Source organism: Streptococcus oralis, assembly GCF_026782375.1.
In the GTDB taxonomy this organism is placed as follows: Bacteria; Bacillota; Bacilli; order Lactobacillales; family Streptococcaceae; genus Streptococcus; species Streptococcus oralis_CL.
On record NZ_JAKUWJ010000001.1, the window covers coordinates 403701 to 459118 of the forward strand.

A 55418-nucleotide genomic window follows, 5' to 3' on the forward strand; every position below is an offset into this window, starting at 1 on the left:
GTTAATCTAGAGAAGTTAATTGCCGCATCAAAAGGAATGGAAATTGTCTTCCACATGGCCTTTGATGAATTGAGCGAAGAAGACCAGTTGGAAGCTATTGACTGGCTCAGCCAAGCTGGTGTCACTCGTATCTTGACTCGTGCTGGCGTATCTGGTGACTCGTTAGAAAAACGTTTTGCCCACTATCACAGAATTTTGGAACATGCAAAAGGTAAAATTGAAATCTTACCAGGCGGAGGGATTGACTTGGACAACCGTCAATCCTTTATCGACCAACTGGGCGTGACTCAATTGCACGGTACTAAGGTTGTCTTTTAAAAAATAGAAAGGAACTGCTAGCTTTGGGTAGCAGTTTTCACTTATGTTTGAAATTTTTAAATCCTATCAGTTGAATCAAGAAAAAGCCAGTGCTTACGGTTTTATAGAAAATGAGGGAGTCTGGGCCTACAGTTTCCAGATCTTGGATGGCGACTTTGTCATGACTGTGTCCATCACAACGGATAATGTGAGCTTTCAAGTTTTTGATCAGGAGACTGGTGACCTTTATCCTCAAGTCCATATGGAAAGCATGAGAGGGTCTTTTGTTGGAAGTGTTCGTGAGGCTTGTTTGGAGATTCTCTATCAGATTCGGAAGGCTTGTTTTGACGTGCAGAATTTTATCTGCCCTCAGACTAAGCGCATTATGGAACAAGTTCAAGAAAAATATGGCAATCAGTTGGAATATCTGTGGGAGAAATCTCCTGATACAGCGGTATTACGTCGTGAAGATAGTCAAAAGTGGTATGCTGTTTTAATGAGAATTCCTTGGGATAGGCTAGATAAGGGGAGAGAAGGGCAAGTGGAAGCCGTCAACCTCAAACATGACTGCGTTACTGACTTACTCTCACAAAAGGGTATTTACCCTGCCTTTCATATGAACAAACGCTACTGGATTAGTCTTGCTCTTGATGATAGTTTATCGGATAACGAAGTTCTAGATTTGCTAGAAATCAGTTGGAATTTGACATTGAAAAAGTAAGGAAATTCCCTTGTGTTTTCAAATACTTTCAATTAGCAAAATATTCTTTACTGAAGAAATTTTCAGAAAATATTGGATTTTTTCTTGACAAGAGATTTTTCCTATGCTAAAATACTTAACAAGACATCAAACGAAGGAGAAAGTCAAACATGAAAACAGCTAAGTTTAATCAATTTGCTTTGTTGTTGAGGTACTCGGGCTAGTGCAGAAGCATTAGTCCTGTTTGGCTTACCAAGCGGGAGTAAATCAACATCTCGCTTGGGTTTCCGAGCGAGATGTTTTTTCTATACTGAAATTTTGAAGGGGGAATTCTCATGCGTAGAGTTGAGTTTCTAGATACCAGTCTCCGTGATGGTGAGCAGACACCAGGCGTTAACTTTTCAATCAAGGAAAAGGTCGCCATTGCAAGACAGCTGGAGAAATGGGGGATTTCGGCTATCGAAGCTGGTTTTCCAGCGGCGAGTCCAGATTCATTTACAGCAGTTCAGGAGATTGCCAAGGTCTTGAAGAAAACAGCGGTGACAGGTTTGGCACGTTCGGTCAAGTCTGATATAGATGCTTGTTACGAGGCGCTCAAGGATGCCAAGTATCCTCAGGTTCACGTCTTTATCGCGACTAGTCCGATTCACCGTAAGTATAAGCTCAATAAGAGCAAGGAAGAGATTTTGGAAGCAATCAGTGAACATGTTTCTTATGCTCGTTCTAAGTTTGAAATTGTCGAATTTTCTCCAGAGGATGCGACCAGAACAGAGTTGGATTTCCTCTTGCAAGTTGTGCAGACAGCTGTGGATGCAGGTGCGACCTACATCAATATCCCTGACACGGTTGGATTTACTACGCCAGAGGAATATGGTGCCATCTTCAAATGCTTAATTGAGAATGTCAAGACCGATCGTCAGATCATCTATTCGCCTCACTGTCACGATGACCTCGGAATGGCAGTAGCTAATAGCCTTGCTGCTGTTAAGAATGGAGCAGGACGAGTCGAAGGAACCATCAATGGTATCGGGGAGAGAGCTGGCAATGCTGCTTTGGAAGAAATTGCAGTGGCGCTTAATATTCGCCAAGATTACTACCAAGCTGAGACAAGCATTATCCTAAACGAAACCATCAATATGTCAGAAATGGTTTCTCGCTTCTCAGGTATTCCAGTTCCTAAAAACAAGGCGGTTGTTGGAGGAAATGCCTTCTCTCATGAATCGGGTATTCACCAAGATGGGGTTCTTAAAAATCCTCTTACCTATGAAATCATTACACCTGAATTGGTTGGTGTCAAGAGTAACAGTCTTCCGCTTGGAAAATTGTCCGGTCGCCACGCTTTTGTAGAAAAACTAAGGGAATTGGCCCTAGACTTTACTGAAGAAGACATCAAACCACTCTTTGCTAAGTTCAAGGCACTAGCGGACAAAAAGCAAGAAATCACAGATGCAGATATTCGTGCTCTGGTAGCTGGAATCATGGTTGAAAACCCAGAAGGATTCCACTTTGATGATTTACAACTTCAAACCCATGCGGATAAAGACATTGAAGCAATTGTCAGCCTTGCTAATATGGATGGTGAGAAGGTTGAGTTTAATGCGACAGGACAAGGTTCTGTTGAGGCTATCTTCAACGCTATCGATAAGTTCTTCAATCAATCCGTTCGCTTGGTGTCTTACACAATTGATGCGGTGACAGATGGGATCGATGCTCAGGCTCGGGTATTGGTCACTGTTGAAAATAGAGATACAGAGACCATCTTTAACGCAGCAGGGCTTGATTTCGATGTACTGAAGGCTTCGGCTATTGCCTACATCAATGCCAATACCTTTGTTCAAAAGGAGAATGCTGGTGAGATGGGGCGTAGTGTTTCCTACCGCGATATGCCTAGTGTGTAAAGGAGAAGGCTATGACAAAAAAAATAGTAGCTCTAGCAGGGGATGGAATTGGTCCAGAAATCATTGAAGCTGGTTTAGCAGTTCTGGAAGCTCTAGCTTCAAAAACAGGTTTTGACTATGAAATAGATAGACGCACCTTTGGAGGTGCAGGTATTGATGCTACGGGGCATCCCTTACCTGATGAAACCCTCAAGGCAAGTAGAGAAGCAGATGCTATTCTCCTTGCGGCTATCGGTAGTCCCCAGTATGATGGGGCAACGATTCGCCCTGAACAAGGCTTGCTGGCTCTTCGTAAGGAACTCAATCTCTATGCCAATATTAGGCCTGTTAAGATTTTTGACAGTCTCAAGCATTTGTCACCTCTCAAATCGGAACGAATTGCTGGTGTAGACTTTGTCGTGGTGCGTGAGTTGACAGGTGGGATCTACTTTGGAGATCATATCCTAGAAGAGCGCAAAGCGCGTGATATCAACGACTACAGCTATGAGGAAGTGGAGCGGATTCTTCGAGAAGCCTTTGAAATCGCAAGAAATCGGAGAAAAATCCTTACCAGCATCGACAAGCAAAATGTTCTAGCGACTTCAAAACTCTGGCGGAGAGTAGCTGAGGAAGTCGCTCAGGATTTCCCAGATGTGACCTTGGAACACCAGTTGGTGGACTCAGCTGCCATGCTTATGATTACCAATCCTGCCAAGTTTGATGTCATCGTGACGGAAAATCTTTTCGGAGATATCTTATCTGATGAATCAAGCGTTTTATCAGGCACACTTGGCGTCATGCCATCAGCCAGTCATTCTGAAAAAGGCCCAAGTCTTTATGAACCTATTCACGGTTCGGCACCTGATATTGCAGGTCAAGGAATTGCCAATCCTATCTCTATGATTTTGTCAGTTGCCATGATGCTGAGAGACAGCTTTGGACGTTATGAGGATGCAGAGCGTATCGAGCATGCTGTAGAAGCCAGTTTGGCAGCAGGAATTTTAACGAGAGATATAGGAGGAAAGGCTTCTACCAAGGAAATGACGGAAGCCATCATTGAAAGACTATGAAGATAAATGAAGGAATCACGCTTACCCTCTTGATTTGGAATGTCATAATTTTCATCATTTATGGAATCGACAAATCCAAGGCAAGGAGAGGTGCTTGGCGGATCCCAGAGAAGATTCTCTTGACGATAGCACTTTTCTGTGGTGGTTTTGGTGCATGGCTAGCAGGAATGACCTTTCATCACAAGACTCGAAAATGGTATTTTAAAACGGTTTGGTTCCTTGGCATGGTAACCACACTAGTAGCCCTATATTTCATTTGGAGGTAATGGATGGCAGGAAAATCGATTTTTGATAAACTATGGGACCGCCATGTCATCATAGGAGAAGAGGGGCAGCCCCAACTCATGTATGTGGACCAGCACTATATTCATGAAGTGACCAGTCCCCAAGCTTTTCAAGGATTACGAGATGCAGGTCGCAGATTGAGACGACCAGACTTGACATTTGGGACCTTTGACCACAATGTACCAACTGTCAATATCTACGATATTCGAGATGTGATTTCTAAGGCTCAAATTGATAAGCTTGCTGAAAATGTTGAGGAGTTTGGGATTGAACATGCTGCCCATGGTTCTGAAAAGCAGGGAATCGTTCACATGGTAGGTCCAGAAACAGGACGGACGCAACCAGGAAAATTCATCGTCTGTGGAGACAGCCATACGGCTACTCACGGAGCTTTCGGAGCTATCGCCTTTGGGATTGGGACCAGTGAGGTCGAGCATGTCTTTGCTACCCAGACCCTCTGGCAGGTCAAACCCAAGAAAATGCTGGTAGAATTCACTGGTGTTCCTCAAAAAGGAGTTTATTCTAAGGATTACATTTTAGCCTTAATTGCCAAGTACGGCGTTGCTTGTGGTGTAGGCTATGTGGTGGAATATCGTGGACAAGCGATTGATGCTTTGACCATGGAAGAGCGCATGACCATCTGCAATATGTCCATCGAGTTTGGCTCTAAAATGGGCATTATGAATCCAGATCAGTCCACCTTTGACTATCTCAAGGGACGAGAATGTGTTCCAGAAGATTTCGAAGAGGCGGTTGCTGACTGGAAGACGCTTGTCAGCGATGAGGATGCTGTTTATGATAAGCTTATCCGGATGGATGTCTCAGACTTGGCTCCTATGGTGACCTGGGGAACCAATCCTGCTATGGGGGTTGACTTTGACAGTAGCTTCCCAGAAATTAAGGATATGAATGATGAACGAGCTTATCATTACATGGACTTGGAGCCTGGTCAGAAGCCAGCAGATATTGAACTAGGCTATATCTTTATCGGGTCTTGTACCAATGCTCGTCTCAGCGATTTACAACTGGCCGCGCGATTTGTCAAAGGAAAGAAAATAGCTCCCAATCTAACAGCAATTGTAGTTCCAGGCTCTCGTCCTGTGAAACGAGCGGCTGAGAAGTTGGGCTTGGACAAGGTCTTTCTGGATGCTGGCTTTGAGTGGAGAGACCCAGGTTGCTCCATGTGTCTAGGAATGAATCCCGACAAGGTCCCTGATGGTGTCCACTGTGCTTCAACCAGTAACCGTAACTTTGAAGATAGACAGGGATTTGGCGCTAAGACCCATCTTTGCAGTCCAGCCATGGCAGCTGCGGCAGCTATCGCAGGGCGCTTTGTAGATGTTCGGCAAATGCCAGAGGCCCAGTAAGGAGAGGATATGGAGAAATTTACAGTTTATACGGGAACGACCGTTCCTCTTATGAATGATAACATTGATACTGACCAAATCCTTCCCAAGCAGTTTCTCAAGTTAATTGATAAGAAAGGCTTTGGTAAGTACCTCATGTATGCTTGGCGTTATTTGGACGACAAGTATACTGAGGATCCAGACTTTGTTTTTAACCGACCAGAATACCGAAAAGCCAGTATCCTTATCTCAGGGGATAACTTTGGCGCAGGATCGTCCAGAGAACACGCAGCTTGGGCTCTAGCAGACTACGGTTTTAAGGTCGTGATTGCAGGGTCTTTTGGAGACATTCATTACAATAATGAACTCAATAATGGCATGTTGCCCATTGTCCAGCCCAGAGATGTTCGAGAGAAACTAGCCCAACTACAACCGACTGACCAGGTAACCGTGGACTTAGAACAACAAAAAATCATCTCACCAGTTGGAGAATTCACTTTTGAAATCGATAGTGAATGGAAACACAAGCTCTTAAATGGTTTGGATGATATCGGTATTACCTTGCAGTACGAAGATTTGATTGCTGCTTATGAAAAACAACGCCCAGCCTATTGGCAGGAATAGAATAGAATAGAATAAAAATAGAAAAGGAAATAGAACTATGACAAAACACATTCAATGGAACGGAACACTTTCTCAAGAAGGCTATGACATTTTAAAAGGTGAGGGCGGATGTATCGTTTGCCCTACAAAAGTTGGTTACATTATCATGACTAGCGATAAAGCAGGACTTGAGCGTAAGTTCGCAGCCAAAGAGCGTAACCGTAACAAACCAGGTGTTGTCCTCTGCGGTAGCATGGATGAGCTTCGCGCTTTAGCACAACTCAACCCAGAAATTGAAGCCTTCTACCAAAAACATTGGGACGAAGACATTCTCCTCGGTTGTATCCTTCCATGGAAACTAGAAGCTTTTGAAAAACTTAAAGGATACGGTGATGGCCGTGAAGAGCTCATGACAGACGTTCGTGGTACTAGCTGTTTTGTCATCAAGTTTGGTAAAGCTGGTGAACAATTGGCTGCTAAACTGTGGGAAGAAGGTAAAATGGTCTACGCCTCATCAGCTAACCCATCTGGAAAAGGAAACCGCGGTAAGGTGGAAGGTATCGGAGAACGTATAGAAGGAGCAGTGGACCTTGTCATCGAGGCAGACGACTATGTGGCATCTATCCAACCGGACAAAACAATCGAAACTCGCTACGAGCAAGGTGTTATGGTGTCCATGGTTGATAAAGACGGCAAACTCATCCCAGAACAAGGAGGAGCTCGTTCAATCTCACCAGCTCCAGTTGTGATCCGTAAAGGGCTTGACATTGATAAAATCATGATGCACCTGTCAGATACCTTTAACTCATGGGACTACCGTCAGGGTGAGTATTACTAAGATAAATAAAGAAGTCTAGTGTTGAAAGGGAAGAAAACCTCTACACTAGGCTTTTTCTTTAGAAATTCTTTTCTTTTTATATAGGATATGATATTCTATATATGAAATAAATGAAAGTAGGATTAAGTAATCTTGGATACTAACTTTCCTATATATGAAAATGGAGTAACAAAATGGAAGAGAAAGTAAATTATTGGATGATAGTTGCAGGAGGAGGTGGAAAGGTCTGGTCATTATTTAAGGATGAAAATATTGCTTGTATAGATTTTGATTCTAATTTATCTAATATTTTAGGTTATAATAATCATCAAGAATTAAAGCAAGGAAAACAGAGAGATAAATTTATTTGGAAATTTGCTCATGACATAAAAAAAGATGATTACATAATAGCTACCTCAGGGTTTAAGGAAATTTTAGGAATTGGTCAATGTGTGAAACCTTATTATTTTGACGAATCTAAAAAAACATTTAAACATTGTATTGGTGTTAAATGGTTGAAAGTAGATGGTGGATGGGAATACCAACGTAAAAAAGGTGCAAGACAAACCATCAACTGTGACAGAAATAAGGAACGTATCAATTTATATAAATCTATTTTAAATGGTACATACAGAAGAAATATAGAGGAAGTTGTTATGAATAATAATATTATTGACTATTTAAATAAATTAGAAAAATCCAAAAACCTCATCCTCCGTGGTGCTCCTGGTACAGGAAAAACTTATCTTGCTAAAGAAATAGCGACAGAGCTAACGGGTGGTAATGAAGATCAAATCGGCTTTGTACAATTTCACCCTTCCTATGATTATACGGATTTTGTAGAGGGGTTGAGACCGGTATCAAATGGCGATGGAGCTATTGAGTTTAAGCTAGAGGACGGAATTTTTAAGAAGTTCTGTCAGAAGGCTAAAGAAGCTCAGAAAACTGGAGGACAAGATAATTTTGATGAAGCTTGGGATCTTTATCTTGAGTATGTTAATAGTAGAGATGAAAAAGAATATTTGACAGAATTTTCCTATCTAACAGTAAATAGTCGAAATAATTTTAATATCAATTATGAAACTAAAGCCAAAGGAACTGTCTTAACAAAATCTTATGTTTATGAACTCTATAAAGACGAAAATTATCTGAAACAGCCCTTTTATCGTAACCAAGGAAAAAAAGTCCTTGAAACTTTAAAGAAAAGATTTGGTCTGAAAGATTATGTCTCTCCAACAAAGATCAACACAGACAAGAAATTCGTTTTTATTATCGATGAGATCAATCGTGGGGAGATTTCTAAGATTTTTGGTGAACTCTTTTTCTCTATCGACCCTGGTTATCGTGGTGAAAAGGGAAGTGTTTCTACCCAGTATGCTAATTTACATGAGACGGATGAAAAGTTTTATATCCCCGAAAATGTTTACATCATCGGAACCATGAATGATATTGACCGATCAGTGGATACATTTGATTTTGCTATGCGTCGTCGTTTCCGTTTTGTTGAAGTTACTGCCGAGAGTCAAGTTGGAATGTTGGATAAAGAGCTGAATATCCATGCCGAAGAAGCTAAAATTCGTCTAAGAAACTTGAATGCTGAAATCGAAAAAGTTCAGGAGCTAAATAGTCATTATCATATCGGTCCAAGTTATTTCCTTAAATTGAAGGAAGTGGATTTTGACTATGAATTACTCTGGTCTGATTATCTCAAACCACTTTTGGAAGATTACTTACGGGGTTCTTATAAGGAATCTGAAACTCTGGCAACATTGAAAAAAGCATTTAATCTGACAAATAACGAGCAAACAGAACTCCAAGATACTGGTGATAAAGATGCGGATAACTGATAATCAGCATAAAATTGCTAAAGAAGATTTTGTCGCAGAATATCCCAAACTAAGTCAAGCTCTTCTTGATAGAACACTGGATAACCTTTCTAGAGAGGATAATATCTTTATTTTTCCAAATGATTTGACTCATACTCCAGATTTAGAGAAGGACCAAAAGATTTTTGAAACTGTCAATCAGGAAATTAAGACTGGAAATGTGATTGGTTTTCTGGGGTGTGGTCAGGAAAAATTGACGATTTCCTCTCGTTTTTCTGATGAAAGTAACGACCATTTTTTGCATTATCTTTTACAAAAGGTTCTTCATATCAATCTCACTAGTTTAGATGTAGCTTTGTCGCGTGAAGATAAGCTCTATCAACTTTTGATGTATCTCTTCCCCAAGTATCTACAAGCTGCAATTCGAAAAGGTCTGTATAAGGAATACCAGCGATTTTCTCATAACGACAGTCATGTAAAGGGAGTGATTGATGTAAGAAATCATCTCAAGAAAAACCTTCCTTTTATGGGAAATGTTGCCTACACAACGAGAGAGTTCACCTATGATAATCCACTCATGCAGTTGATTCGACATACGATTGAGTACATAAAGAATCAGAAAAGTTTCGGAGTTCTGCTTGATAGTAATCGTGAAAATATGACAGAAATTACGCGTGTGACTCCAGCTTATAAACTAGCTAATCGTGCCAAGATTATCAGAATGAATAAAACCAAACCTATTCGACATGCCTATTTCAGAGAGTACAGAAAGTTGCAAGAGCTTTGCCTGATGATCCTAAACCAAGAAAAGCACGGTTTAGGATATCAAGAGCAAAAAATCCATGGTATTCTTTTTGATGTTGCCTGGCTTTGGGAAGAGTATGTTTACACCTTGTTGCCAAAAGGTTTTGTACATCCCAGAAATAAGGATAAGACGGACGGAATTTCAGTATTTTCTGTTGGGAAACGAAAGGTATATCCAGATTTTTATGACAGAGAACGAAAGATTGTTCTAGATGCAAAATATAAGAAACTGGAGTTTACTGAAAAAGGAATCAACCGTGAGGACTTATTCCAGCTGATTTCCTATTCTCATATTTTAAAAGCTGAGAAAGCTGGATTGATTTTTCCTAGTATAGAGCAATCAGTAAATAGTGAGATAGGAGAGCTAGCAGGTTATGGAGCTTTGTTGAAGAAATGGTCTATCCAAATCCCTCAAAAAACTTCATCTTATAATGAATTTTGTAAAATGATGGAAAGCTCAGAAGAAAATTTTAAAGCGATTATTGATGAAGAAGTGGGGAGAAAATAGTCTCTTCACTTTTTTGCTATTTATATAAGTAATTTCCGAACAATATAATTTGATTATTGAAATTATTTGACAAAAACTGTACTTTGGTTTATAATGAATCAAGGAAACGTCGGAAAAGACGTAGGGATGCGCAAGCATAGGTAGGTCATTACAAGAGAAGCGAGACATCGATATGTTAAATGAATTTCCAATTTTTGATTACGAAGATATTCAGTTGATCCCTAATAAATGTGTCATTAAAAGCCGTGCAGAAGCAGATACGAGTGTCACACTTGGAAATCACACTTTCAAACTACCTGTTGTACCTGCAAATATGCAGACGATTTTGGATGAGAATGTTGCAGAGCAACTAGCTAAAGGCGGATACTTCTACATTATGCACCGTTTTGATGAAGCGGTGCGCATTCCTTTTATCAAACGCATGCATGATCAAGGGCTCATTGCTTCCATTTCTGTTGGTGTTAAGGATTACGAGTATGATTTTGTTAGCCAACTCAAGGCTGATGCTCCTGAGTATATCACGATTGACATTGCTCATGGTCATGCGGATAGCGTGATTTCTATGATTCAGCACATCAAGAAAGAATTGCCGGATACTTTTGTCATTGCTGGGAATGTGGGAACACCAGAAGCTGTGCGTGAATTGGAAAATGCTGGTGCGGATGCTACCAAGGTTGGAATCGGCCCTGGTAAGGTTTGTATCACCAAGGTCAAGACTGGTTTTGGTACAGGTGGTTGGCAGTTGGCAGCACTTCGCTGGTGTGCTAAGGCAGCTCGCAAACCGATTATTGCTGATGGTGGGATTCGTACTCATGGTGATATTGCTAAGTCTATCCGTTTCGGTGCTAGCATGGTCATGATTGGTTCCCTCTTTGCAGGACATATCGAAAGCCCAGGAAAGACGATTGAAGTCGACGGCGAACAGTTCAAAGAATACTATGGTTCCGCTTCACAATATCAAAAGGGTGCTTATAAAAATGTGGAAGGAAAACGCATCTTACTTCCTGCCAAAGGTCATCTACAAGATACCCTTACTGAGATGGAGCAGGATCTGCAAAGTGCCATTTCCTACGCAGGTGGACGAAAACTTGCCGACCTCAAGCACGTTGATTATGTTATCGTGAAAAACTCTATCTGGAACGGTGATGCATCCCACTAATGGACGCATAGTCCACCCATAAAAAACTTGTTATTAGAGCAAATTTCTGTTATAATAAGACAAGTTTCCACCCTTAGTGTAATGGATATCACGTAAGATTCCGGTTCTTGAGATGGGGGTTCGATTCCCTCAGGGTGGATGTAAACAGCCTAAAAAAGCCTTATTTAAAGGCTTTTTTCTTTATACTGCCCCTAAAATTGAAAATTGCCTTCTAAAAAATGCTCAATTCCTCTCTAGTCCCGTTTTAAAGTGACTCAGGGGGCTTTTTTTGATATAATAAGAAGGACTGATATCAGTTAGAAAGAGGTTGGTATGAAAGAATTACAAATTGTACTGAAAGACCGTTTTGCAATCGAATTTGCAGATAAAAAGCTACTAGAAACTGCCTTTACTCATACGAGTTATGCCAATGAGCACCGCCTCTTAAAAATTTCACACAATGAGCGCTTGGAATTTTTAGGAGACGCTGTTCTGCAATTATTGATTTCAGAATACCTGTATAAAAAATATCCTAAGAAACCAGAGGGCGATTTGTCCAAGCTCCGTGCCATGATTGTCCGTGAGGAGAGTTTGGCTGGTTTTGCGCGTGATTGCCAGTTTGATCAGTTTATCAAACTAGGAAAAGGGGAAGAAAAGTCTGGTGGGCGCAATCGTGACACCATTCTTGGTGATGCCTTTGAAGCCTTTCTGGGTGCTTTGCTTTTAGACAAGGATGTTGCTAGGGTAAAAGAATTTATCTATCAAGTCATGATCCCCAAGGTTGAAGCAGGTGACTTTGAAATGATTAAGGATTACAAGACACACCTGCAAGAGTTGCTCCAGGTCAATGGAGATGTGGATATTCGTTACCAGGTGACCTCTGAAACGGGACCTGCCCATGACAAGGTTTTTGATGTAGAAGTTCTGGTTGAAGGCAAGAGCATCGGAAAAGGTCAAGGTCGTTCTAAAAAATTGGCAGAGCAAGAGGCCGCAAAAAATGCAGTTGAGAAGGGACTGGATTCATGTATTTAAAGGAAATTGAGATTCAGGGATTCAAGTCCTTTGCTGACAAGACCAAGGTAGTCTTTGACCAAGGTGTGACAGCTGTCGTTGGGCCCAATGGATCTGGAAAATCAAATATCACAGAAAGTCTGAGATGGGCCTTGGGAGAGTCCAGTGTCAAGAGCCTTCGTGGTGGCAAGATGCCCGATGTCATTTTTGCTGGGACAGAAAGTCGCAAACCACTCAATTATGCTTCTGTTGTCGTGACCTTGGATAATGAAGATGGCTTCATCAAGGATGCAGGGCAAGTCATTAAGGTAGAACGCCATATCTATCGTAGTGGTGATAGCGAGTATCGAATTGATGGCAAAAAAGTCCGTCTTCGTGATGTACATGACCTTTTCTTGGATACCGGTTTGGGACGGGATTCCTTCTCCATCATTTCCCAAGGGAAGGTTGAGGAAATTTTTAACTCCAAGCCCGAAGAACGCCGAGCTATTTTTGAAGAAGCTGCTGGAGTTCTAAAATACAAGACTCGTCGAAAAGAAACAGAAAGCAAACTGCAACAAACTCAAGACAATCTCGACCGCTTAGAAGACATTATCTACGAGTTGGACAATCAAATCAAGCCCCTTGCAAAACAAGCCGAGAATGCTCGCAAGTTTCTCGACTTGGATAGTCAACGCAAGGCAATTTACTTGGATGTACTGGTTGCCCAAATCAAGGAAAATAAGGCTGAACTAGAGCTAACAGAAGAAGAGCTAACGCAAGTTCAGGAACTCTTGACTAGCTATTACCAAAAGCGTGAAGAGTTAGAAGAGGAAAATCAAAGTCTTAAAAAGAAACGCCAGGATTTCCAAGCTCAAATGACCAAGGATCAAGGAAGCTTGATGGATTTGACCAGTTTGATCAGTGACTTAGAGCGAAAACTAGCCCTATCCAAACTGGAATCCGAGCAAGTTGCCCTTAATCAACAAGAAGCGCAAGCCCGTTTGACTGCTTTGGAAGATAAGAGAAAGGCTCTAAGTAAGGAAAAGGCTGAAAAAGAAGAGAATCTGGAACAGTTAGAGGAAACTCTAGCTGAAAATAACAAGGAACTCAATCGCCTAGAAGCAGAGTTGTTGGCATTTTCTGATGATCCTGACCAGATGATCGAGCTCTTGCGTGAACGTTTTGTGGCTCTTTTACAAGAAGAAGCGGATGTCTCAAACCAGTTGACCCGCATCGAGAATGAACTGGAGAACAGCCGTCAACTATCTCAAAAACAAGCTGATCAACTTGAGAAATTGAAAGAACAACTGGCTACAGCTAAAGAAAAGGCCAGTCAACAGCAGGCTGAGCTTGAAACTGCCAAGGAGCAGGTTCAGAAATTATTGGCTGACTACCAAGCTAGTGCCAAGGAGCAAGAGGAGCAGAAAGTTTCTTTCCAAGCCCAGCAGAGCCAACTCTTTGACCGTCTAGACAGTCTCAAAAACAAGCAGGCTAGAGCCCAGAGTTTGGAAAACATCCTAAGAAATCATAGTAATTTTTATGCGGGTGTTAAGAGTGTTCTTCAAGAAAAAGCCCGTCTTGGTGGGATCATTGGTGCAGTCAGTGAACATTTGACCTTTGATGTGCATTATCAAACTGCCCTGGAGATTGCGCTTGGAGCTAGCAGTCAGCATATCATCGTAGAAGATGAAAACGCGGCAACCAAGGCAATTGATTTCCTAAAACGTAACAGAGCTGGTCGTGCAACCTTTCTTCCATTGACGACTATCAAGGCTCGTACCATTTCTAGTCAGAATCAGGATGCTGTCGCCTCAAGTCCAGGCTTCCTTGGTATGGCTGATGAGTTGGTGTCGTTTGATAAGAGACTAGAAGCCATTTTTAAGAATTTGTTAGCTACGACGGCTATCTTTGACACAGTAGAACACGCGCGTACGGCAGCTCGCCAAGTTCGTTATCAGGTTCGCATGGTGACACTGGATGGGACAGAGTTGCGTACAGGTGGTTCCTACGCGGGGGGTGCCAATCGTCAAAACAATAGTATTTTCATCAAGCCAGAGCTGGAACAATTACAAAAAGAAATTGCTGAAGAAGAAGCTGACTTGCGGTCAGAAGAAGCGACTTTGAAGACCTTGCAAGATGAGATGGCAGTATTAACAGAAAGATTAGAAGCCATCAAATCTCAGGGTGAGCAAGCTCGTATTCAGGAGCAAGGTTTGTACCTTGCTTATCAACAAACCAATCAGCAGGCCGAAGAACTGGAAACGCTTTGGAAACTTCAAGAAGAGGAATTAAATCGCCTATCTGAAGGAGATTGGCAAGCGGATAAGGAAAAATGCCAAGAGCGCCTTGCTACTATTGCCAGTGAAAAGCAAAATCTGGAAGCTGAGATTGAAGAGATCAAGTCTAATAAAAACGCTATTCAAGAACGCTATCAAAACTTGCAGGAACAAGTAGCGCAAGCACGTTTGCTTAAGTCAGAACTGCAAGGACAAAAGCGGTATGAAGTGACTGATATTGAACGCCTAGGTAAGGAATTGGATAACCTCAATCTCGAACAAGAGGAAATCCAGCGTTTCCTCCAAGAAAAGATTGATAATCTTGAGAAGGTTGATACAGATTTGCTAAGTCAGCAGGCGGAAGAGGCCAAAACTCAGAAAACAAACCTCCAACAAGGTTTGATACGCAAGCAGTTTGAGTTGGATGATATCGAAGGCCAACTGGATGATATTGCCAGCCATTTGGATCAAGCTCGTCAGCAAAATGAAGAGTGGATTCGCAAACAAACACGTGCTGAAGCCAAGAAAGAAAAGGTCAGCGAACGCTTGCGCTATCTACAAGCTCAATTAACAGACCAGTACCAGATCAGCTACACTGAGGCTCTAGAAAAAGCGCATGAGTTGGAAGACCTCAATCTGGCAGAACAAGAGGTTAAAGATCTTGAGAAAGCTATTCGCTCACTCGGTCCGGTCAACTTGGACGCAATTGACCAGTACGAAGAAGTTCACAACCGTCTGGATTTCCTCAATAGCCAACGAGATGATATTTTGTCTGCGAAAAACTTACTCCTTGAGACCATCGCAGAGATGAATGATGAGGTTAAGGAGCGCTTCAAATCAACCTTTGAGGCTATTCGTGAGTCCTTTAAAGTAACCTTTAGACAGATGTTTGGCGGTGGTCAGGCAGACTTGATATTGACTGAGGGCGATCTTTTAACAGCTGGTGTGGAGATTTCTGTTCAACCACCAGGTAAGAAAATCCAATCTCTCAACCTCATGAGTGGTGGTGAAAAAGCCCTATCAGCTCTGGCTCTGCTCTTCTCAATCATCCGAGTTAAGACTATTCCTTTCGTCATCTTGGACGAGGTAGAGGCGGCGCTGGACGAAGCCAATGTCAAACGTTTTGGGGATTACCTCAATCGTTTTGACAAGGATAGTCAGTTTATCGTCGTGACCCACCGTAAGGGAACGATGGCGGCAGCGGATTCTATCTATGGAGTTACCATGCAAGAATCAGGTGTTTCCAAGATTGTTTCGGTTAAGTTAAAAGACTTGGAAGAAACAGTAGACTAGTTACCAAACGATAGCATCTCTTAGGAGGTGCTATTTTTTAAAACTCATAGCTTGAATTGTCTATCAAGGTCAGATCAGGCGCAAAAAACGACATTTGGGATTTCCTCTTAGCGAAAAGACTTGCTCTATGATATAATAGTTTCATGATTACAACAGTACCTATTAAGAACGAAAAAGACATTGCAGTACCGGGTAAAACAGTCCTTGTACTTGGTTATTTTGATGGCATCCACAAGGGGCATCAGAAACTCTTTGAAGTAGCCAGCAAGGCTTCAATGAAGGATTATCTGCCAGTTGTCGTGATGACTTTTACAGAGTCACCAAAACTTGCCTTACAACCTTACCAACCTGAGCTCATGCTCCATATCGTCAATCACGAGGAACGGGAGCACAAGATGAAGTGGCACGGAGTAGAGGCTCTTTTCTTACTGGACTTTAGTAGCAAATTTGCTAGTTTAACGGGTCAAGAATTCTTTGATACCTATGTTAGAGCTTTAAAACCAGCCATTATCGTAGCAGGATTTGATTACACCTTTGGTTCAGATAAGAAAACTGCGGATGACCTGAAGGATTATTTTGATGGAGAGATTATCATTGTTCCTCCAGTTGAGGATGAAAAGGGCAAGATTAGTTCTACACGGATTCGTCAGGCAATTCTTGATGGAGATGTAAAGGAAGTCAATCATCTGCTCGGCACTCCGCTCCCATCTCGTGGAATGGTCGTTCACGGAAATGCACGAGGGCGTACTATTGGTTATCCAACAGCCAATCTGGTCCTAAGAGATCGAACCTATATGCCAGCAGACGGTGTTTATGTAGTCGATATCGAAGTGCAACGTCAGAGATATCGTGGAATGGCAAGTGTTGGGAAAAATGTTACTTTTGATGGAGAAGAACCGCGTTTTGAAGTCAATATTTTCGACTTTTCAGACGATATTTACGGTGAGACAGTCATGGTCTATTGGCTAGACCGTGTCCGCGATATGGTTAAATTTGACTCCATCGACGAGCTCGTAGACCAACTCCAGAAAGACGAAGAAATTGCTCGGAACTGGAAGGATGGAGAGTAAGAGTTTGCTATCAATTCGAAAGAGAAGGTAGAATGAAATTCATATAATGGACAAAAAAAGTAGCCTGCAAAGGCTACTCTTTTTAAAACACACGATAGACATAAGGATTTTCTGGTTTGTCTACTTTTGTGAAACTCTCAACTTCCAGTGTTGGGAGTTTTTGTTTGAGTTCTTTATGATAGTGGAGGGTCAGGGTTCCCCTAGCGGTAATCCAGGTATTGTCAGGATACTGGCGTGAGTTTCCCTTGGTCAAGAGTCCGTATACACCAGAGTCTGCGATACAGTGGATGATTCCAAATCGAAAGAGGAACTGCCTATCTGGATGACTAGGATCGTTATAGACAAAGCCTGTAAACTCGATTTGCTTTCCTTCAAACTCTTGTGGATAGTCATAGAGAACTTCCATGACCTCCATATAGTTTTCGTCTGTGACTTGAATGGTTGGCTGGGAGAGGTATTTATCAGCTGTTGTCCTCATTTCCTTTTCATAAGCAGATTTGGAAAAATAGGTACTGGTATCGGGTTTGAGGTATTGACTAGATGTACCCTCGCTTGCCTGAATAGCTGTATCGATTCCCTCAGCGAGTGGGAAATGATAGCCTTTGGCAGATACGGTTCTTGAGTCCAAACTTACTGTCGGAAAGGCAATTCCAATCAAGAGAGGTAGTGACAGTAACAGGATGCTGATTTGTCTAGTTCGACGACTTTCCATATGGCTGTGAGAATTGATTTTCTTAATCCAGATGTAGAATTGGACCAGAGCCAACAGAAGAGAAAGGAGCATGGAGATATAGACTAGATAGGAATAGTGGAGGTTGATGTAGTGGCTGAGTTTGCCAGATAGCTTGAGGTAAAGGGTCAGAGCAAAATAGCCTAGTAGAATGAAAAATCGAATCATAGCATCACCCCTATCATGTAAGAATAGAGCAAGACAAGCAATGTCACGATGCCCATAAATTGCCAGATGAAGTTGATTTTGAGGTAGTGTTTCATCATGAGGAGATTTTTGATATCAAGCATGGGACCAATGACCAGAAAGGCAAGAACAGGAGCAAGACCAAAGCTCGAGAGGAGAGAAGCACCGATAAAGGCATCCGCCTCACTACAGAGGGAAAGGAGAAAGGCAAGAAACATGAGCAAGAGAATCGCAAGGACTGGACTAGCACTGATAGAGGTGAGGATCCGAGTCGGGACATAGACTTGCACGATAGCTGCAAAGAGACAGCCAAAGACCAGGTAACGCCCCATATCGAAAAACTCGTCAATAGCCTGTATAAAGACCTGAAAAACTTTTCTAGCAGGTGTCAGGTGTGAAAAGTCATGTTTATGACAAGCAATAGGATTCTCTTTTTGAATGGGTTCCTTCCAGAAAAATCCTAGAAAAATACCCAATACCAAAGCAACTACAATGGCTCCCAGAGCTCGCAAAAAGGCAAACTTTAATGAATTGCCAAAGGCAGAGTATGTAGCGAAAAGAACGATAGGATTGATGATGGGAGCGGTCACCAGAAAGGGAACTGCTGTATAGCTGGGCACCTTTTTTTCCAAAAAACGATTGATAATCGGAACAATCCCACATTCGCAAGAAGGAAAGAGAAAACCAATGAAGGTACCAAAAAAGATTCTCCCCCAACGATTGCGAGGGAGAAACTCAGTGACTTTATCTGGTGTGATATAGACTTCAATCCAGCCCGAAATGAGACTCCCAATCAAGACAAAAGGAAGGGCTTCAATCATGATAGAGAGAAAAATAGCCCCCGCTTGTAATACACTAGGAGGAAGAGATTGGAAAACAGTCATCTATTTTTTCTTCTCAACTTTTTCTTTTTTGTCTTTGTCATCTGGGAAAGTGACTTGTGTTAAGTCAGGAAGTTTGGCGAATTCTTCAAACATCTTGTCCAAGTCGTCGGTTTTTGTAAATTTAACAGCCATGGGCCTACCTCTTTTCTAAATGTTACCTCTATTATACTATTATTTTGCGGAAAAGGGATTATTTTTATTTTGATAATCAAAGAGGTAAAAACAGGTAAGGTGAAACAAGCTTTGTTCCTTATGGTATAATAGGTTTATGGATAAAAAATATGAAAAAATCTCCCAAGATTTGGGTGTAACCTTAAAGCAGATCGATACCGTTCTAAGCTTGACCACTGAAGGGGCGACGATTCCCTTCATCGCACGTTACCGGAAGGACATGACTGGTAGTCTGGATGAAGTGGCGATTAAGGCCATTATCGACTTGGATAAAAGCCTGACTAATCTCAATGACCGCAAGGAAGCTGTCTTGGCTAAGATTCAAGAACAAGGTAAGCTAACAAAGGAATTGGAAGAAGCTATCTTAGCTGCCGAAAAACTAGCAGATGTAGAAGAACTCTATCTTCCTTATAAGGAAAAGCGTCGGACCAAGGCAACCATTGCCCGTGAAGCTGGACTCTTCCCTCTCGCACGCTTGATTTTGCAGAACGTAGCTGACTTAGAGAAAGAGGCTGAGAAGTTTGTCTGTGAAGGATTTGCGACTGGTCAACAAGCTTTGGCTGGTGCAGTTGATATCTTGGTAGAAGCCCTATCTGAAGATGTCAATCTACGTGCTATGACTTATCAGGAAGTGTTGAGACACTCTAAAATCACTTCGCAAGTCAAGGATGAAAATCTTGATGAAAAACAAGTTTTTCAGATATATTACGATTTCTCGGAGACAGTTGGCAACATACAGGGCTATCGAACCTTAGCCCTCAACCGTGGCGAAAAATTAGGCATCTTAAAAGTTGGCTTTGAACATGCGACGGATCGTATCCTAGCTTTCTTTGCAGCTCGTTTTAAGGTTAAAAATGCCTATATTGATGAAGTGGTTCAACAGTCAGTTAAGAAAAAGGTCTTGCCTGCTATCGAGCGCCGTATTCGGACAGAATTGACTGAGAAAGCAGAAGAAGGGGCTATCCAACTCTTTTCAGACAATCTGCGCAATCTCCTCTTGGTTGCTCCGCTGAAAGGGCGCGTGGTTCTAGGATTCGACCCTGCCTTTCGTACAGGTGCCAAGCTAGCCGTTGTTGATGCGACTGGGAAAATGCTGACGACCCAAGTCATCTATCCCGTTAAACCAGCATCAGCTCGTCAGATTGAAGAAGCCAAGCGAGACTTATCCGACCTGATCGGTCAATACGGTGTGGAAATTATTGCCATTGGAAATGGAACGGCCAGTCGGGAAAGTGAAGCCTTTGTGGCGGAAGTTCTGAAAGATTTTCCAGAAGTCAGCTATGTTATCGTCAATGAAAGTGGAGCTTCTGTCTACTCTGCCAGTGAACTTGCTCGTCAGGAGTTTCCAGAATTAACCGTTGAAAAACGATCTGCTATCTCAATCGCCCGTCGTTTGCAAGATCCCCTTGCTGAATTGGTCAAAATTGATCCTAAGTCAATCGGTGTCGGTCAATACCAACACGATGTCAGTCAGAAGAAACTATCTGAGAGTCTGGACTTTGTCGTTGAAACCGTAGTTAACCAAGTCGGTGTCAATGTCAATACAGCCAGCCCAGCTCTTCTTTCCCACGTAGCTGGACTAAATAAAACCATTTCTGAAAATATTGTCAAATACCGTGAAGAAGAGGGAAAAATCACTTCACGCGCTCAAATCAAGAAGGTTCCTCGTCTCGGTGCCAAAGCCTTTGAGCAGGCTGCTGGTTTCCTCCGTATCCCTGAAAGTAGCAATATCCTCGATAATACTGGTGTTCACCCAGAAAACTATGCTGCAGTTAAGGAGCTCTTCAAACGCTTGGATATCAAGGACTTGAATGAAGAAGCTCAAAGCAAACTCAAGTCCCTTTCAGTCAAAGAAATGGCGCAAGAACTAGACCTCGGTCCAGAAACCCTTAAAGATATCATTGCTGACCTCCTAAAACCTGGTCGTGATTTCCGTGATTCTTTTGATGCTCCAGTTCTCCGTCAAGATGTCTTGGATATCAAAGACTTAAAAGTCGGCCAGAAGCTGGAAGGTGTGGTGCGGAATGTCGTTGACTTCGGTGCCTTCGTTGATATCGGGATTCACGAGGATGGCTTGATTCATATTTCCCATATGAGTCGCAAATTTATCAAACATCCTAGCCAAGTGGTGTCTGTCGGAGATTTGGTAACGGTTTGGGTCAAGAAAATCGATACTGAACGTGAAAAAGTCAATCTGTCGCTCCTAGATCCAGATGAAACTGACTGAGTACGTTCAGTCTGTTTCACTAGAAGACTTTGGTAGACCTTTCACGCACCAAGCCCAGTGGAATTCTCGTCTGCGAACGACAGGTGGGCGATTTTTCCCCAAGAATGGGCATTTGGATTTTAATCCCAAGGTTTATAATGAACTAGGTTTGGAAGTCTTTCGTAAAATCGTGCGCCATGAACTCTGTCACTATCACCTTTATTTTCAGAAAAAGGGTTATCGCCATAAGGACCGAGAATTTAAGGAACTATTGAAAGAAGTGGATGGACTGCGCTTTGTACCACCTTTGAAAACACAAACTCAAATTCTCTACCTAGTCTATCAGTGTCAAACCTGCCAGCAAAGTTATCAGCGTAAGCGAAGGATTGATACCAAACGCTATCGCTGTGGCGTCTGCCGTGGCAAACTCGTCATCATAAATCGGCCTAAGGACTGATGATGATAGTTCTGATTCATGCTATACTACTTGTAAGAATACCGAAAGAGGAAACAATCATGAATACAAAATTTTATAAAATGAGACGAAATCGTATGGTGTCAGGAGTTTTAGCTGGTCTATCAGACAAGTGGAATTTTGATGTAACCCTAGTCCGCTTTCTCTTCGCCATTTTTACCGTAGCAAATTTTGGAATTGGTGTGATAATTTACATCATCCTCGCCTCCATCCTGCCAACTAAGGAAGAAATCGAAGCAGAAATGTACGGAACAGGACCACGCAAGCGTAAGGAAGCCCAAGCCATTGAAGACAATGATGGCTGGTTTTGGTGAGGTATAGAAAAATAAACAACTTTGCTATCATATAGAATATTTACAGTAAACCCCTTGCATCCGCAAGGGTTTTCTTCTTGCCTTTCTTTTATGGTAAAATATTGATAGCGAAATTACTTGATATTCTTCAATCTTACAAAAATGTAAGATTAAAGTCTCTTTTGTAAGGTTAGGTTATGGCAAGCCGTCTTTTTTTGCGATAAACTAGACTCATAAAGAACAAAGGAGCAATACTATGAAAAGAATTTTACAAAAGAAAAGAAGAAAACCAAGTCAAAAAGATATCGAGCGTGTTCAACTGGGATACGCTATGATGCAAGCAACATTTCAATTGATGGGATATTAAGAAGGAGAAAATCATGACACTTTTAGATGTAAAACACGTTCAAAAAATCTACAAAACACGTTTCCAAGGCAACCAAGTAGAGGCTCTCAAAGACATTCACTTTACAGTAGAAAAGGGTGACTACGTTGCTATCATGGGAGAGTCTGGATCAGGGAAGTCTACCTTGCTCAACATTCTAGCTATGCTGGATAAACCAACTCGCGGGCAGGTTTACCTAAACGGAACAGACACAGCAACCATTAAAAATTCTCAGGCTTCTAGCTTCCGTCGTGAGAAGTTGGGATTTGTCTTCCAAGACTTTAACTTACTTGATACCCTGTCTGTTAAGGACAATATCTTGCTTCCGCTAGTTTTATCTCGAAAACCCATCACGGAGATGATGAAGAAATTGGTAGTGACAGCTGAAAATTTGGGCATCAATCAATTGCAGGAGAAGTATCCTTACGAGATCTCGGGTGGTCAAAAACAAAGGGTAGCAGTAGCACGCGCCATCATCACTGAACCTGAAATTCTTCTTGCGGATGAGCCGACTGGGGCACTTGACTCCAAGTCATCTGCAGCTCTTCTAGATGTTTTTGATGAAATCAATGAGCGCGGGCAAACTATTCTCATGGTAACCCACTCTACAGCTGCAGCTAGCAGGGCCAAGCGCGTTCTCTTTATCAAGGACGGGATTCTCTATAACCAAATCTACCGTGGAGACAAGACAGAACGTCAAATGTTCCAGGAAATCTCTGATACCTTGACAGTCATGGCAAGCGAGGTGAATTAGTATGTTTCGATTGACCAATAAGTTAGCGGTATCGAACTTAATCAAAAACCGCAAACTCTACTATCCCTTTGCTTTAGCTGTTCTCTTAGCTGTGACCATCACTTATCTCTTTTACTCATTGACACTTAACCCCAATATTGGCAAGATTCGAGGGGGAGAGACTATCTCCATGACGCTTGGTCTTGGTATGGTGATTGTCACTATTGCCTCGGCCATTATCGTCTTTTATGCAAATAGTTTCGTCATGAAAAACCGTTCCAAAGAACTAGGGATTTATGGCATGTTAGGATTAGAAAAACGCCATTTGATCAGCATGGTCTTTAAGGAGCTTCTTATATTTGGCTCTCTAACCTTGACAGCTGGACTTGGCTTAGGAGCTCTCTTTGATAAGCTCATCTTTGCTCTGCTTCTGAAGCTAATGAATATGAAGGTGGAGCTCGTAGCGACCTTCCAACCAAGTGTCTTTATCCTAGTTACCCTTATTTTTGGAGCTATTTTCCTAGGTTTGGTTTTTATCAATGCCTTTCGGATTGCACGCATGAATGCCCTACAGCTCTCTCGTGAGAAGGCCAGTGGTGAGAAAAAAGGACGTTTCTTAAGCCTTCAGACCATTCTAGGTTTGATTAGTATGGGAGCTGGCTACTACCTAGCAGTGACAGTTGAAAATCCTTTAACTGCACTCATAATTTTCTTTGTAGCAGTCTTGCTGGTAATCTTTGGTACCTATCTCTTGTTTAATGCAGGGATTACAGTATTCCTACAAATCTTGAAGAAAAACAAGCGTTATTATTACCAACCCAACAACATGATTTCCGTATCCAATCTCATCTTCCGTATGAAGAAAAATGCGGTTGGTCTTGCGACGATTGCCATTCTTTCAACCATGGTCTTGGTGACCATGTCTGCTGCAACTAGTATCTTCAAGGCTTCAGAAACCTTCAAGAAATTCATGAATCCACATGATTTTGGAATTTCAGGGCGAAATGTTGATAAAGAAGATTTAGATAAACTTTTGAGTCAGTATGCTAGCGATAAGGGATTAACTGTCACCAAAAAAGAAGTCTTTCGTCACAGCAATTTTGGCATCGAGAGTCAAGATGGAGCCAAACTCCGTATCTTTAAAAAGGGGAATAACTTTGTCCAACCGAAAACCATTTTCATGGTCTTTGATCAAAAAGACTATGAAATCATGACTGGTCAAAAACTCTCCCTTTCAGGCAATGAAGTCGGCTTGTTTACTAAGAATAAGGTGCTTGAAGGGCAGAAAGAACTCACTCTAAATGACCAGACTTACACTGTTAAAGAAGAAATTAAAAATGATTTCGTTCTGGAACATGTGCCAAATCAGTTTAACATTCTCACATCTGACTACAATTATCTTGTTGTGCCTAATCTGCAAGCTTTTATTGATCAATATCCGGATTCCTCTCTCTTTGATCAACTTTATGGCGGTATGAATGTAACAGCTAGTGAGGAAGAACAGCTCAAACTCGCTGATGATTTTTCAAAATTCCTTAATAACTTTAATAGAGAATTAAACAAAGAGGGAAGCTATGTATACGGAAGCAATCTGGCTGATAGCAGTGCACAAATCAGTGCCCTCTATGGAGGTGTCTTCTTCATCGGTATCTTCCTCTCTATCATCTTTATGGTTGGAACAGTCCTCGTTATCTATTACAAACAAATCTCTGAGGGCTATGAAGACCGTGAACGCTTTATCATTTTGCAAAAGGTCGGACTCGATCAAAAGCAAATCAAGCAAACGATTAACAAACAGGTTCTAACTGTTTTCTTCCTTCCATTGCTCTTTGCCTTTCTACACCTTGCTTTTGCCTATCATATGCTTAGCCTCATCCTAAAAGTCATTGGCGTGCTCGATGCAACCATGATGTTGACTGTTACACTTTCCATTTGTGCCATCTTCCTCATCGTTTACGTCTTAATCTTTATGATTACTTCAAGAAGCTATCGCAAGATTGTACAAATGTAAAAAAGATACCTCGATGCTGGTCGAGGTATTTCTTTTAGCTTAGATACTAAAGAGTTGTCCCAAGAGGAAGGTTACGCCCATGGTGAGAAGTCCGATACAGAGGTTACGGATCATAGCAGTTTTCGTAGGAGCTTTTCCTAATTTAGCACTGGTATAGCCGGTAATAAGAAGGGAAAGGGCTACGATAAGAACAGTAGCAGGAATGCGATAGTCGCTTGGAAAGACGGTGATTGAAAGCATAGGAGGAAGACTTCCCAGTACAAAGGCGATAAAGCTAGAGATCGCAGCATGCCAAGGGTTGGTAAACTCTTCGTACTCGATTCCATACTTTTCTTCGACCAAGGCTTTAAGAGGATTTTTCAAAAAGGCCTTGTTGGTCAAGAGTTGGGCGGACGTTTCACACTCACCATTCTGAAGGTAAGCAGCATAGAGGGATTGTTTTGCAGATTCCATATCTTTATCCAAGAGTAATTGCTCTCTAGCTACAGCAGCTTCTTCTGTGTCTTTCTGAGTGGATACAGAGACATATTCGCCACCTGCCATAGAAAAAGCACCAGCGAGGATAGCGGCTAGTCCAGATAAAAAGATAATCCAGATATTGCTTGTCGCACTAGCAACCCCGATAACCACTCCAGCAATGGAAATAATCCCATCATTGGCACCGAGAACGCCCGCTCTTAAAATATTGAGTCGTCCTGCAAAGTTTGCATCAATTTCATGTTTTATTTCTATCATAGTCATCTCCTTTCTTTTCATTATAGAGAAAAGAGTAGGGGAATACAAACTTTTTAAACTATCTGAAAAAAGTTCTACGATTCTAATTTTTAAGCCCTTTTCTACTTTACCGATAAAGCACGGCAATACAGTAGCCAATCCTACTGTACTAGTCCTTTTTTAGCTTATCTATGGTATAATAGAAGGTAGATTTATCAATTGGAGAATGAAGGATTTTATGATTAAACTTGTAGCAACCGATATGGATGGAACCTTTCTAGACGGAGAGGGTCGGTTTGATATGGAACGCCTCAAAAACTTGCTTGTTTCCTACAAGGAAAAGGGAATTTATTTTGCAGTGGCTTCAGGTCGTGGTATCTTGTCTTTGAAAAAGCTATTTGCGGATGTGCGTGACGAAGTGATTTTTATAGCTGAAAATGGCAGCTACGTTGAGTTTCATGGGGAAAATATGTACGAGGCTACGATGTCTCGGGACTTTTACTTGAGCACTTTTGATGCTTTAAAGAAATCACCCTATTTTGATGAAAGTAAAATGCTTCTGACGGGGAAAAAAGCTTGTTATGTATTGGAAACAGTGGATGAGACTTATCTCATGATTAGTCGTCACTACAATGAGAATATTCAAAAAGTAGCGAGTTTGGAAGATATCACAGATGAGATTTTTAAATTTACTACTAACTTTACAGAAGATACGATAGAAGCTGGGGAGGCCTGGGTCAATGAAAATGTTCCTGGTGTGAAAGCCATGACAACTGGTTTTGAATCCATCGATATTGTCTTGGACTATGTTGATAAAGGAGTGGCTATTGTTGAGCTAGCCAAAAAACTGGGGCTTAGCATGGATCAGGTCATGGCGTTTGGCGACAATCTCAATGACCTTCACATGATGCAGGTCGTCGGGCATCCAATCGCTCCTGAAAACGCGCGACCAGAGATTTTAGAATTGGCAGAGACCGTGATTGGCCACCATAAGGACCAGTCAGTAATGGCTTATATGGAGGGCTTGTAATGGCAGATATTAAATTGATTGCACTCGATTTGGATGGCACCTTGCTGACAACGGATAAAAAGCTGACAGATCGAACTAAGGCAGTCTTAAAAGCTGCGCGTGATCGTGGCATCAAGGTCGTACTGACAACGGGTCGTCCTCTAAAGGCTATGGATTTCTTTCTCCATGAGCTAGGAACTGACGGTCAAGAAGACGAGTACACCATCACCTTTAATGGTGGTCTGGTACAGAAAAATACTGGAGAGATTCTCGATAAAACCGTCTTTTCAATCGACGATGTGGCACGATTGTACGAGGAAACTGAAAAACTCGGACTTCCGTTAGATGCCATTTCAGAAGGAACAGTCTATCAAATCCAATCAGACCAAGAAAGTCTCTATGCTAAGTTCAACCCAGCTCTGACTTTCGTGCCGGTCGCTTTTGAAGAGCTATCGAGTCAGATCACTTATAATAAATGTGTGACTGCCTTTGCCCAAGAACCCTTGGATGCAGCCATTCAGGAGATTTCTCCAGAATTGTTTGACCAATATGAGATCTTCAAATCGCGAGAACTCTTATTGGAATGGTCGCCGAAAAATGTCCACAAGGCAACAGGTTTAGCGAAATTAATTAAACACTTAGGAATCGACCAAAGTCAAGTCATGGCTTGTGGTGACGAGGCCAATGACCTTTCTATGATAGAGTGGGCAGGTCTGGGAGTTGCCATGCAAAATGCAGTTCCTGCAGTTAAAGAAGTTGCCAATGTCATTACCCCCATGACCAACGACGAGGAAGCCGTTGCTTGGGCTATCGAAGAATACGTGCTAAAGGAGAATTAGAATATGGGATTATTTGACCGTTTATTCGGGAAAAAAGAAGAGCCGAAAATCGAAGATATTGTAAAAGAAGCTCTGGAAAATCTTGATTTGTCAGAAGAGGTTGAAGAAAATCAAACGGCAATCGAAGAAACAAGTCAGGAAGAGACAACAAGAGAAAAAGTAGAAGAAACACTTGCTCAAGAAGAACTTCCTCAAGTCTCGACAGAAGAAGTGATTGAGTCAGAAGCAGTCGAGGAAATGACTCAAGAAGATCTTGAGCTAGAATCTGATGAATTGGAACAATTCCAAGAGTCGGAAGAAATTCTAGAAGAAGAGAACCCAAAAATTGTAGAGTTCGAAGAAGATCTAGCTTCTGAAGTAGTAGAAGAATATCCACAAGTTGAAGAAACGGTTCAGGAAAAATATGACCGCAGTCTTAAGAAAACGCGTACGGGATTCGGAGCCCGCTTGAATGCCTTCTTTGCCAACTTCCGTTCTGTCGATGAAGACTTTTTTGAGGAATTAGAAGAACTCCTCATCATGAGTGACGTCGGTGTGCAGGTCGCTTCGAACCTAACAGAAGAGCTTCGCTATGAAGCCAAATTAGAAAATGCTAAGAAACCTGACGCACTCCGCCGTGTCATTATCGAGAAATTGGTTGAGCTCTACGAAAAGGATGGCAATTACGATGAACAAATCCATTTCCAAGATGGCTTGACAGTCATGCTCTTTGTTGGTGTTAACGGTGTTGGGAAAACAACTTCTATTGGGAAATTAGCTCATCGATATAAACAAGCTGGCAAGAAGGTCATGCTGGTTGCTGCGGATACCTTCCGTGCTGGTGCCGTTGCCCAGCTAGCAGAATGGGGCCGCCGTGTGGATGTTCCTGTTGTGACAGGGCCTGAAAAAGCTGATCCAGCAAGTGTGGTCTTTGATGGGATGGAGCGCGCTGTTGCAGAAGGTGTTGATATTCTCATGATTGATACGGCTGGTCGTCTGCAAAACAAGGACAACCTCATGGCCGAGTTGGAGAAGATTGGTCGCATTATCAAACGTGTCGTTCCAGAGGCACCCCATGAAACATTCCTGGCACTTGATGCCTCTACGGGTCAGAACGCTCTAGTACAGGCCAAAGAATTTTCTAAAATCACCCCTGTTACTGGTATTGTATTGACCAAGATTGATGGAACTGCTCGAGGTGGTGTTGTTCTGGCTATCCGCGAAGAACTTAATATCCCTGTAAAATTGATTGGTTTCGGTGAAAAAATCGATGATATCGGAGAGTTTAACTCAGAAAACTTTATGAAGGGTCTCTTAGAAGGCTTGATTTAATACAAAATAAATATCCTGCAAGTCAATCTTGCAGGATTGTTTTTGATTATTATAAACGACCTTCTTCACGATAGGCGATATCTGGTTAGCGCCTTTGTTGTAGGTATAGTGGCGGTTGAACGCAATACAACAAAGATTGTCTGAAAACAGCAACCGAGTGCGTACTACACACCCCCTATGTCAGGACTGAAGGTTTTGTGCGGGCTACGGCTTGCTGGTTGCGCTCAATCATGATGTGGTTACGGTAGGCAACACCACACAGATGTTTGCCGCTGCGGTCGTAAACGATAGTGAGAAGTTGAATTGTTAAAGAAGGGGAAAGACCGTCTGATAAGGCTTAGGATAGTGTTTTCAGACGGCATGGTGTTATTTTTGTTAGATTTGCTAAATAATGAATATTTTTAAAATTGGTTGTTCAAAATTTTTTAAATTTCCTCTAGTTTTTCTTTCATCAAGTTTTCTAGCCAGTCTTCAAATTTTTCAAATTCAGTATCCTCTTCCCACTCTTCAGGAGGAACATCAGGAAAAAAAACACCAAAATTTTCATTTTCTTTTGTAAGAAGGAAACCAGCTTGATCGCCAGTTCTTGGAATGGAAATAGTAATTAAGATATTAGGGAATAAATTACAATCAGTTCCTTCAAAAACTTGTTGTGACCAATCATAAAGCTCATTAGGAGCTAAAAAATCGAATCCAGGTAGTAACTCATCTTGAAACAAAGTACAAGATCCTACTGTTAGAAGAAATTCTCTATATATTCTAGGGAATGTGACTTTATATTTTTTTTCAAAATCATTTATCTCATCTAAAGAAACATCATATCTTTTTTTAAAAACAAAATTTGATTTTCCATAATTAATTAAGTTTCCATTACTAGATTTGATTAAATCTTGTATATCTACAAGAATTTTTTTAAAATTATCCATAAATTAATATCCTTCATTCAATTTTTATATCTATTATCTAGGAACAATATAGTTAATTATTCCTGTTGAGGGTGCTATATGGCAAATGTGTTCGTAGGGCAGACCCAGTACCGTGTATAGTTCCAGTATGAGGGTGTTTCACAGGAGTTGGACTCCACCATGTATTTGAACCACCATTTTTAAGTGGAATTATATGATGAGGAGTGGCTCCTGCAGGCCATGTATGCCCTGTTCCAAGTTCCCACTTTCGTATTAAGCTTTTTTGTCTTCGAGAAAAGTTTCTACGCATCATGCGATTTTGTTGGACGCTTCTTTGTTTTGCACTAGGTAGTTTATCCTTAATCAAATATTTTTGTCTTTGACTAACAGGAATCAGTGACCACTTATCAACATCATCCATAATATCATCATACTGGAATAATTCTTCTAAGCTTCTTATTCCGTTTTCTCTTCAAACCTAATGGACCAAACCAAGCATTTGTATTAGAAGCAAAACTATACAAATTGCTCCCACCTAATAGTAAGATAGGATCCTGGTTCACAAACCGACCCGCATCAGGCTCATAATACCTGAAGAAGTTGTAATGCAGCCCCGTCTCACGGTCGGCATACTAGTTCTGCAGGCGGAAGGGGTGGTATGCGCTATCCGTTACCTTGATTTCCTCTTTCAGACAATCTTACTGGAACATTGAGTCTCAACCTAACCTAGGACAACTATTTGAATTTCTGTTTAGTCATAATCAATTAATATTCAACGCTTAATTATATTTATTTATCAAAAGCGGTTGGATCAAAAACAGAGATATATTTTATATTCATTTTGATAGCTTCTTCGAACGGAGGGTCATCTTCAGAAACTTCCAGTGCAATTCCTTCAATAATTTTTGAAAAAAAAGCTTCTTCACATTCATCGTAATAGAAACCTAAATTAGAATTTAAGATATCATTAATAGGTATTCCTATTTTAATAGTTCTGAATTTGCCTTGATATCCTTCTAATGCAGAAATTTTATAAATTTCTCCTGAAGTAATATCTACGTTAATTTCAATTGGGATATCAGTAAATATATATCTGCATGAATAAATATTAGTTTGAAAAAATTTTAATTTTCCATTTAAATTATATTCATTAATGATACTGGAGTAATTTTTAATATTGTCTTTTAATCTGATTCCCCCTAAACTCTTCGCGGGGATAATTTCATCATAAATATTCATTATCAACCTTTCATATTATTCTGCAGGAAATCTTTGCGTTCCACCTTTACCAGAAGATACTTTCCAATAAGGTGCTCCCTCATAATGCCTAGGGCTCCCTGGGTGGTATTGAATGTAACGATCAGTAAATTCATTACCCCGTGAATTTAATTCTCTTAATGTAAATCCTTTATTGTCTCCACGAGTTTTACTCATTACGTCTTGCTGTATAGTTTTTTCATTTGAGGATCAAATTTGTTGTGAACCATCAAAATTTGTGTCTAACCCATCTATATATTTCTCAAAATCAAGGTGATATAGTTTTTTTAAATTTCTAATCCAGATAACAAATTCAAAGAAAGTCTTAATATTTTCATCTGTTATTTCAAATATCCCGTTGTCTTGGTGAGATTCTTGGATAGCTGAGATAATTCTTTTAAATATTTCTTTATTTTTCCTAATTTCATCAATAGGTAACGTTTGTAATCTATCGATAAAAAATAATTCATCCTCAATACTTAAAATAGAGGGTAAGTTTTCCAATTTTTCATTTAGTTTAAAAATAGTATTCATATTATTTCCTGGTTAGTATGGTTTGACCTTTTTCGTCGGGATGTCGAGGATATTGTGGGCGGGATTGAAGGAGAACAGTTCGCTGCTGGATTTGCCTTTTCAGACGGCCTAGGGGGTCTAGTTCGTAACGGCTGGAGAGCTTACCTTATGTTTTGTTGGGTCTCGTCGACCCAACCTATGGTCTAAAAATGGTCTTAAAGAGGCTTGTTACCTTTAAATACATTAAATCTTGATAGATTTGCTCCTTTTGATTGAATATGTTTTATAGCTAATTCAAATTCATTAAATTCATTGAATTCTTCTATCTCATAATCTTCAGCCTGATCCAATTTATTTTTGGGTACCGTATAGTAATATGTAATATAAATTCCATTACTTTTCTTAATAGCAAACACTTGATAAACAACTTCTCCATCAATTTCAATAAGTTCATCATATCCTTTTGTTTGTAAATTAGATAAATTTAACATATCTATTCTCCTATAACATCAATACGCACTTTTTTCCATCCAGATGTCTAATATTTATGTGCGGGTACTTTCCATGTCCTGTTCCTTGTGGATCATCATGTCCTTTTAAACATCCTGTTGCTTTATCCATAGCATAATCTTTTCCTGATTCACAAACCGCCCGGCCTCAGGCTCGTAATACCGCATCAGGTTGTAATGCAGTCCGGTCTCTTCATCGAAGTATTGGTTTTGCAGTCTGAACGGCTGATGCGCGTTCCGATAGACGCGTTCGTCCTTTTTCAGACGACTCCAGGCGGTGTATTCGCCGTACCACAACAGATTACCGTGGATGTCGATCATCTCCCTCGGTATGCCGATGTGGTCGCAGTGGAAGTAGTGGGTCTGTTGGTCGCTTTCTCCGTCTTCATTAATGAGGTTTCGATAGGCGAAACCGCGTGCGTACGGTACACAACCTGCATATTCAGGCTACAACTTGCTGTTGTGTAAACAACTCGACGATTTCTAGCATATTAGTCATGTGGTTTGTTATTAAGAATATCTAACCATGCATCCTGTGTAAAGACTATTTCCTCGTAATTAATACTATCATCGATATCGCTGACACCAATGACATAAATTAGAGCATTGTCATCTTCTAGTATGCTCGATTCAAAATTTTCTAGACTTGGATTATTTTGAAATGAGCTTATGAAATTTGGGATTTTATTTTCATTGCTCATAATAACTATAGTTGTTAGAGAGGGACCGCAATCATATAAAAGATTTTCAAAATAATCTTCGTCAATTGGTTTTAAAAATTCAATAATTCCTATACGACTTGGAATGAATTTTAACAAAAAACCAAAAAAGCCTTTTTTAAGGTTACCATGCCATATAATCTTAACATTATGATTTTTAGATAGAGATTCAAAAAATTTTAAATCTAACCCAGTTGCACATAAAAAGCAGCGGTAATTTGGACTCTTATTTACTTTTTCTAAAATATTTTTCAAGTTAATCTGAGTGTTTTTTTCACTACTTTCTCTTTGAATTCTTTTATACATTTTCCAATCCTCTATATTTATTTACTTTTTGATATGAAAATGCCCTGGATCTTTAGTTCTCCACCATAATCTACTTGGAGGCAGGTGTTTATTTCGAATATATTGATTAAACCTTCTTAGTGTGGGATTTCCTATTTGACTAACATATTTTCCATTTTTAGCTGGAGAAGCACCCCATGAAATAGAGTTTTGAGTTTTAAACCCTCCAGACTTGCTATAGGATGGTTTCTTTCTATACCAGTTTTTTGCAGGGCCAAAGGAATTTTTACATTTACTGGCAGCTAATTTGCCAACCTTCCCTAATGTTGGTCCAACTACTGCACCGATAGCACCACTAGTTGCAACTCTTCCATAGTCGATATCACTCCATTTTTTGCATTTGCTATGTTAGAAACTACTTGAATGCAAGCATCAGTAGCAGCTCCAGAAGGCAGCAACAATTAATATTGGAATGAATGCAATGTTTCCACTTGGATCAACCCAGATTTGCACATTAGGTGCAAATCTATATAAATTCTCTCCACCAAGTAATCCGATTGAGTCCTGATTGATAAATTGCCCTGCATCCGACTCATAATACCTGAAGAAGTTGTAATGCAACCCCGTCTCTTCATCGAAGTATTGGTTTTGCAATCTAAACGGCTGATGAGCGTTCTTGTAAACCCTCTAATTCTTTTTCAGACGACCTAGGGGATCGAGTTCGTAGCGGCTGGAGAATTTGCCCTGTGTGCGGAAGATTTCGCGGTGCAGCTTATCGCGTTCGATGTCGGTAATGACTTCGTCGTCGAGGCTGATTTGGTGCAGGTGTCGGCTACCGTAATACAGATAGTTGATCTGTCTGCCGTCCGGGGCGTATTGGTAAGCGGTTTCCCGAACTCTGTCGCCGCCGTCGCGGGCAAGGGTGTGGATCAGCCGTCCTAATACATCTCGTTTGGATTCGGTTTAGATTATTCTTCATTTGGATAGGCTAACAGTGGGCTAAAATCTACCTTCCATATATCTAGTTCATATAATCTTCCATCGCTATAAGAGTATAACGTCGCTAATACAGGGACATCATCTTTGTCATTAAATTGATATTCTGATATAGCTATAATTTCTAGATTGTTTTTTTCATTATGCTCATTTAAAAATGAAATGCTACCCATCCCCCCATCATCAAGAGAAATAACACTATCAGTAAAAGAGGTTTTTAAACTATCATATTGGGGCTTTTTATTAGCCAATAAAATTTTGAGTAGATTAACCTCATTACTTGTAAGCGGTCGTTTATTAAATTCCATGTATCCTCCTTACATTTAAAGTACCATTTTTTAATTCAAATGCTGTATATTGAATATCTATACAATTTACTGTAATTTTTTGATTAAAAGGTTTGCCATTTGGGACTTGATTAGCACATTTGGATAAATCGGCTATTACTGCTTTTTTTACTAACTCTCTATCTAATCCTAAATCATCAGTATGCCGAAAGGCGTGATAAATTTGATTAGGATTACTTCCAAACTGTATATTTAATAGACCTAATGGGTCAAACCAAGTTTTTGCGTTAAATGCAAATTGATAAAAATTCTCCCCACCCCATAGCCTAATTGGATCCTGATTCACAAACCGACCCGCATCAGGTTCATAATAGCTGAAGAAGTTGTAATGCAGCCCGTTTTGCGGTCGCAATACTGGTTTTGCAACCTCAACGGCTGGTATGTGTTATCCGTTACTCTGGTTTCTTCTTTCAGACGGTCCTAGCCGGTGTAGTTTCCGAACCACAAGAGGTTGCCGTCTTTATCGGTCATCTCACGTGGGATGCCGATTTGGTCGTAGTGGAAGTAGTGGGTTTGTTGACGTTTTTCGACTTCTTCGTTGGTCCGGTTGTGTACCTGTGCCAAGGGGTCGTTGCTGTCGGGATCGGTGTGGATATAGGTATATCTACCGTCCCAAACGAATCCGGTTTCCTCTTCGAGGCCGTCTGAAAATTAGAAATTACTTACGTGCGCTCCATCTGTTTTTTGCTAAAAAAATATTTTCTAGTGTTTTCCTAAACGAAACCATATCAGTGTCTATATTTATTTCAATATCAATATGTTTCTCGATTTTCAAAGATTTCTGAATATCTTCTCCGAAATCGAATGATAAAGTATTACCTTTTAAATCATAAGCAACGTTATTGCTTTCGATTGAAAACGTTTGTTCATTGAATTCAAGGTATATTTGATCATCTTCATCTTGATTGAAGGTTAGGGTGAAATAATGAAAATTTCCAAAATCAAAGTAGATATATGACAAACCTTCATCATCGGACTCATCAAATGAAATTACTACTGGGTTCCACATAGATTTATTTTTCATTAGCAAACTACAACCTCACAATCAGATTCCCCAAAAATATACTCAATATATTCATTTAATCTTTTATCAGATATATAAGTAATAATTAGATTTTCAATACTATTTTGATAAATTTTTTGTTTTTCTTGAAAATAAATAACTAATTTATCAGAATAAATTTCTACCTTTTTGAAGCCACCTACCCCTGAATATTGTTGACTATTAATTTCATAATAATAGTATTCTAAGTCATCAACTTCTCTTTGCAAGATTAAGTAATTATCAGGGTTAGGTTTGTCACTATCTGCAAATGCAATAGTAAGAATATCATCTTCTATTTTGTAATACGTATTTCTTGAAATAATTTCCATAAACAATTCCTTAACATATTGTTTCTTAACATTTTCCAGGTGGAGGTATTTGTCGTTTTTTTCCAGCTGGGCGAGGTGCTTTACGAGTTCTTTTTTGAAGATTTCCGCTTTAACCAGTTGGTCGTGCAAATCGTAGAAATAGTTCTGTACTTCGCCGTCGGCCAGTTCGCGGTGGATCAGGTTGCCGAAGTGGTCGTAGTCATAGCGCACCAGTTCTTTGCCGTTGATGGTGACGGAGGCAAGGCAGTTGATGTAGAAACACTCGTCTTCGGAAACAAGATTGTTAAAGAACAAATGATTCAGATGATCTCAAAAGAAGATAGTGAGGTCGTTTGAAAAACAGAAAATGCGTGAGTGTGTACTGCACATACCCTACGTCAAAACTAAAGGTTTTGTGCGGGCTACGGCTTGCTGAAAACAGGAAAACAAGGATTTCAGGCTGCTTTGGGTTGAGTTTAGCCCCCCAACGCACGCTTGTTGCCACAGATATTTATAAATCAACAACAGGTTGGTAACCAAATTCTTTGAACACGGCGCGACGCAGGTTTTTTTGCGCGTCGTCGAAAAAGCCGCCCGGTTCTAAGCCGACAAAGGGGAGAAACGGAGTAATCAGCGGGTGGTTAATCATACTGTTGTCCAAGCCTTTTTGCGTACGCAGGCGCAGCAGGGCGAGGATTTCCCACGGCATCCATTGTTCCAGCGGGTATTCAAATTCGGGGTAGCGATTTTTGTCGGTGCGGCTTTGCTGAATGTGATAGTCGGCGAGGTCGTTGAAAATCTGTTTCACCTGTTCGGCGTCGCTACTGTCAAAGCCTGCGTAGGCGGTTTGGTAGAGTTCGGAGAAGGCGAACAAATCTGGCTGCGTTTGGTCAATCGGCAGGGCAAGATGGTCTTGGGCGAGGCGGAACGACAGGGGGATGAGGGTGCGGGCGGCATCGGTTTCCTGCGGTCGGATGCATTCGACTGGGTTGGCAATGATGGTTTGCAGGGCGGCGAAGTTGAGGGCTTGTTCGTCGCGGCTGAAAAAGAGGGAGGCGAGGAAGGCGAATTGGCTGTCTCTGACGCTGACTCCGGTATCTAGCGGTTTGCCGGTGAGGTGGTGGCGCACATAGCCCATGGTGAGGAAATAGGCTTTTGCCATCATGGCGCGGAACATGCTTTCGCTCGGGGCTTGCAGGAATTCGGCAAGCGGGATGCACAATTCAAGATGCAAATCATATATGACTTCGGTGGCGGTGTAGCTGACTTCACAGTCCGTCTCCAAAAAGTCGTCATACCAGCGGTCGGTGAACAGGGTAATGCCTTGGCGGATGTATTCGTCCAGATAGCCGTGTTTGTGTTGGTAGTCCTCGTCATTGGTAACGGTAACATTTTCAATTATGTCGTTAAGGGCGCGTTTCATGGCGGCGGTTGGTTTTTTGCTCATTTTTTACTCCTATATTGATTACCATGTCCGGAATCGACTTCAGCAAACAGTAGCCGTACGCCGAAGTCGGGTAAGGCGATTTGCTAGAGGCCGTCTGAAAATTAGAAATTACTTACGTGCACTCCAAATATACTCTCTGTTGTGATTGAGGGTTTCATAAGGGCTGCAACTTACTTATTCATCTTCATAAGCATCACCATAGCTTTGAAAAGAGGAATCTAACCAAAACCATTCTTTTTCATTTGAAACCAATTTCTCCAGTAGTTCTGTAAATGACTTAGCAATAATGGGAGACTCATCAGGTGTAGCATGAGTTTCTATAAAACTATCATAACAAAAACCAAATCTTTTTTCATTTAAATCTATGCTGATATATTGACTGAGCTCTTGTGAAGATGCAATCATGAACCAATCATTACTGATATCATCTGCCAACTCCTCCCAAATAACATCATCAGCTGGATATAGAATTTGGTTTGTTGGTTGCAATTCTGAAAGTGAACTGATTCTTATCTCACAAGAAGTATTAATATTGAGAATAGCATATTCATAATTTTCATAAAAGAATTTTAAATCTTGTGGCAAAGAAAAAGCAAATTCTGGTTTTGATATTGCTTTCAAAAATTGATGGCTACTTTTTTGTTCTAATTTTTCAATTAATTCTTTGATTTTCATAAAATACTCCTTAGGACTGAGAGTTTTTGTGCAGGCTACGGTTTGCTAATTACTTTAATTTATATATGTATAGAATACCATTTCCCATCATAACTATCAAATTCTTTTACATTATCTAATTTCCAGAGGCCTGCCTTTTTTTAAATTTATAAAGTCTTTGTGTTTCCATTCCAGCGTAAAGCACATCACTTTTTACAGTTATAGAGCTACCTTTTTCTTCTATTTCAATGATTTTCTCATTGTTCGGATTGAATGTTGGAGGGTAGTTAATAGTCGTACATTCTAACTTTCCCATTTTTCTTGGTTTATCTGTTAGGTATTTATCGTATATTTCCTTTAGTGTTTGTTTCAATATCTCATCAGGAATATCTGTGCCTGCATCAATATGCTTATTAGCGTTGTCTTCCCATTTATACATTTCCATCAGAAAACTATTTAATATAGTTTCAATACTATCATTCATAATTTAATCCTTTTTAGTTTTGTTTAAGTTGTTTGTACGAAGAATAATCCACCAGATAGATCTCGATTTATAAAAATATATCCGATGTTCTCAGTTAGATAAAAAATTTCATTTACTTTTTCAGGTAGATCCATTCCTAAGATTTGACCTATGAAAATATATTTTTCTAGAAAATCATCACTCTCTTGCTGTAAATATTCAGGTCGTCCTCCTAAAAAACTCATTTCATCTAAATTCTCAATAGGATTAATTGGATAAAATTTATCTAGGTTAAACTTGAACTGATGTTTATCTCCGATGATAACTCTCGTGTATCCTTGAATAGCATCGTCAATTTCAGTAATGTAGTCAAGAAAATAATCTTCTTCATCATAATAAGAAAAAACGTAAATTGCTTTATCTTTATATTCCTTATCCTGAAAATCTGTTTTTAATTGAGGTGCAATTGTTAATAGATTTTCAATTGGTATAAAAGCAACCAATGCTAACTCATGACCATCTGGCGCTATCACTTTATTTGAATAGTCTAAATCTAGCCCAACTAATATATTATTTATATTGGGTTTACAATCTAAAAAGTTAAAATTAACGTATCCATTTTTTTTCATTTAAATTCTCCTAAAAATTTAAGGGCATTTCTTACCTGCTTTTTTCAATTTTCTAAGAAATTTCTTGGCTTTTTTTCTTAATTCTCCTCCTCCAGAAGTTTTAGGTTTGTAACGATAATCGGCTAAATCTTATTAATTAATTGATATTTATCAATATTTTTAATTCGTCTGGTAGTTTGGCACCATTTCTATATGCCTTTTTAGCCCAAAATATGGCTTTCTCTTTATAGCCTTGTGTGAAAAATAAATCAGCTAAATTGAATTGGGCAATTGGATGTCCATTTTTTGCCGCTATCTCTAGCCATTTAAATTCCAAATCTTGATCTAAAGATACAAACATATGGTATTGATACAATTTAAATGCTGAGTTTTTATCTCCATTAGTGGTCTTCTCTTCGAGAATATGAATTTCTTCATCTGAAATCCAATAAATACTACCTGTTGATATGCAATTAGTCATTTTCTCATTCCTTTCTGGTTGTTGTTTACATGATATTAAAGGTGTTGATTCCCATCGGTGTTAATTTCCCGTTACTTGGGAACCAAAGATATTCATTTGATGATTTAACTATAGTATTTAATTCATTAGCAATTTGTTTTCCGAGAGGGTTTGCTCCTTTTCCTGTATTACAGGATAAAATCTCAACCGTCATACCTGATTCATAGTTAGGATTTTTTTAAAATTCTAGCTGCTAATTTTTTAGTATCTAATCTTTCACCTGTAGCCCCATCTACCATCAACGAAGGATTGTCATGCCCTCCTACTTGGAAAGTATTCGATTTATTGGCAACTTTTTGAACGTAAGAGTGTATGTCTTCATTAGCTGGGAATAAATTCATATCAAGTCCAGCTAAACCTAACCAATCGACCCATACTTAGGTATTAGGTGCAAACTGATACAGATTCTCTCCACCCACAACCCAATCGGAAGGGTTGGTGCGCTGTTCCCGTTACGTTCGTTTCGCTCTTCAGTTTACCCCAACCATAATAATCCCCGAACCAAACCAGGTTGCCTTCACCATCGGTCATTTCTCTCGGGATGCCGATTTGGTAGTAGTGGAAGTAGTGGGTTTGTTGTCAGCTTTCGCCATCTTCAGTTGTCCAGTCGTGGACTTGCGCCAAGGGGTCGTAGCTGTCGGGAACGGTGTAGATATAGGTATATCTGCCGTCCCAAACGAATCCGGTTTCCTCTTCGAGGTCGTCTGAAAGGCTGAAAGTGCGTACTACACACCCCCTATGTCAGGACTGAAGGTTTCATACGGACTACGGCTTACTTAATAAATTTATTGAATATTCCAATTAAAAATACTTAAATGGATAAACATTAAACAAATTATTGCTTATACTATTTACTGAATATATAAACTCAGTTTTTATATTTTCCGTAAGTATCTCTCCTTCATCTAATAGGTATTCTAAATCTCTGTATAACAAAGCCAACTGGATAAATTGTGAGAAATCTATCCCTAAATTTGTAAATCCAGATCTGGTATACTCTCCAGCATCATGATTATAATGAAAAATGGTATTATCTATTTTATTTAAAAACCATCCGTCTCCCTGTCCTGCTTGTCCAATACTCCAAAAACACCTTGATATTTCGGGATAATGACACTCTAAGTATCTATTTTCATTTAAAGCCTTTTCATAATTAAAAAGAGAAATATCAGGTATTATCTCTATCTCCTGATACTTAGTAATAAATAACAAATAGTTATTATCCAGCTTAGGAAGTTTATCTAACTTTTTAATTTCTACTTTACGCTTAATACATAGATTAAAAAAATCCTCGGGAAATAATTTTAATTTGAACACAAAAGTATCCTCCATAAATTTTTTGATAGAAGCATATTTCCTTCAATACCATATCGTTAAGATTAGGGGGTTCATGCATGCTATAGCCCACCAAGATTGATTTATAATTAATTTTTTATTTATGTTTTTTAAAATTATTTAATAGTTTAACTATCTTCTCTTTATTTTCACTGGATGAGTTAATTGCAATTCTAACAGCATTTTCCCCAAATTCATTTTGTATATTTTTATCAGATCCATTATCAAGGAGTAATTTCACCATTTCTATATTTCCAAACATGCATGCATAATGTAGGGGGGTATATCCTAAGTCACCCTTAAGATCGATTAATGCCCCATTTTGAAGAAATACAAGAGCATCATTTAAAGAATTATTTCTGGCTGCAATATGTAAAACTGTATCATCTATACCACCTACTTGATTTACATCTTCAATAGTGTCACCCAAAAAATCAGGATGCGTTTCATATTTTTTTAAAATACATAATAATTCTTTTTTCATTAACAATACCCATAGTTCTATGTTGATAAATTTAATATCTGGATTTTATTTAATACTCGTGACACAATTTTTTTATGCTCTTTTTTAGATTGTTTAATCTGTTTTTAAGTTCTTGTATTTTTTGAGTATGACCGTCCTGACCGTATTCGTAGGCGGTTTTGGCCTAGATTGTTATTGAAGAAATATTTTAGACGGCCCCAAGCGGTGTATTCACCGTACCACAGGAGATTGCCATGAATGTCGGTCATCTCGCGCGGGATGCCGATTTGGTCGCAGTGGAAGTAGTAGGTTTATTGGCGGCTTTTTGATTTCGGCGCGGACGAGTTGGTTTTCGAAATCGTATTGGTAGTACTGGTTTCGACATTGGGCAGCTGGCGGTGGATCAGGTTACCCAGTGCATCGTAGGTGTAGCTGTGGTTGAACGCAATACAACAAAGGTCGTCTGAAAAGCAAAAACCGCTTGCGTGCGTACCTCACATACCCTACGTCGGGATTGGAGGTTTCATGCGGGCTACTGCTTGATAATTTCTCTTAATCTAACTAGGTTCTTCTTAATTTCGTCCATAACAGCAGACTTATTCAATGACCCTGTTGCACCCAAAGCCAACACATATAAATATTCTATAAGTAAATTTACACGCCAAATATATTCCTCTTTAATTCCATCATCTATATATCTATCAAGTTCTTCTTGTGCGGACTGTACAACTTCACCATCAAGAATTTTTTGTATAAATTCTTGATGCTCATCATCATCATGCCACTTAGATTTAACATCTTCGCGTAACATCCTAGTAATTTCTTCTTTAACACTTTCATCGGTTGTTAAATAATACTTAAGACAATAGCTCGGCTGAATAAATGCCCACAAATTAAAATTACCATTAAATTTTAAACCAGTTAGGACTTTTAAGCATATATCCACCCCTTCACGCTGATCTGAGCAGAATAAGCTAAATAATAAATTATTTGCTTTTTCCAAGTCGGTTTTATTCGTTGAGCTAAATTTCTTACTTAAAGATATAGCTTTTGTTTGCTGTTCTTTGGATAAATTCTTCAATTCTAATAAATCAGAAAACATGATTTCTACCTTTCTATAATCTAAACTATTTCAAATTTAATTTTTGCATTATCTGGAATATCACTTAATGCATGTCCAATAGAGCTACCTGTCCATGTTCCATCTTTTGGTAAACGCCAGTTAGCGAACTTAGGGGTGCCTTTCTTCCAATAAATCCAGCCTAATGGATCTATTCAATTGCTTGCACTTGGAGCAAACCAATAAAGATTCTCCCCGCCCAACCTCTGGCTCGTAATACCTGAAGAAGTTGTAGTGCAGCCCTGTCTCACGGTCGGTGTACTGGTTTTGCAGGCGGAGCGGGTGGTGGCGACCAACAGAAATCGGGCACGGTAAAGACAACTCGGAGCTTGCTGCTTTTATGGGCGATTTTATTGACGGCCATGGGTTGCTCCTGTTGAAGAGATAGAGAGTGGGACAGAAATCGGTAATTCGTTAGAATTCGATTTCGTAGTCCCACCTCCGCACAGTTGAGTAGGGCTGTAAAAGCTGATGAAATCAGCGTAGTAGAGCCCACTCAACCACTGCGTCTTGCTCGACAATCCAAAGACAATTGAGAGGCCAGGACTTTTGTCCCATTCTCTTTTACATTTTACAGGAGTTATTGGAGTTTGATTCCGTCTGGGCTAGTTATACCATATGATTCTCCTTGTTGAGCCAAAAGTAACTTTGCTAATATTTTTGCCAATAATAATACTTTTGTCTAATTTCCCAGAATATTTTGATCCTGCTAGTTTCTGAAATATAATAATATTTAATTCATTGTCATTGTAAATAGTAGTTTCCATACTTGATATTCCCATTGCACTATTACCAAGTAAACCTGTCAAATGAGCTTCTCTATTTTCTTGAGCTTCAGTAATAGTAATTTTAAAATTCCAAATGTCGTTAATATCAATTTCATTATTAGTTAACGAACAATCAGATGATATTATACTCATAAGAAAAGGGATAATTTCTTTAATTTTCATAATGAACTTCCTGATGAATTTGATGATGAAGAACCTGAAGATCTACCACTTGAACCAAAGGAGACAATACTATTTTTTCTAGGTAAATCAGTTGTTGCATTTGTTACTCCTCCATTGGCTTTTATGATTAATTCTTTGAGAGTGGTAGAATTGCTGATGGGGCCTAACCCACCAACTCTATTAGAGTTAAGGTCTTCTTTAGTTCCCGCGTTCCATGCATCTCTAGCAAAGCTAGAACAAGGTCTGCCTAGGGTTCAAGTATCTTCTCCTTTCTTTTTATATTCATAATTTTTGTTTATTAGTCGTTTTTCTGCTACATCGTCAAGGTACATTGAACGAGTTGCATATGCCCCTCTATCTTGCTCAAGATTGGTAAATAATCCATTACCTTTCCTTGTTGGATTGTTTCCCCATGTGCCATAAGTAGTAGTTTTTCCACTTTCATCAGGAGTATAGCTAATCCATGCGCGTCCATCCTACTTCGAGATTGAAGGTTTCATGCGAGCTATGGCTTGTTACACTTACTATATATACACGACGCTACGCCAGTTTATCAATCATCAGGATTTTCTTCTAAACAATTTAAAAATTCCTCAAATGATTTCGCAATAATAATTGAATTTTTTTTAAAATTAGCTTCTCTTGATATATTTTCACTCCATACATCCCTTACATAATAAATAATTTGCCAACTATTTTTTTCTAAACAGAGGTAATTTCCTCCCCAATCAAAAGCAAAAGGAATCAGATTTATAGGTAACTCATTAACTTTCCATTCATTTATAGCTCTTCCTTCTAATGTAAAATCTGGATCATCCTCAAACTGCTTAGAATATTTCATTGGAATGAAGTCGCGAATTTCAATATAGTCAAAATCGATAGTATCATTGACAAAACAAGAAAGAGTGGGAGTACCTCCATTCCATTTGAAGTAATGGGACTTGAATGAAGCTGGAAAAGATATTTCTAATTTTTTTTCAACTTCATTGAAATCATTTTCAGATAAATTTTTATCGCAATCATAAAAACTAAGCATAACAACCTCCTTTAACAATTTAACAAGCACCAGTTTTTTTCTTCTCTCTTTTCTTTTGGAGCGGTTTTCTTACCTCAATGTTATTTTTATAAATTTTGATTAGATTTCCCCTCTCATCATATTCATAAACAAAATCCATTACTTTGTTATCATTACTATATTTCTCAAATTTTATTAATTTTCCATCTTTATAAAACCCAATATAATAAGATATAGTCTCTTTGCTTTTTCGGATATTGTCTACCTTATCTAAATTGATTTCATCATACAATTTTGCAGGATGGTTATACTTAGGAAAAGTCATTCCTAAATAGTATCTAACAGTCAAATCATTATATTGAGTATTTTTTTAAGTGGTTGTGACATTTTTAAAGCTCCAGTCAAAAGCAAAATAGTTCCAATCAGTAACTTTTTCATTTTACTTGCTCCAATTTTAAACCGTATTTTACAAAGATATACTCTATAGTGTTTAAATCTTTATTAAATCACGTTTCTAAAGGGGATATAGCTGTAAAATATTATATATACCGTATTGTTAAACCAAGACGGTAGCAAAAATTAAGTTTTCGTAGCTTATAAACTTAAGAAAGTTGTCTCAAGTATTTGGCCTTTTTATATTGTCTTTTTGTAACAAAGTGACGTAGTCACTTTTAGTGTGGAATAGGTGAGATAAAAAAACAGTGCTTCGTTTTTGGTCAATAAAGTAAAGCAAAACATATTGGTCTATAATTTTTCCTCGTGAGGGATACTTGCTGTTAATCTTTACTCCGATTCTCTCATCAGCGTCAAAGCCTGCTTCAGGAAAAATCTCTAAACTTTTTAAGCTATCTAAGATTTTAGCCACAGTATTTTTGGCGGATTGAGGGGATAGAAGTACCGTAGCTATATAGTCGTGTATATTGTCGATAGCTTCCTCGACCTCTTTTGAAGCAATCACTTTATAAGCCATAACGTACCCTCATATCGTTTAGGGAAGTTCCTTCGCCTGCCTCGTATCCTCTCAAGGCACGCTCAGATTGGGCTTGTAATTCTTCAATCAACTGTTCTCTATGTAGATCTACGGCCGTCTTAATAGGCAAATCTTGCTCCAGGACTATTTGCTCCACAAATAAAGAAATAGCATCTGTCATTGTCATTCCCTTTTCCTTGATAATTTTTCGAGCTTGTTCCATAGTGGCTTCATTCAGTTTAAAATTGTATTGTTTCGATAAAGTTATAGCCATGATATATCTCCAATCTATACGTTATAGATTGATTATATACTAGATATAGACTTTAATCAAGAAAAAAAGTTCTGTTTGATGACAGAACTAAGTTATTTCAATCGGAGTCATATTGCGATATGTTTTGATAAAATCACGATAAATCAGATACTTTTTATAAGGATCAAGTAAGTCATTAAAGAGATTAATAACTCCAGTTTTAAAGGTATCAATATCCTCAATAACAAGAAGAATATAAGGCGATTTTTGTATTAGATGGATGTTATAGTTATCCTTGAGACGAATTTTTTATAAAGCCCTCTTGGGATGTGCGTTCTTATAAACCCTCTCATCTTTTTCAGACGACCTCAAGCGGTGTATTCACCGTACCATAAGAGATTGCCGTGGATGTCGGTCATCTCGCGCGGTATACCGACTTGGTAGCAGTGAAAGTAGTGGGTTTTCTGGCAGTTCCCGCTTAAATCATGCGGGAATGACATTCCTGAAACTTCTCCATCTTTCAGAAAACCTTTGCCTATCCTTCTTTTCAAGGCGTCGTAGGTGTAGTCCCAAGTCTTTTTGCTGCCGTTTTTTTAAAGATTTGGGCTTTAACTAATTTGTTGAGGCTCGTCTCAATCTACAGCTTGCTTATTATTAATAATAGATTTTTTAGCAATATGTATTAGATCTTTATAATTTTCCATAAAAGGTTCTTCTAATGTGGATTCTAATAAGCATTCTAAGTCATATAATATTTTTTGCTCAGCTTCATCAGTAATTTCATTATTTTCAACGAACTTAACAAGACATTCAAAAAAAACTAATACTTCATAGTTGTTTAATTTAATAGTATAGTCGTTGGACTCTTTTTTAATTTCCATAATATTATAATGCTCCTCGAGAAACTACATTTTGCAACTAACTGGTAATGAGATTGTTAAAGAACCAATATTTCAGACGACCTTAAAGAGGATAGTGAGGTCGTTTGAAAAACAGGAACCGCGTGCATGCGTATCGCGAAGACTTTACGTCGTGATTGGAGGTTTCATGCGGGCTACGGCTTGCTATTCACCCAACAATGTTTCTTTAAATAAGTTTTCAAGTGATTCATATAACATTTCCATTTCTGATGAATCATGATAATAAATAAAAATATGTCCCTGTTGATCCATTAAAATAGGATTGCCTAAACCATCATCTGATATTGCATAAAGTTTATTCATTGGTTGTTCATGTAATTCTAAAAGTTTTTGAAATCCCTGTGTTAATTCGATAACTGTTTCTTTTCCAATTAATGTTGAATTATGGAAAGCATGGATATCCAAACCAGCGCTTGCACCGCCGAATTTTTTAATAAATTCAATGTAATCATCGTGAAATTTTATTCCTAAAATATTTTCAGCATGTTTAATTTCCTCACTACTAGCGGGTATCCCTTTAAACTCAGGGTAATCTTGAAAATATTTAATAAGTAAATTCATTGTTTCTTGGCTAATCATTAAATACCTCTTCTTGATAATTCTTTTAAAGCTTGGTCGTACCAGAACTCGCGTTTCCATTGATTAAATTCTTTAAATTTAATTAATATGGAAGTCCTTTGGCTATGTTGTTTACAGCATAGCCTTGAGTTATACTTGTTCATATAAAGTTAAATTCTTTTCTGTGCTTTTATATATATCTGTATAGAAATAAATTCTATTATCATTTATCTCTTTCAAATAAACCAAGTCTTCGATACCTCCAATATACTCAAGTGATAAATCATCTAAATTTAATATTGCAAGCCTAAATCCAACACCCCAAAATCGTCTAATGAAAACTGGAATATATATTTTTCTATTGAAATACAACAAAGGCCCTCCAAAACCCTGTCCTTGAGTAATAATTTGACCGTTAATGGACAGACTTCCAACTAAGGGAGAACCTTGATTAACTTCCATCAAATCAAGGTAACTGACTTCCCATTTGTCAAACAAAAAATTTTCTTGAAAGTCTAAAGGAGTTTCATTCAAAATTTTTAACTTAGGCATTTCTAACACTTTCCTTTTCTTTTAATTTTTTTCGATTTGACTTTTTGAACCTCTTCTGAATGCACTATAAATTGTAATGATCCTCCTGGATATTTAAGACCCTGTGGACCAATAATACCAACTTTCATTTTTGTTCTTTTAGGCATAATACCTGATTTATAATCATGAAGAGGAGCACCTATTACTTATGTAGACTACATTTGTTAAATAAAAAAAATAAGTTTCAAAGTTCGTTATATTTTAATGGTAAGCATAAAGAATCCATGAAGCTTTTAGCTTTTTCAGAAACAAAAACTCCTAATTTATCCCCTGCACCATGATAAAAATCCGATTCATTATCAATAGCATAATCCCATTCTTGAGGAGATTTTTTATGAAATCTAATAAAATCATTAGCTTTTATCCACCACAAATTTGGCATTTTGTCTGCAATTGATTGATTGTGTCTACCTTTCTCAATTACATCATCAATGGAGTAATATTTTTCAAAATAATCTTCTGAAAGATTTTTCCAATCACACTTAATAATTTTATTTTTGACTGCAAGAATTGGAGTAAATCCAGTTAGTCCTGAAGTAAATAAAGAATCTTTAATTTTTTGGGAAACTATCAAGCTTCTGTTCGATACATAGGCCTCTGGTACATCAGGACCTAGTCGATCAATATATATTTCAGGGCTAGGAACATTTCTAGTTTTTTTAGAGGCATGTCCTTCCCATAAAATATGAGCAAAATCGCCGTAAATATCAGTTTTTTCAGAAAGCGAGGAAAGATCGCTATAAACTTCAAATAATTTCATAATTATTACCTTTCACAAAAAATCTATTATTTTTTTCCAATTATAAAGGCAGTTGGCCCATTTCGTTTATATTTCTAACATAATTTCTAGTTGCTCTAGGAATGTTGTGTTGTTTCATCATAACTTGTATTTGATCCATTATGTCAGATAATTTGAAATTAGGATTATTACTAAACCAAGTTTTCTATTGCTGGTTCCAACCTCTCCTATGTATATCATCATGTTTTTTGCATCAATACGTACTATTTGCTGATCTATAAATTGCCGTCTTGCCTTTTTACTTTTAAGTCCACATTGTTCTAATTGAGCTACAAAATCTTCATCTTTAAGCATTTCTTGAGGAACAGTATGATGATCTCGCATCGCATTAGGCATTTGTGATCTTAAGCGGTGGTTTGGTTTTCTATCCAAACCTAAAGGATCTAGCCAATCTTGCCCATTAGGAGCGAACCAATAAAGATTTTCCCCGCCAGCTAATCCAATCGGGTTCTGATTGATGAAACGTCCAGTATCAGGCTCATAGTAACGAAAGAAACTATAATGCAGCCCGGTCTCTTCATCGAAGTATTGGTTCTGCAATCTAAACGGCTGATGTTCGTCCTTTTTCAGACGACCCCAAGCGGTGTGTTCGCCGTACCATAAGAGATTGCCGTAGATGTCGGTCATCTCGCGCGGTATGCCGATTTGGTTGCAGTGGAAGTAGTGGGTTTGGTTTTCGAGGTCGTTCCCACCTAAATCATGTGGGAATGACGTTTCTGAAGCTTCTTTGTTTTTTAGACGGCCTTAAATGTTTGAGGCCGTCTGAAAAGTTTTAGATAAGAGGTTTTGTTGGGTTTGGTAATCCAGCCTTGTCTATTATTCAAGTAATTCAGATATATTATTAATGAGGTCCGTAATATAAGGAACACAAACAATTTCCGAGTTAAAAATATCGCTGTTTTTAAGATGACAAATAATTTGTTTTCCGTCAAATTGAAAATTAGCAATTTCATCTTTTTGCCACGGTCGGTTAGGCTCAAAAACAATTAAGCTATAATAATTCTCTTCTTTGAACAGAGAAATTGAAAACACCAAATCTTCATTATCATTATCTCTATATAAATCAAAACTCTCCAAAGAATTATCCTTGAAAATAAATTTAAATTTATCATCACTATTATTATATCCACTGAAATCTCTAAAGTCCCCAATAATTTTTTTAAATAAATATTTATTCACATCCATGTCGCTTTTAACGACAACAAAATCACCTGAGTTCAAATGCACTTCTAAGGTATCATCTGAGGATAGCCCAATATTAATTACAGTAAATCTTTCATCATTAGGGTTTGGATTTTCGACATATAACTCCCCTTCTCCACATATAAAAGGTAACTCGCAAGTTATATTTAGATAACCTACTTTAGGGTCATATTCAATCGAACTCTCATTAATATGAATTATTTCTTTCACAATCAACACCTTCCATGCTTATTATATTTATGAAGAACCTTCCAAGCTGCATCCAAACGCATTCGGTCAGTCCCAGCCATATTACGGACAGCCCTCAATTCTTTGCGTACGTCATCAAAAATCTGAGGCGTCAATTTTTATCATTCCCAAAACTTTATTTCCTCTTGTCTCAGGGAAAGAAACACTATTTGCACCACTTCTTTTCAAAATATCAAAAATACCGGCACGACAATTTGTACACATACCAACAGGTTTAGAACCACTAGAACGGAATTCGCCGGTAATATTACCAATTTGTACATCTTTCCCTGTTAATAATCCTCTTCGAGAAAAATCATTTAAACCATTAATTTCAGCATGGCCAGTTCTTGAACTGTGGTAAGTTTCACTAACTCCACCCGCCGAAATTGTGGCACTTGCACCATTCATATCTCCCCAAAGACCCAATCTGTCTATCCACATTTGAGCATTCGGCGCGAATCGATACAGATTCTCCCCGCCCAGCAACCCAATCGGGTCCTGATTCACAAACCGACCCGCATCAGGCTCATAATACCTGAAGAAGTTGTAATGCAGTCCCGTTTCACGGTCGGCATACTGGTTTTGAAGCCGGAACGGTTGGTATGCGCTATCCCTTACCTTGGTTTCCTCTTTCAGACGACCCCAGGCGGTGTATTCGCCGTCCCACAACAGATTGCCACTGCTGTCGGTCATCTATTTTGGAATACCGATTTGGTCGTAGTGGTAGTAGTGAGTCTGTTGGCAGCTTTCGCCGTCTTCGTTGGTCCGGTTATGTACCTGAGCCAAGGGTTCGTAGCTGTCGGGGTCGGTGTAGATATAGGTATATCTGCCGTCTGAATTTTGCTCCTGTAACAGATGGCTGCCGTCCCAAACGAAGCGGGTTTGCTCTTCGAGACGAAGGTCGTCTGAAAAATGTTTTGTCAGACGAACTACGTTTACTTATTGCTATTCATATATTCGTGAGGCATTCAAAATGTCTGCTAACATACTCCAATTTAAAGTTTTGTCGTTATATTCTCTCATACCTATATTTTTATAGTATCCATCCATATCTTCAATCCAATTTTTCATGGCTTCTAAAAAGCTATCTAGTGTATTATTTTCAAAATCTTCTGTATGAATTTCAGTAATGAATTCTTTAAAAAAAACTAGAAAGTCATCTCTATTTTTAATTTCCATAATATAGTCCTCCTCGAACAATGTCTTTCAGACGGCCTCAAAAGAGATATTGAGGCCGTCTGAAAAACAGAAACCGCGTGCGTACTGTACACCCTCTACGTCAGGACTTAAGAGTTTATGCAGGCTACGGCTTGGATTTAAGCGAGCGACAGCTTCTCAATCCTCATTAGCAAAAAATTCATAAGTATCTATCTCCTCTTTTACGAAGACTATAACAACTTTACCTTCAGGTATCCTTTTTTTGGACATGCCACCTATGGAAATACCTAAAGTGGGAAATGTAATATATGCTTTTCCATCAATGCAATCATATTCTTCTTTTAATTCTTTAATATTTTCAGGCTCAAAAAGATTTAAATTATCAAATATTGGATTCAGATGTTTACTACAAATAATGCTAACTAATTTATTATTTTTATATTCTAATGTGCAGGCCTCTCTATATTCAGAAGTAATTTTAAGAATGTTATCTTCTATAACCTTTGCTGCCTTTCCATATTTAGCAATAATTTGCTCCATCGTATTTCCAAGTTGAAAAAAACGATTACCTAAATCTATGCCTTTAAAAGGAATAATTTTAACTTCATTCACTTGCATTTTCCAATGACCTTTCTTAGTTTAGATGCTTGATATTTAGTGATTAATTTCTGTCTAACAGCTTCTCGCACCATCCTTCTCAATCTCTTATCATATTTATCTATAAATTTCCTCTTAGTCTCAATAATATCCATCTCCATAGCCAAATCCCATCGACCTTGAAGGATAAATTGTCTTTGTTGCGCTCTCCAACGACGAGCAGTAGTTGAACTCCCTGTACTTGACATGCCTCTATGATCTGCTTTATCCATATGATACACAGGTGCAGAACCATAAGATGGTCTATTTGGTAAATCTTTATATGCTCCCCAAGCTGGAGAGTGATTAGTTTCTCCTCCTTTATGGCTCCCTCTGTCTCCTCTGTAAGTTCCTCTACGTGCTAAACCTAAAGTATCAATCCACCCAATAGAATTCGGTGCAAACTGATATAAATCATCTCCACCAAATAACCCCATCGGCTCCTGATTCGCAAACCGCCCGGCCTCAGGCTCATAATACCTGAAGAATTTGTAATGCAGCCCCGTCTCACGGTCGCAATACTGGTTTTGCAGGCGGAAGGATTGATATGCGCTATCAGTTACCTTGGTTTCCTCTTTCAGACGGCCCTAGCCGGTTTAGTTGCCGAACCACAACAAATTGCCGTCCTTGTCGGTCATCTCTCTTGGGATGCCGATTTGGTCGCAGTGGAAGTAGTGGGTTTGTTGTCGGTTTTCGCCGTCTTTAGTTGTCCAATTGCGGACCTGTGCCAAGGGGTCGTAGGTGTAGACCCAAGTCTCTTTCGTGCCGTCTTTTTTGAAGATTTCGGCTTTAACCAGGTGGTCATGCAGATCGTAGAAGTAGTTCTGCACTTCGCCGTCGGTATACGATTATTTAGTAAAGCCAATTTCTTTGATCAGTTTATCAATTAAATCATTTAGATTAATTCCCTTTGGAACTTCAAGTTTAATATTATTACAAAAATTAAATAATAACTTGATTAAATATTCTCTATCATTTATATTAGGAATATGTGGTGTTATTTGTATATTCTCCTTTATAAAGTTACCAAAAAGAAATTTTTTACTATTTTTTAATATAATTGGTTTTAATAAATCTCCATTTCTATTAAATATTTCATAGAAATTTTGTTTGATATCGTCTGGTTCTAAATATAATTCTGCATCTTTGATATTGGCAAACAAACTAATATCTCCATTATCATTCACAATAATTGGCATATCCATCTTATTTTCTCAATTATTTAAAATTTAATTTAAGTTTTATTTCATTACAGTGGTCGTCTGAAAAACAGAAAACGCGTGTGTACCGCACACACCATACGTCAGTATTGGAGGTTTCATACGGGCTACGGCTTGTTTACGTTTGAAATGGAGGCTTTATACGAGATACGAATTACTAATTTCTAAGTTAGATATTTAATGTTCCCATCTGGGTATTTTCCCTCCCATTTATAAGGAAAATAATTTTCTTTATAACACTTGATTATTGATTCAATAAAATAATCAGCCTTATCAAAAGCATAGTATTTTATAAGTAATTCTATATCGCACATTACCTCCTCCATAAAATAAACATAAATATTATTTTCCGCATCTAAATTATCAATTCTTTTACTCAATATAGTGAATATTTTTTCAATAGCTATACTGATCTTTTCTCTACCGCTCGAGGAGAAGTATACTTTGTTGATATTCCTTATATACATATCTTTTAATCTACCATAATAATTTTCATCAAGTAAATTTTTAATCTTCTGTTCTTTAGTATTTTTTTCTAAATCCAAATTTAGAAAGATTTTTTCAACATACTCTATATTCTCTACATTTATAGGCACATCTTCTCTACTAGGAAGTTCCTTTATTTTATTTGAAAAGTATGTAAGTATTTGATCTTTTCCACTAAGCAAAACTTCCATTTCTTTAATTAAGCTAGATTGATCATCTGGAATTAATTTTACAAATAAATCAATCAACTCAGTTCTTTCTTGAATATCAATATCCGAATCATTAATACTTCTAAATATCAAATCCTGTGCTTTACCCATTTCATTTACTTTAATATATTTTTTTATTAGCTCTATCTTTTTCATTTTAACACTTCCTTGATGATTTAATATAGCGAGACCATGTAGTAGGTTTTAATTTAGCGGACGAGTTGGTTTTCTAAATCGCATTGGTAATATTGGTTTTCGACATTGGACAGCCGGCGGTAGATCAGGTTACCCAGTTTGTGGATGAGAAATTTTAAAAAGGACGAATGTTTCAGACGACCTCAAAAGAGATATTGAGGCCGTCTGAGAATATAAAATTACTTTTTCGCAGCACGAATTTTTTTCAACCCATTCTCCAAAATAGTAACTTTCTCGGGAGGAGTTCCCCTATCCAAAGCATCCCACCAATTATTTACTGGTTTAACAAATAATTGGAATCCTTCATCAGTTACATTAGACTTTCTAATAACAATATTTTCTTTAATAGAACCGTCCTCATTAAAAGGATCAATATCTATGAGTAAATCATTTTTTTTAAGAAAATTCATTAATGAAATAGTTGATTTTATAATACCTTCTTTATAATCAATATCGTTACTTCTGTTCAATAATAGTTGGTGATCAAATAAAACAAAATCCATAATATTATCTCCAATGATAATCGGATAATTTCAAATAATTATTCTTCTTCTAAGACCATACGATTAAAACAGTCATACAAATCTTCTCCGACTAAATACATATTTTGCATCTTTACTTCTTCAGGCATTTGTACACCAAATTCATCCAAATAATCTTCTTCATCCCATTCATTTTCATGATCCCAATAGAAAATTTGCCCAATTCTTTCTCCTTGAGTACATAGACAAATCAAATCACCAAATTCATTACTTGATATTGGTAGAAAATTATCTGGTATTCTATTTTTGTATTTTTCAAGCCTTTCACTAATTTGGGAGTTTTTTTGGTAGTTTATATTTTCACCATAAAAAAAACCTAAATCTCCACCACTCCATTCGATATTACCACCTACAGGAATATCGTCATCAGGATAACAATATTCAGGCAAATCACTATATGGGGTTAACTTAAATTCTTTTATAAATCCTGTCTCTCCACCAAATAATTCAAGATAATCCAAATAATCTGAAAATTCTTCTTTAGTAATATCTAAAAATTTAGACATTGATTTTCTAGATGTAGGAATCAGTGGTTCAAATGTAAACCTTTGAACTCCACCCATTTTCTCAACTAAACTCTTAATTTTCATTTTCATTACTCCTTTAAGTTATAATTTGTCAAATAATCAACATTTCTTCTTAGGTCGTTTATTGCGCATAGTACATGTATGTATTCCGCATATACGTTACATTAAAACTGAAAATTTCATGTAGACTTAGAATTGCTTAAATCAGGGAGGATAATAGGTTTGTAACTAAGTACTTTATCAGCTATTTCCTCGGAGCTCATGTTTGTCCAATATATATAATCTGATATATTTGGATCTGTGACCAAATTTTCTAATTTTTCAAGAAATACATCTTCATCCTCTTCTGAGCCTTCAAAATTTCTTAACTGATCAATCAGTTTGATTAAATATAATCTATCCAACATAATGCTATCCTCCTCCAAAATGGTATTTCGGGTCTAGTATCTCTTTATGGAATTTTGGTGTAACAATCAGCATATTATCCATATCATAAACACCACCACGATTAATAGGAGTTTTATGATGTATTTGATACGAACTTACTTTACCATCATGTTGACATTTGGCTGCTTTAGGTGCTTTCCCCTGAGCCATCCTTTTCTTATTAG

General features: G+C 38.6%; 70 protein-coding genes, 1 tRNA gene and 4 pseudogenes (2 of these 75 cut by a window edge). 24 read left to right on the top strand and 51 right to left on the bottom strand.

What is annotated here, in order from left to right; all coding sequences use genetic code 11:
• The 15 genes from MK409_RS01935 to MK409_RS02005 all read left to right on the top strand — a co-directional run.
• Window positions 1-318 carry the 3' portion of a copper homeostasis protein CutC gene (locus MK409_RS01935; protein WP_268705142.1) on the top strand. It extends 315 nt beyond the left edge of the window, so 318 of the gene's 633 nt are visible here — the last part of the coding sequence; the start codon falls outside the window, past its left edge; it ends in the stop codon at window positions 316-318.
• 43 nt (window positions 319-361) lie between these two features.
• On the top strand, window positions 362-1018 hold the full coding sequence (locus MK409_RS01940; RefSeq protein ID WP_268705143.1) for an MmcQ/YjbR family DNA-binding protein: 657 nt from the start codon (window positions 362-364) through the stop codon (window positions 1016-1018).
• A 314-nt stretch (window positions 1019-1332) separates the two neighbouring features.
• Window positions 1333-2895, top strand: coding sequence for a 2-isopropylmalate synthase (locus tag MK409_RS01945; RefSeq protein WP_268705144.1), 1563 nt, complete (start codon window positions 1333-1335; stop codon window positions 2893-2895).
• A gap of 11 nt (window positions 2896-2906) precedes the next feature.
• Window positions 2907-3944, top strand: a complete 1038-nt coding sequence (gene leuB / locus MK409_RS01950; RefSeq protein ID WP_268705145.1) for a 3-isopropylmalate dehydrogenase — start codon at window positions 2907-2909, stop codon at window positions 3942-3944.
• Window positions 3941-4210 carry a DUF1294 domain-containing protein gene (locus MK409_RS01955; RefSeq protein WP_247931052.1) on the top strand — a complete coding sequence of 90 codons (270 nt, stop codon included), beginning with the start codon at window positions 3941-3943 and terminating at the stop codon, window positions 4208-4210. The genes leuB and MK409_RS01955 overlap by 4 nt, the downstream gene beginning before the upstream one ends.
• Window positions 4211-4213: 3 nt before the next feature.
• Window positions 4214-5596 (top strand): 3-isopropylmalate dehydratase large subunit, encoded by a 1383-nt coding sequence (gene leuC, locus MK409_RS01960; protein WP_247931053.1) that lies wholly within the window; start codon window positions 4214-4216, stop codon window positions 5594-5596.
• A 9-nt stretch (window positions 5597-5605) separates the two neighbouring features.
• Window positions 5606-6199 (top strand): 3-isopropylmalate dehydratase small subunit, encoded by a 594-nt coding sequence (gene leuD / locus MK409_RS01965; RefSeq protein WP_247931054.1) that lies wholly within the window; start codon window positions 5606-5608, stop codon window positions 6197-6199.
• A gap of 37 nt (window positions 6200-6236) precedes the next feature.
• On the top strand, window positions 6237-7016 hold the full coding sequence (locus tag MK409_RS01970) for an L-threonylcarbamoyladenylate synthase (RefSeq protein ID WP_247931055.1): 780 nt from the start codon (window positions 6237-6239) through the stop codon (window positions 7014-7016).
• A 173-nt stretch (window positions 7017-7189) separates the two neighbouring features.
• On the top strand, window positions 7190-8842 hold the full coding sequence (locus MK409_RS01975; RefSeq protein ID WP_268705146.1) for an AAA family ATPase: 1653 nt from the start codon (window positions 7190-7192) through the stop codon (window positions 8840-8842).
• Complete coding sequence (locus MK409_RS01980) at window positions 8829-10133, top strand: McrC family protein (protein WP_268705147.1); 1305 nt, start codon at window positions 8829-8831, stop codon at window positions 10131-10133. Before MK409_RS01975 ends, MK409_RS01980 begins: the two co-directional genes overlap by 14 nt.
• Before the next feature lie 172 nt (window positions 10134-10305).
• A complete protein-coding gene (locus tag MK409_RS01985) occupies window positions 10306-11292 on the top strand; it encodes a GMP reductase (protein ID WP_268705148.1) in 987 nt (328 codons plus the stop codon).
• 67 nt (window positions 11293-11359) lie between these two features.
• Window positions 11360-11431: transfer RNA gene (locus tag MK409_RS01990), tRNA-Arg, on the top strand.
• A 173-nt stretch (window positions 11432-11604) separates the two neighbouring features.
• A complete protein-coding gene (rnc, locus tag MK409_RS01995; RefSeq protein ID WP_268705149.1) occupies window positions 11605-12303 on the top strand; it encodes a ribonuclease III in 699 nt (232 codons plus the stop codon).
• Window positions 12294-15833: a chromosome segregation protein SMC gene (gene smc / locus MK409_RS02000; protein ID WP_268705150.1), complete on the top strand. Its 3540-nt coding sequence runs from the start codon at window positions 12294-12296 to the stop codon at window positions 15831-15833. The genes rnc and smc overlap by 10 nt, the downstream gene beginning before the upstream one ends.
• A 143-nt stretch (window positions 15834-15976) precedes the next feature.
• Window positions 15977-16903 carry a bifunctional riboflavin kinase/FAD synthetase gene (locus MK409_RS02005; protein ID WP_268705151.1) on the top strand — a complete coding sequence of 309 codons (927 nt, stop codon included), beginning with the start codon at window positions 15977-15979 and terminating at the stop codon, window positions 16901-16903.
• 82 nt (window positions 16904-16985) lie between these two features.
• On the opposite strand, the gene MK409_RS02010 is transcribed toward MK409_RS02005, so the two are convergent.
• The 3 genes from MK409_RS02010 to MK409_RS02020 are packed head-to-tail and all read right to left on the bottom strand — an operon-like array spanning window position 16986 to window position 18835.
• On the bottom strand, window positions 16986-17801 hold the full coding sequence (locus tag MK409_RS02010; protein WP_268705152.1) for a TIGR03943 family putative permease subunit: 816 nt from the start codon (window positions 17799-17801) through the stop codon (window positions 16986-16988).
• Window positions 17798-18703 carry a permease gene (locus tag MK409_RS02015; protein WP_268705153.1) on the bottom strand — a complete coding sequence of 302 codons (906 nt, stop codon included), beginning with the start codon at window positions 18701-18703 and terminating at the stop codon, window positions 17798-17800. Before MK409_RS02015 ends, MK409_RS02010 begins: the two co-directional genes overlap by 4 nt.
• On the bottom strand, window positions 18704-18835 hold the full coding sequence (locus tag MK409_RS02020; protein ID WP_000268696.1) for an SPJ_0845 family protein: 132 nt from the start codon (window positions 18833-18835) through the stop codon (window positions 18704-18706).
• Between the two features lie 136 nt (window positions 18836-18971).
• Between MK409_RS02020 and MK409_RS02025 the strand changes: the two genes are divergently transcribed.
• The 5 genes from MK409_RS02025 to MK409_RS02045 all read left to right on the top strand — a co-directional run bounded on the left by MK409_RS02025 (window position 18972) and on the right by MK409_RS02045 (window position 24977).
• Window positions 18972-21101, top strand: coding sequence for a Tex family protein (locus MK409_RS02025; protein ID WP_268705154.1), 2130 nt, complete (start codon window positions 18972-18974; stop codon window positions 21099-21101).
• Window positions 21088-21537, top strand: a complete 450-nt coding sequence (locus MK409_RS02030) for a SprT family protein (protein WP_268705155.1) — start codon at window positions 21088-21090, stop codon at window positions 21535-21537. Before MK409_RS02025 ends, MK409_RS02030 begins: the two co-directional genes overlap by 14 nt.
• Window positions 21538-21596: 59 nt before the next feature.
• Window positions 21597-21869, top strand: coding sequence for a PspC domain-containing protein (locus MK409_RS02035; RefSeq protein ID WP_001092797.1), 273 nt, complete (start codon window positions 21597-21599; stop codon window positions 21867-21869).
• A 359-nt stretch (window positions 21870-22228) separates the two neighbouring features.
• Complete coding sequence (locus MK409_RS02040) at window positions 22229-22987, top strand: ABC transporter ATP-binding protein (RefSeq protein WP_000173369.1); 759 nt, start codon at window positions 22229-22231, stop codon at window positions 22985-22987.
• Between the two features lies 1 nt (window position 22988).
• Entirely contained in the window at window positions 22989-24977 is a 1989-nt protein-coding gene (locus MK409_RS02045) for an FtsX-like permease family protein (RefSeq protein WP_268705156.1), read from the top strand.
• A 39-nt stretch (window positions 24978-25016) separates the two neighbouring features.
• On the opposite strand, the gene MK409_RS02050 is transcribed toward MK409_RS02045, so the two are convergent.
• Window positions 25017-25712 (bottom strand): VIT1/CCC1 transporter family protein, encoded by a 696-nt coding sequence (locus MK409_RS02050; protein WP_268705157.1) that lies wholly within the window; start codon window positions 25710-25712, stop codon window positions 25017-25019.
• A gap of 217 nt (window positions 25713-25929) precedes the next feature.
• On the opposite strand from MK409_RS02050, the gene MK409_RS02055 reads away from it, so the two are divergent.
• From MK409_RS02055 to ftsY, 3 genes are read left to right on the top strand one after another with little or no spacing between them, the layout of a single operon-like run.
• Window positions 25930-26721 (top strand): Cof-type HAD-IIB family hydrolase, encoded by a 792-nt coding sequence (locus tag MK409_RS02055; protein WP_268705158.1) that lies wholly within the window; start codon window positions 25930-25932, stop codon window positions 26719-26721.
• On the top strand, window positions 26721-27539 hold the full coding sequence (locus MK409_RS02060; protein WP_268705159.1) for a Cof-type HAD-IIB family hydrolase: 819 nt from the start codon (window positions 26721-26723) through the stop codon (window positions 27537-27539). The genes MK409_RS02055 and MK409_RS02060 overlap by 1 nt, the downstream gene beginning before the upstream one ends.
• 3 nt (window positions 27540-27542) lie before the next feature.
• Window positions 27543-28850, top strand: coding sequence for a signal recognition particle-docking protein FtsY (ftsY, locus tag MK409_RS02065; protein WP_268705160.1), 1308 nt, complete (start codon window positions 27543-27545; stop codon window positions 28848-28850).
• Between the two features lie 425 nt (window positions 28851-29275).
• On the opposite strand, the gene MK409_RS02070 is transcribed toward ftsY, so the two are convergent.
• From MK409_RS02070 to MK409_RS02125, 13 genes and pseudogenes are all read right to left on the bottom strand, one after another.
• Window positions 29276-29776: an SMI1/KNR4 family protein gene (locus MK409_RS02070; protein WP_268705161.1), complete on the bottom strand. Its 501-nt coding sequence runs from the start codon at window positions 29774-29776 to the stop codon at window positions 29276-29278.
• 407 nt (window positions 29777-30183) lie between these two features.
• Window positions 30184-30375 (bottom strand): annotated as a pseudogene (locus tag MK409_RS02075) (RHS repeat-associated core domain-containing protein); the annotation flags it as partial.
• A gap of 169 nt (window positions 30376-30544) precedes the next feature.
• Entirely contained in the window at window positions 30545-30994 is a 450-nt protein-coding gene (locus tag MK409_RS02080; RefSeq protein ID WP_268705162.1) for a hypothetical protein, read from the bottom strand.
• 228 nt (window positions 30995-31222) lie between these two features.
• A complete protein-coding gene (locus MK409_RS02085) occupies window positions 31223-31546 on the bottom strand; it encodes a hypothetical protein (RefSeq protein WP_061586953.1) in 324 nt (107 codons plus the stop codon).
• A 194-nt stretch (window positions 31547-31740) separates the two neighbouring features.
• Window positions 31741-32016: a hypothetical protein gene (locus MK409_RS02090; protein WP_268705163.1), complete on the bottom strand. Its 276-nt coding sequence runs from the start codon at window positions 32014-32016 to the stop codon at window positions 31741-31743.
• Window positions 32017-32121: 105 nt separating this feature from the next.
• Window positions 32122-32427: an RHS domain-containing protein gene (locus tag MK409_RS02095; RefSeq protein WP_268705620.1), complete on the bottom strand. Its 306-nt coding sequence runs from the start codon at window positions 32425-32427 to the stop codon at window positions 32122-32124.
• Window positions 32428-32525: 98 nt separating this feature from the next.
• Entirely contained in the window at window positions 32526-33059 is a 534-nt protein-coding gene (locus tag MK409_RS02100; RefSeq protein ID WP_268705164.1) for a hypothetical protein, read from the bottom strand.
• Between the two features lie 411 nt (window positions 33060-33470).
• Window positions 33471-33698, bottom strand: a pseudogene (locus tag MK409_RS02105) (RHS repeat-associated core domain-containing protein); the annotation flags it as partial.
• Between the two features lie 308 nt (window positions 33699-34006).
• A complete protein-coding gene (locus MK409_RS02110; RefSeq protein WP_033629656.1) occupies window positions 34007-34342 on the bottom strand; it encodes a DUF6984 family protein in 336 nt (111 codons plus the stop codon).
• A complete protein-coding gene (locus tag MK409_RS02115) occupies window positions 34332-34667 on the bottom strand; it encodes a hypothetical protein (RefSeq protein WP_268705165.1) in 336 nt (111 codons plus the stop codon). Before MK409_RS02115 ends, MK409_RS02110 begins: the two co-directional genes overlap by 11 nt.
• A 134-nt stretch (window positions 34668-34801) precedes the next feature.
• Complete coding sequence (locus MK409_RS08985) at window positions 34802-34945, bottom strand: RHS domain-containing protein (RefSeq protein ID WP_419152989.1); 144 nt, start codon at window positions 34943-34945, stop codon at window positions 34802-34804.
• 94 nt (window positions 34946-35039) lie between these two features.
• The gene (locus MK409_RS02120) at window positions 35040-35405 is read right to left on the bottom strand and encodes a hypothetical protein (protein WP_268705166.1); all 366 of its coding nucleotides are present in this window, start codon (window positions 35403-35405) and stop codon (window positions 35040-35042) included.
• Entirely contained in the window at window positions 35405-35755 is a 351-nt protein-coding gene (locus MK409_RS02125; RefSeq protein WP_033629660.1) for an Imm10 family immunity protein, read from the bottom strand. Before MK409_RS02125 ends, MK409_RS02120 begins: the two co-directional genes overlap by 1 nt.
• 39 nt (window positions 35756-35794) lie before the next feature.
• Between MK409_RS02125 and MK409_RS02130 the strand changes: the two genes are divergently transcribed.
• On the top strand, window positions 35795-36091 hold the full coding sequence (locus tag MK409_RS02130) for a hypothetical protein (protein ID WP_268705167.1): 297 nt from the start codon (window positions 35795-35797) through the stop codon (window positions 36089-36091).
• 154 nt (window positions 36092-36245) lie between these two features.
• Here MK409_RS02130 and MK409_RS02135 read toward each other — a convergent pair whose 3' ends face one another.
• The 34 genes and pseudogenes from MK409_RS02135 to MK409_RS02300 all read right to left on the bottom strand — a co-directional run.
• Entirely contained in the window at window positions 36246-37181 is a 936-nt protein-coding gene (locus tag MK409_RS02135) for a hypothetical protein (RefSeq protein WP_268705168.1), read from the bottom strand.
• 174 nt (window positions 37182-37355) lie between these two features.
• Complete coding sequence (locus MK409_RS02140) at window positions 37356-37856, bottom strand: SMI1/KNR4 family protein (protein ID WP_268705169.1); 501 nt, start codon at window positions 37854-37856, stop codon at window positions 37356-37358.
• Between the two features lie 115 nt (window positions 37857-37971).
• The gene (locus tag MK409_RS02145) at window positions 37972-38319 is read right to left on the bottom strand and encodes an NTF2 fold immunity protein (RefSeq protein WP_268705170.1); all 348 of its coding nucleotides are present in this window, start codon (window positions 38317-38319) and stop codon (window positions 37972-37974) included.
• Between the two features lie 23 nt (window positions 38320-38342).
• Window positions 38343-38927, bottom strand: coding sequence for a hypothetical protein (locus tag MK409_RS02150; RefSeq protein WP_209283186.1), 585 nt, complete (start codon window positions 38925-38927; stop codon window positions 38343-38345).
• Between the two features lie 136 nt (window positions 38928-39063).
• Complete coding sequence (locus tag MK409_RS02155) at window positions 39064-39387, bottom strand: sel1 repeat family protein (RefSeq protein ID WP_268705171.1); 324 nt, start codon at window positions 39385-39387, stop codon at window positions 39064-39066.
• A gap of 206 nt (window positions 39388-39593) precedes the next feature.
• Window positions 39594-39767, bottom strand: coding sequence for a hypothetical protein (locus tag MK409_RS02160; protein WP_268705172.1), 174 nt, complete (start codon window positions 39765-39767; stop codon window positions 39594-39596).
• 43 nt (window positions 39768-39810) lie between these two features.
• The gene (locus MK409_RS02165) at window positions 39811-39957 is read right to left on the bottom strand and encodes a hypothetical protein (RefSeq protein ID WP_244969517.1); all 147 of its coding nucleotides are present in this window, start codon (window positions 39955-39957) and stop codon (window positions 39811-39813) included.
• Between the two features lie 270 nt (window positions 39958-40227).
• Window positions 40228-40743 (bottom strand): SMI1/KNR4 family protein, encoded by a 516-nt coding sequence (locus MK409_RS02170; RefSeq protein ID WP_268705173.1) that lies wholly within the window; start codon window positions 40741-40743, stop codon window positions 40228-40230.
• A 115-nt stretch (window positions 40744-40858) separates the two neighbouring features.
• Entirely contained in the window at window positions 40859-41245 is a 387-nt protein-coding gene (locus MK409_RS02175) for an ankyrin repeat domain-containing protein (RefSeq protein ID WP_268705174.1), read from the bottom strand.
• Window positions 41246-41349: 104 nt separating this feature from the next.
• Window positions 41350-41520: pseudogene (locus MK409_RS02180) on the bottom strand (RHS domain-containing protein); the annotation flags it as partial.
• Window positions 41521-41756: 236 nt separating this feature from the next.
• The gene (locus MK409_RS02185) at window positions 41757-42326 is read right to left on the bottom strand and encodes a DUF6707 family protein (protein ID WP_142557615.1); all 570 of its coding nucleotides are present in this window, start codon (window positions 42324-42326) and stop codon (window positions 41757-41759) included.
• Window positions 42327-42949: 623 nt separating this feature from the next.
• On the bottom strand, window positions 42950-43294 hold the full coding sequence (locus MK409_RS02190) for a hypothetical protein (protein ID WP_268705176.1): 345 nt from the start codon (window positions 43292-43294) through the stop codon (window positions 42950-42952).
• 553 nt (window positions 43295-43847) lie between these two features.
• The gene (locus MK409_RS02195; RefSeq protein WP_268705177.1) at window positions 43848-44330 is read right to left on the bottom strand and encodes an SMI1/KNR4 family protein; all 483 of its coding nucleotides are present in this window, start codon (window positions 44328-44330) and stop codon (window positions 43848-43850) included.
• 19 nt (window positions 44331-44349) lie between these two features.
• On the bottom strand, window positions 44350-44634 hold the full coding sequence (locus MK409_RS02200) for a hypothetical protein (RefSeq protein WP_268705178.1): 285 nt from the start codon (window positions 44632-44634) through the stop codon (window positions 44350-44352).
• A gap of 291 nt (window positions 44635-44925) precedes the next feature.
• On the bottom strand, window positions 44926-45279 hold the full coding sequence (locus tag MK409_RS02205; RefSeq protein WP_268705179.1) for a type II toxin-antitoxin system RelE/ParE family toxin: 354 nt from the start codon (window positions 45277-45279) through the stop codon (window positions 44926-44928).
• Entirely contained in the window at window positions 45269-45553 is a 285-nt protein-coding gene (locus MK409_RS02210) for a type II toxin-antitoxin system RelB/DinJ family antitoxin (RefSeq protein ID WP_268705180.1), read from the bottom strand. Before MK409_RS02210 ends, MK409_RS02205 begins: the two co-directional genes overlap by 11 nt.
• 347 nt (window positions 45554-45900) lie before the next feature.
• Window positions 45901-46032, bottom strand: coding sequence for an RHS domain-containing protein (locus MK409_RS08955; protein ID WP_326845905.1), 132 nt, complete (start codon window positions 46030-46032; stop codon window positions 45901-45903).
• A 132-nt stretch (window positions 46033-46164) separates the two neighbouring features.
• The gene (locus tag MK409_RS02220; RefSeq protein ID WP_268705181.1) at window positions 46165-46413 is read right to left on the bottom strand and encodes a hypothetical protein; all 249 of its coding nucleotides are present in this window, start codon (window positions 46411-46413) and stop codon (window positions 46165-46167) included.
• A 183-nt stretch (window positions 46414-46596) separates the two neighbouring features.
• Window positions 46597-47031, bottom strand: coding sequence for an SMI1/KNR4 family protein (locus MK409_RS02225; RefSeq protein WP_268705182.1), 435 nt, complete (start codon window positions 47029-47031; stop codon window positions 46597-46599).
• A gap of 129 nt (window positions 47032-47160) precedes the next feature.
• Window positions 47161-47562 (bottom strand): hypothetical protein, encoded by a 402-nt coding sequence (locus tag MK409_RS02230; protein ID WP_268705183.1) that lies wholly within the window; start codon window positions 47560-47562, stop codon window positions 47161-47163.
• A gap of 223 nt (window positions 47563-47785) precedes the next feature.
• Window positions 47786-48361, bottom strand: a complete 576-nt coding sequence (locus MK409_RS02235; RefSeq protein ID WP_268705184.1) for a hypothetical protein — start codon at window positions 48359-48361, stop codon at window positions 47786-47788.
• 138 nt (window positions 48362-48499) lie between these two features.
• Window positions 48500-49054: pseudogene (locus tag MK409_RS02240) on the bottom strand (RHS repeat domain-containing protein); the annotation flags it as partial.
• 162 nt (window positions 49055-49216) lie between these two features.
• Window positions 49217-49813 carry a hypothetical protein gene (locus MK409_RS02245; RefSeq protein ID WP_061586981.1) on the bottom strand — a complete coding sequence of 199 codons (597 nt, stop codon included), beginning with the start codon at window positions 49811-49813 and terminating at the stop codon, window positions 49217-49219.
• Between the two features lie 114 nt (window positions 49814-49927).
• Complete coding sequence (locus tag MK409_RS02250) at window positions 49928-50527, bottom strand: RHS repeat-associated core domain-containing protein (protein WP_268705186.1); 600 nt, start codon at window positions 50525-50527, stop codon at window positions 49928-49930.
• Window positions 50528-50779: 252 nt separating this feature from the next.
• Window positions 50780-51013, bottom strand: coding sequence for a DUF7660 family protein (locus MK409_RS02255; protein ID WP_268705187.1), 234 nt, complete (start codon window positions 51011-51013; stop codon window positions 50780-50782).
• A gap of 156 nt (window positions 51014-51169) precedes the next feature.
• On the bottom strand, window positions 51170-51610 hold the full coding sequence (locus MK409_RS02260; protein ID WP_268705188.1) for a CTP synthase: 441 nt from the start codon (window positions 51608-51610) through the stop codon (window positions 51170-51172).
• Window positions 51601-52209 carry an RHS repeat-associated core domain-containing protein gene (locus MK409_RS02265; RefSeq protein WP_326845910.1) on the bottom strand — a complete coding sequence of 203 codons (609 nt, stop codon included), beginning with the start codon at window positions 52207-52209 and terminating at the stop codon, window positions 51601-51603. The genes MK409_RS02260 and MK409_RS02265 overlap by 10 nt, the downstream gene beginning before the upstream one ends.
• Window positions 52210-52224: 15 nt before the next feature.
• Window positions 52225-52458 carry an RHS domain-containing protein gene (locus MK409_RS02270; RefSeq protein ID WP_268705189.1) on the bottom strand — a complete coding sequence of 78 codons (234 nt, stop codon included), beginning with the start codon at window positions 52456-52458 and terminating at the stop codon, window positions 52225-52227.
• A gap of 18 nt (window positions 52459-52476) precedes the next feature.
• The gene (locus MK409_RS02275) at window positions 52477-52827 is read right to left on the bottom strand and encodes a hypothetical protein (RefSeq protein WP_268705190.1); all 351 of its coding nucleotides are present in this window, start codon (window positions 52825-52827) and stop codon (window positions 52477-52479) included.
• Between the two features lie 185 nt (window positions 52828-53012).
• Complete coding sequence (locus MK409_RS02280; protein ID WP_268705191.1) at window positions 53013-53699, bottom strand: hypothetical protein; 687 nt, start codon at window positions 53697-53699, stop codon at window positions 53013-53015.
• 218 nt (window positions 53700-53917) lie between these two features.
• Entirely contained in the window at window positions 53918-54241 is a 324-nt protein-coding gene (locus MK409_RS02285; RefSeq protein WP_268705192.1) for a DNA polymerase III, read from the bottom strand.
• A gap of 38 nt (window positions 54242-54279) precedes the next feature.
• On the bottom strand, window positions 54280-54870 hold the full coding sequence (locus MK409_RS02290) for an SMI1/KNR4 family protein (RefSeq protein ID WP_061586996.1): 591 nt from the start codon (window positions 54868-54870) through the stop codon (window positions 54280-54282).
• 116 nt (window positions 54871-54986) lie between these two features.
• Window positions 54987-55214, bottom strand: coding sequence for a hypothetical protein (locus MK409_RS02295; protein WP_061586997.1), 228 nt, complete (start codon window positions 55212-55214; stop codon window positions 54987-54989).
• Window positions 55215-55218: 4 nt separating this feature from the next.
• On the bottom strand, window positions 55219-55418 hold the 3' portion of the coding sequence (locus MK409_RS02300) for an HNH endonuclease signature motif containing protein (protein ID WP_196755703.1). It continues 151 nt past the right edge of the window; 200 of the gene's 351 nt are visible here — the last part of the coding sequence; the start codon falls outside the window, past its right edge — the gene reads right to left on this strand; it ends in the stop codon at window positions 55219-55221.

Excerpts from the sequence above, each read along its gene's own strand:
- MK409_RS02045 (WP_268705156.1), top strand. The coding sequence starts at position 22,989 with ATGTTTCGATTGACCAATAAGTTAGCGGTATCGAACTTAATCAAAAAC.
- MK409_RS01940 (WP_268705143.1), top strand. The coding sequence starts at position 362 with ATGTTTGAAATTTTTAAATCCTATCAGTTGAATCAAGAAAAAGCCAGT.
- MK409_RS02110 (WP_033629656.1), bottom strand. The coding sequence starts at position 34,342 with ATGGAATTTAATAAACGACCGCTTACAAGTAATGAGGTTAATCTACTC.
- MK409_RS02160 (WP_268705172.1), bottom strand. The coding sequence starts at position 39,767 with ATGAATTTATTCCCAGCTAATGAAGACATACACTCTTACGTTCAAAAA.
- MK409_RS02175 (WP_268705174.1), bottom strand. The coding sequence starts at position 41,245 with ATGAAAAAAGAATTATTATGTATTTTAAAAAAATATGAAACGCATCCT.
- MK409_RS02250 (WP_268705186.1), bottom strand. The coding sequence starts at position 50,527 with ATGACCGACAGCAGTGGCAATCTGTTGTGGGACGGCGAATACACCGCC.
- MK409_RS02010 (WP_268705152.1), bottom strand. The coding sequence starts at position 17,801 with ATGATTCGATTTTTCATTCTACTAGGCTATTTTGCTCTGACCCTTTAC.
- MK409_RS02070 (WP_268705161.1), bottom strand. The coding sequence starts at position 29,776 with ATGGATAATTTTAAAAAAATTCTTGTAGATATACAAGATTTAATCAAA.
- MK409_RS02220 (WP_268705181.1), bottom strand. The coding sequence starts at position 46,413 with ATGGAAATTAAAAAAGAGTCCAACGACTATACTATTAAATTAAACAAC.
- MK409_RS02210 (WP_268705180.1), bottom strand. The coding sequence starts at position 45,553 with ATGGCTATAACTTTATCGAAACAATACAATTTTAAACTGAATGAAGCC.
- MK409_RS02060 (WP_268705159.1), top strand. The coding sequence starts at position 26,721 with ATGGCAGATATTAAATTGATTGCACTCGATTTGGATGGCACCTTGCTG.
- MK409_RS02200 (WP_268705178.1), bottom strand. The coding sequence starts at position 44,634 with ATGACTTTTCCTAAGTATAACCATCCTGCAAAATTGTATGATGAAATC.
- MK409_RS01985 (WP_268705148.1), top strand. The coding sequence starts at position 10,306 with ATGTTAAATGAATTTCCAATTTTTGATTACGAAGATATTCAGTTGATC.
- MK409_RS01955 (WP_247931052.1), top strand. The coding sequence starts at position 3,941 with ATGAAGATAAATGAAGGAATCACGCTTACCCTCTTGATTTGGAATGTC.
- MK409_RS01945 (WP_268705144.1), top strand. The coding sequence starts at position 1,333 with ATGCGTAGAGTTGAGTTTCTAGATACCAGTCTCCGTGATGGTGAGCAG.
- ftsY (WP_268705160.1), top strand. The coding sequence starts at position 27,543 with ATGGGATTATTTGACCGTTTATTCGGGAAAAAAGAAGAGCCGAAAATC.
- MK409_RS02090 (WP_268705163.1), bottom strand. The coding sequence starts at position 32,016 with ATGTTAAATTTATCTAATTTACAAACAAAAGGATATGATGAACTTATT.
- MK409_RS02230 (WP_268705183.1), bottom strand. The coding sequence starts at position 47,562 with ATGCCTAAGTTAAAAATTTTGAATGAAACTCCTTTAGACTTTCAAGAA.
- MK409_RS02030 (WP_268705155.1), top strand. The coding sequence starts at position 21,088 with ATGAAACTGACTGAGTACGTTCAGTCTGTTTCACTAGAAGACTTTGGT.
- MK409_RS02195 (WP_268705177.1), bottom strand. The coding sequence starts at position 44,330 with ATGCTTAGTTTTTATGATTGCGATAAAAATTTATCTGAAAATGATTTC.
- MK409_RS02005 (WP_268705151.1), top strand. The coding sequence starts at position 15,977 with ATGATTACAACAGTACCTATTAAGAACGAAAAAGACATTGCAGTACCG.
- MK409_RS02080 (WP_268705162.1), bottom strand. The coding sequence starts at position 30,994 with ATGAATATTTATGATGAAATTATCCCCGCGAAGAGTTTAGGGGGAATC.
- MK409_RS02255 (WP_268705187.1), bottom strand. The coding sequence starts at position 51,013 with ATGGAAATTAAAAATAGAGATGACTTTCTAGTTTTTTTTAAAGAATTC.
- MK409_RS02190 (WP_268705176.1), bottom strand. The coding sequence starts at position 43,294 with ATGAAAATTAAAGAAATTATCCCTTTTCTTATGAGTATAATATCATCT.
- MK409_RS02020 (WP_000268696.1), bottom strand. The coding sequence starts at position 18,835 with ATGGCTGTTAAATTTACAAAAACCGACGACTTGGACAAGATGTTTGAA.
- MK409_RS02120 (WP_268705166.1), bottom strand. The coding sequence starts at position 35,405 with ATGAAAAATAAATCTATGTGGAACCCAGTAGTAATTTCATTTGATGAG.
- MK409_RS02125 (WP_033629660.1), bottom strand. The coding sequence starts at position 35,755 with ATGGAAATTATTTCAAGAAATACGTATTACAAAATAGAAGATGATATT.
- MK409_RS02055 (WP_268705158.1), top strand. The coding sequence starts at position 25,930 with ATGATTAAACTTGTAGCAACCGATATGGATGGAACCTTTCTAGACGGA.
- MK409_RS02285 (WP_268705192.1), bottom strand. The coding sequence starts at position 54,241 with ATGGATTTTGTTTTATTTGATCACCAACTATTATTGAACAGAAGTAAC.
- MK409_RS02275 (WP_268705190.1), bottom strand. The coding sequence starts at position 52,827 with ATGCCAATTATTGTGAATGATAATGGAGATATTAGTTTGTTTGCCAAT.
- MK409_RS02225 (WP_268705182.1), bottom strand. The coding sequence starts at position 47,031 with ATGATTAGCCAAGAAACAATGAATTTACTTATTAAATATTTTCAAGAT.
- rnc (WP_268705149.1), top strand. The coding sequence starts at position 11,605 with ATGAAAGAATTACAAATTGTACTGAAAGACCGTTTTGCAATCGAATTT.
- MK409_RS02035 (WP_001092797.1), top strand. The coding sequence starts at position 21,597 with ATGAATACAAAATTTTATAAAATGAGACGAAATCGTATGGTGTCAGGA.
- MK409_RS02295 (WP_061586997.1), bottom strand. The coding sequence starts at position 55,214 with ATGTTGGATAGATTATATTTAATCAAACTGATTGATCAGTTAAGAAAT.
- MK409_RS02040 (WP_000173369.1), top strand. The coding sequence starts at position 22,229 with ATGACACTTTTAGATGTAAAACACGTTCAAAAAATCTACAAAACACGT.
- smc (WP_268705150.1), top strand. The coding sequence starts at position 12,294 with ATGTATTTAAAGGAAATTGAGATTCAGGGATTCAAGTCCTTTGCTGAC.
- MK409_RS01970 (WP_247931055.1), top strand. The coding sequence starts at position 6,237 with ATGACAAAACACATTCAATGGAACGGAACACTTTCTCAAGAAGGCTAT.
- MK409_RS08955 (WP_326845905.1), bottom strand. The coding sequence starts at position 46,032 with ATGTCATTCCCGCATGATTTAAGCGGGAACTGCCAGAAAACCCACTAC.
- MK409_RS02025 (WP_268705154.1), top strand. The coding sequence starts at position 18,972 with ATGGATAAAAAATATGAAAAAATCTCCCAAGATTTGGGTGTAACCTTA.
- MK409_RS02155 (WP_268705171.1), bottom strand. The coding sequence starts at position 39,387 with ATGACTAATTGCATATCAACAGGTAGTATTTATTGGATTTCAGATGAA.
- leuD (WP_247931054.1), top strand. The coding sequence starts at position 5,606 with ATGGAGAAATTTACAGTTTATACGGGAACGACCGTTCCTCTTATGAAT.
- MK409_RS02085 (WP_061586953.1), bottom strand. The coding sequence starts at position 31,546 with ATGAATACTATTTTTAAACTAAATGAAAAATTGGAAAACTTACCCTCT.
- MK409_RS02145 (WP_268705170.1), bottom strand. The coding sequence starts at position 38,319 with ATGAATGATAGTATTGAAACTATATTAAATAGTTTTCTGATGGAAATG.
- MK409_RS02050 (WP_268705157.1), bottom strand. The coding sequence starts at position 25,712 with ATGATAGAAATAAAACATGAAATTGATGCAAACTTTGCAGGACGACTC.
- MK409_RS01975 (WP_268705146.1), top strand. The coding sequence starts at position 7,190 with ATGGAAGAGAAAGTAAATTATTGGATGATAGTTGCAGGAGGAGGTGGA.
- MK409_RS02235 (WP_268705184.1), bottom strand. The coding sequence starts at position 48,361 with ATGAAATTATTTGAAGTTTATAGCGATCTTTCCTCGCTTTCTGAAAAA.
- MK409_RS02205 (WP_268705179.1), bottom strand. The coding sequence starts at position 45,279 with ATGGCTTATAAAGTGATTGCTTCAAAAGAGGTCGAGGAAGCTATCGAC.
- MK409_RS01980 (WP_268705147.1), top strand. The coding sequence starts at position 8,829 with ATGCGGATAACTGATAATCAGCATAAAATTGCTAAAGAAGATTTTGTC.
- leuB (WP_268705145.1), top strand. The coding sequence starts at position 2,907 with ATGACAAAAAAAATAGTAGCTCTAGCAGGGGATGGAATTGGTCCAGAA.
- MK409_RS02165 (WP_244969517.1), bottom strand. The coding sequence starts at position 39,957 with ATGACCGATGGTGAAGGCAACCTGGTTTGGTTCGGGGATTATTATGGT.
- MK409_RS02185 (WP_142557615.1), bottom strand. The coding sequence starts at position 42,326 with ATGTTTTCTGATTTATTAGAATTGAAGAATTTATCCAAAGAACAGCAA.
- MK409_RS02135 (WP_268705168.1), bottom strand. The coding sequence starts at position 37,181 with ATGAGCAAAAAACCAACCGCCGCCATGAAACGCGCCCTTAACGACATA.
- leuC (WP_247931053.1), top strand. The coding sequence starts at position 4,214 with ATGGCAGGAAAATCGATTTTTGATAAACTATGGGACCGCCATGTCATC.
- MK409_RS02260 (WP_268705188.1), bottom strand. The coding sequence starts at position 51,610 with ATGCAAGTGAATGAAGTTAAAATTATTCCTTTTAAAGGCATAGATTTA.
- MK409_RS02290 (WP_061586996.1), bottom strand. The coding sequence starts at position 54,870 with ATGAAAATTAAGAGTTTAGTTGAGAAAATGGGTGGAGTTCAAAGGTTT.
- MK409_RS02015 (WP_268705153.1), bottom strand. The coding sequence starts at position 18,703 with ATGACTGTTTTCCAATCTCTTCCTCCTAGTGTATTACAAGCGGGGGCT.
- MK409_RS02140 (WP_268705169.1), bottom strand. The coding sequence starts at position 37,856 with ATGAAAATCAAAGAATTAATTGAAAAATTAGAACAAAAAAGTAGCCAT.
- MK409_RS02280 (WP_268705191.1), bottom strand. The coding sequence starts at position 53,699 with ATGAAAAAGATAGAGCTAATAAAAAAATATATTAAAGTAAATGAAATG.
- MK409_RS02150 (WP_209283186.1), bottom strand. The coding sequence starts at position 38,927 with ATGAAAAAAAATGGATACGTTAATTTTAACTTTTTAGATTGTAAACCC.
- MK409_RS02100 (WP_268705164.1), bottom strand. The coding sequence starts at position 33,059 with ATGTATAAAAGAATTCAAAGAGAAAGTAGTGAAAAAAACACTCAGATT.